53 protein-coding genes, 1 tRNA gene and 1 pseudogene (1 of these 55 cut by a window edge) are annotated in these 52,782 nt (G+C 69.9%); 17 read left to right on the plus strand and 38 right to left on the minus strand.

Going from position 1 to position 52,782, the window contains the following annotated elements:
* The 4 genes from BLR02_RS10665 to BLR02_RS10680 form a co-directional block, all read right to left on the minus strand.
* Positions 1–1,092, minus strand: the 5' portion of a protein-coding gene (locus BLR02_RS10665) for a phage terminase large subunit family protein (protein ID WP_342670574.1). 828 nt of this gene lie to the left of the window's left edge; only the first 1,092 of its 1,920 coding nucleotides appear in the window; its start codon is at positions 1,090–1,092; the stop codon falls past the left edge of the window.
* A gap of 4 nt (positions 1,093–1,096) precedes the next feature.
* A complete protein-coding gene (locus tag BLR02_RS10670; protein ID WP_090662982.1) occupies positions 1,097–1,612 on the minus strand; it encodes a MerR family transcriptional regulator in 516 nt (171 codons plus the stop codon).
* A gap of 90 nt (positions 1,613–1,702) precedes the next feature.
* Positions 1,703–2,515: a DUF3489 domain-containing protein gene (locus BLR02_RS10675; RefSeq protein ID WP_245704734.1), complete on the minus strand. Its 813-nt coding sequence runs from the start codon at positions 2,513–2,515 to the stop codon at positions 1,703–1,705.
* Positions 2,516–2,610: 95 nt separating this feature from the next.
* Entirely contained in the window at positions 2,611–2,847 is a 237-nt protein-coding gene (locus BLR02_RS10680; RefSeq protein ID WP_090662983.1) for a hypothetical protein, read from the minus strand.
* A gap of 192 nt (positions 2,848–3,039) precedes the next feature.
* Between BLR02_RS10680 and BLR02_RS10685 the strand changes: the two genes are divergently transcribed.
* Positions 3,040–3,402 (plus strand): thiol-disulfide oxidoreductase DCC family protein, encoded by a 363-nt coding sequence (locus tag BLR02_RS10685; RefSeq protein ID WP_090662986.1) that lies wholly within the window; start codon positions 3,040–3,042, stop codon positions 3,400–3,402.
* Positions 3,403–3,406: 4 nt separating this feature from the next.
* On the opposite strand, the gene BLR02_RS10690 is transcribed toward BLR02_RS10685, so the two are convergent.
* A complete protein-coding gene (locus BLR02_RS10690; RefSeq protein ID WP_090662988.1) occupies positions 3,407–4,651 on the minus strand; it encodes a site-specific DNA-methyltransferase in 1,245 nt (414 codons plus the stop codon).
* Complete coding sequence (locus BLR02_RS10695; RefSeq protein WP_090663255.1) at positions 4,641–6,107, minus strand: site-specific DNA-methyltransferase; 1,467 nt, start codon at positions 6,105–6,107, stop codon at positions 4,641–4,643. Before BLR02_RS10695 ends, BLR02_RS10690 begins: the two co-directional genes overlap by 11 nt.
* A gap of 425 nt (positions 6,108–6,532) precedes the next feature.
* On the opposite strand from BLR02_RS10695, the gene BLR02_RS10700 reads away from it, so the two are divergent.
* A complete protein-coding gene (locus BLR02_RS10700; protein WP_090662990.1) occupies positions 6,533–7,033 on the plus strand; it encodes a PDDEXK-like family protein in 501 nt (166 codons plus the stop codon).
* A 107-nt stretch (positions 7,034–7,140) separates the two neighbouring features.
* Here the strand turns inward: BLR02_RS10700 and BLR02_RS10705 are convergent, their stop codons facing one another.
* On the minus strand, positions 7,141–7,482 hold the full coding sequence (locus tag BLR02_RS10705; protein ID WP_143018092.1) for a hypothetical protein: 342 nt from the start codon (positions 7,480–7,482) through the stop codon (positions 7,141–7,143).
* A 76-nt stretch (positions 7,483–7,558) separates the two neighbouring features.
* Here BLR02_RS10705 and BLR02_RS28555 point away from each other — a divergent pair, with 76 nt between their 5' ends.
* Positions 7,559–7,771: a hypothetical protein gene (locus BLR02_RS28555; RefSeq protein ID WP_143018093.1), complete on the plus strand. Its 213-nt coding sequence runs from the start codon at positions 7,559–7,561 to the stop codon at positions 7,769–7,771.
* A gap of 12 nt (positions 7,772–7,783) precedes the next feature.
* Here the strand turns inward: BLR02_RS28555 and BLR02_RS10710 are convergent, their stop codons facing one another.
* The 15 genes from BLR02_RS10710 to BLR02_RS10775 form a co-directional block, all read right to left on the minus strand.
* Positions 7,784–8,332 (minus strand): hypothetical protein, encoded by a 549-nt coding sequence (locus BLR02_RS10710; RefSeq protein WP_090662995.1) that lies wholly within the window; start codon positions 8,330–8,332, stop codon positions 7,784–7,786.
* Complete coding sequence (locus BLR02_RS10715) at positions 8,322–8,552, minus strand: hypothetical protein (RefSeq protein WP_090662997.1); 231 nt, start codon at positions 8,550–8,552, stop codon at positions 8,322–8,324. Before BLR02_RS10715 ends, BLR02_RS10710 begins: the two co-directional genes overlap by 11 nt.
* 220 nt (positions 8,553–8,772) lie before the next feature.
* Positions 8,773–11,094, minus strand: a complete 2,322-nt coding sequence (locus BLR02_RS10720) for a bifunctional DNA primase/polymerase (protein WP_090662999.1) — start codon at positions 11,092–11,094, stop codon at positions 8,773–8,775.
* Positions 11,091–11,714, minus strand: a complete 624-nt coding sequence (locus BLR02_RS28560; RefSeq protein WP_143018094.1) for a hypothetical protein — start codon at positions 11,712–11,714, stop codon at positions 11,091–11,093. Before BLR02_RS28560 ends, BLR02_RS10720 begins: the two co-directional genes overlap by 4 nt.
* Positions 11,711–11,962 carry a DUF6511 domain-containing protein gene (locus tag BLR02_RS28565; RefSeq protein ID WP_176849498.1) on the minus strand — a complete coding sequence of 84 codons (252 nt, stop codon included), beginning with the start codon at positions 11,960–11,962 and terminating at the stop codon, positions 11,711–11,713. The genes BLR02_RS28560 and BLR02_RS28565 overlap by 4 nt, the downstream gene beginning before the upstream one ends.
* Positions 11,963–12,060: 98 nt before the next feature.
* Positions 12,061–13,644, minus strand: coding sequence for a DEAD/DEAH box helicase (locus BLR02_RS10735; RefSeq protein ID WP_090663005.1), 1,584 nt, complete (start codon positions 13,642–13,644; stop codon positions 12,061–12,063).
* A complete protein-coding gene (locus BLR02_RS10740; RefSeq protein ID WP_143018095.1) occupies positions 13,641–14,741 on the minus strand; it encodes a PD-(D/E)XK nuclease family protein in 1,101 nt (366 codons plus the stop codon). The genes BLR02_RS10735 and BLR02_RS10740 overlap by 4 nt, the downstream gene beginning before the upstream one ends.
* A 58-nt stretch (positions 14,742–14,799) precedes the next feature.
* Entirely contained in the window at positions 14,800–15,339 is a 540-nt protein-coding gene (locus BLR02_RS10745) for a DUF669 domain-containing protein (protein ID WP_090663007.1), read from the minus strand.
* Between the two features lie 3 nt (positions 15,340–15,342).
* A complete protein-coding gene (locus BLR02_RS10750) occupies positions 15,343–16,134 on the minus strand; it encodes an ATP-binding protein (RefSeq protein WP_090663009.1) in 792 nt (263 codons plus the stop codon).
* Positions 16,134–16,322, minus strand: coding sequence for a hypothetical protein (locus tag BLR02_RS10755; RefSeq protein WP_090663011.1), 189 nt, complete (start codon positions 16,320–16,322; stop codon positions 16,134–16,136). The genes BLR02_RS10750 and BLR02_RS10755 overlap by 1 nt, the downstream gene beginning before the upstream one ends.
* A complete protein-coding gene (locus BLR02_RS10760; protein ID WP_090663257.1) occupies positions 16,322–16,798 on the minus strand; it encodes a hypothetical protein in 477 nt (158 codons plus the stop codon). The genes BLR02_RS10755 and BLR02_RS10760 overlap by 1 nt, the downstream gene beginning before the upstream one ends.
* Positions 16,799–16,827: 29 nt before the next feature.
* A complete protein-coding gene (locus tag BLR02_RS30845; RefSeq protein WP_281201045.1) occupies positions 16,828–16,956 on the minus strand; it encodes a hypothetical protein in 129 nt (42 codons plus the stop codon).
* Entirely contained in the window at positions 16,953–17,315 is a 363-nt protein-coding gene (locus tag BLR02_RS10765; RefSeq protein WP_143018096.1) for a hypothetical protein, read from the minus strand. The genes BLR02_RS30845 and BLR02_RS10765 overlap by 4 nt, the downstream gene beginning before the upstream one ends.
* A gap of 8 nt (positions 17,316–17,323) precedes the next feature.
* Positions 17,324–17,698: a hypothetical protein gene (locus BLR02_RS10770; RefSeq protein WP_090663015.1), complete on the minus strand. Its 375-nt coding sequence runs from the start codon at positions 17,696–17,698 to the stop codon at positions 17,324–17,326.
* Between the two features lie 66 nt (positions 17,699–17,764).
* Positions 17,765–18,349 (minus strand): sigma factor, encoded by a 585-nt coding sequence (locus BLR02_RS10775; RefSeq protein ID WP_176849499.1) that lies wholly within the window; start codon positions 18,347–18,349, stop codon positions 17,765–17,767.
* 293 nt (positions 18,350–18,642) lie between these two features.
* Between BLR02_RS10775 and BLR02_RS10780 the strand changes: the two genes are divergently transcribed.
* From BLR02_RS10780 to BLR02_RS10810, 7 genes are all read left to right on the plus strand, one after another.
* Positions 18,643–19,374 (plus strand): hypothetical protein, encoded by a 732-nt coding sequence (locus tag BLR02_RS10780; protein ID WP_090663018.1) that lies wholly within the window; start codon positions 18,643–18,645, stop codon positions 19,372–19,374.
* Entirely contained in the window at positions 19,371–19,658 is a 288-nt protein-coding gene (locus BLR02_RS10785) for a helix-turn-helix domain-containing protein (protein WP_090663020.1), read from the plus strand. Before BLR02_RS10780 ends, BLR02_RS10785 begins: the two co-directional genes overlap by 4 nt.
* Positions 19,658–20,233 carry a hypothetical protein gene (locus BLR02_RS10790; protein WP_090663022.1) on the plus strand — a complete coding sequence of 192 codons (576 nt, stop codon included), beginning with the start codon at positions 19,658–19,660 and terminating at the stop codon, positions 20,231–20,233. Before BLR02_RS10785 ends, BLR02_RS10790 begins: the two co-directional genes overlap by 1 nt.
* A gap of 417 nt (positions 20,234–20,650) precedes the next feature.
* The gene (locus BLR02_RS10795) at positions 20,651–21,157 is read left to right on the plus strand and encodes a DUF2924 domain-containing protein (RefSeq protein ID WP_090663024.1); all 507 of its coding nucleotides are present in this window, start codon (positions 20,651–20,653) and stop codon (positions 21,155–21,157) included.
* The gene (locus BLR02_RS10800) at positions 21,154–22,506 is read left to right on the plus strand and encodes a recombinase family protein (RefSeq protein ID WP_090663027.1); all 1,353 of its coding nucleotides are present in this window, start codon (positions 21,154–21,156) and stop codon (positions 22,504–22,506) included. Before BLR02_RS10795 ends, BLR02_RS10800 begins: the two co-directional genes overlap by 4 nt.
* The gene (locus BLR02_RS10805; protein WP_218127913.1) at positions 22,503–22,904 is read left to right on the plus strand and encodes a hypothetical protein; all 402 of its coding nucleotides are present in this window, start codon (positions 22,503–22,505) and stop codon (positions 22,902–22,904) included. The genes BLR02_RS10800 and BLR02_RS10805 overlap by 4 nt, the downstream gene beginning before the upstream one ends.
* A 107-nt stretch (positions 22,905–23,011) precedes the next feature.
* Complete coding sequence (locus BLR02_RS10810) at positions 23,012–24,133, plus strand: type I restriction endonuclease (RefSeq protein WP_176849500.1); 1,122 nt, start codon at positions 23,012–23,014, stop codon at positions 24,131–24,133.
* Between the two features lie 303 nt (positions 24,134–24,436).
* On the opposite strand, the gene BLR02_RS10815 is transcribed toward BLR02_RS10810, so the two are convergent.
* The 8 genes from BLR02_RS10815 to BLR02_RS10850 form a co-directional block, all read right to left on the minus strand.
* Positions 24,437–27,091, minus strand: a complete 2,655-nt coding sequence (locus BLR02_RS10815; protein ID WP_090663031.1) for a phospholipase D-like domain-containing anti-phage protein — start codon at positions 27,089–27,091, stop codon at positions 24,437–24,439.
* 9 nt (positions 27,092–27,100) lie between these two features.
* Positions 27,101–30,487, minus strand: coding sequence for a DUF1156 domain-containing protein (locus BLR02_RS10820; RefSeq protein ID WP_090663033.1), 3,387 nt, complete (start codon positions 30,485–30,487; stop codon positions 27,101–27,103).
* A gap of 5 nt (positions 30,488–30,492) precedes the next feature.
* Positions 30,493–31,158: a DUF3780 domain-containing protein gene (locus BLR02_RS10825; RefSeq protein WP_090663035.1), complete on the minus strand. Its 666-nt coding sequence runs from the start codon at positions 31,156–31,158 to the stop codon at positions 30,493–30,495.
* Positions 31,155–34,334, minus strand: a complete 3,180-nt coding sequence (locus BLR02_RS10830) for a DUF499 domain-containing protein (protein WP_090663037.1) — start codon at positions 34,332–34,334, stop codon at positions 31,155–31,157. The genes BLR02_RS10825 and BLR02_RS10830 overlap by 4 nt, the downstream gene beginning before the upstream one ends.
* 653 nt (positions 34,335–34,987) lie before the next feature.
* Positions 34,988–35,078: transfer RNA gene (locus tag BLR02_RS10835), tRNA-Ser, on the minus strand.
* A gap of 45 nt (positions 35,079–35,123) precedes the next feature.
* Positions 35,124–36,467: a ribosome biogenesis GTPase Der gene (gene der / locus BLR02_RS10840; RefSeq protein WP_176849501.1), complete on the minus strand. Its 1,344-nt coding sequence runs from the start codon at positions 36,465–36,467 to the stop codon at positions 35,124–35,126.
* Between the two features lie 46 nt (positions 36,468–36,513).
* A complete protein-coding gene (locus tag BLR02_RS10845; RefSeq protein WP_090570372.1) occupies positions 36,514–37,863 on the minus strand; it encodes an outer membrane protein assembly factor BamB family protein in 1,350 nt (449 codons plus the stop codon).
* Positions 37,863–38,507 carry a tetratricopeptide repeat protein gene (locus BLR02_RS10850; protein WP_090570375.1) on the minus strand — a complete coding sequence of 215 codons (645 nt, stop codon included), beginning with the start codon at positions 38,505–38,507 and terminating at the stop codon, positions 37,863–37,865. The genes BLR02_RS10845 and BLR02_RS10850 overlap by 1 nt, the downstream gene beginning before the upstream one ends.
* A gap of 110 nt (positions 38,508–38,617) precedes the next feature.
* On the opposite strand from BLR02_RS10850, the gene BLR02_RS10855 reads away from it, so the two are divergent.
* Together BLR02_RS10855 and BLR02_RS10860 are read left to right on the plus strand one after the other, a co-directional pair.
* Positions 38,618–38,971, plus strand: coding sequence for a hypothetical protein (locus BLR02_RS10855; protein WP_090570380.1), 354 nt, complete (start codon positions 38,618–38,620; stop codon positions 38,969–38,971).
* A gap of 33 nt (positions 38,972–39,004) precedes the next feature.
* On the plus strand, positions 39,005–39,703 hold the full coding sequence (locus BLR02_RS10860; protein WP_090663040.1) for a hypothetical protein: 699 nt from the start codon (positions 39,005–39,007) through the stop codon (positions 39,701–39,703).
* 3 nt (positions 39,704–39,706) lie between these two features.
* Here BLR02_RS10860 and BLR02_RS10865 read toward each other — a convergent pair whose 3' ends face one another.
* The 3 genes from BLR02_RS10865 to BLR02_RS10875 form a co-directional block, all read right to left on the minus strand.
* Positions 39,707–41,035 carry a dihydroorotase gene (locus tag BLR02_RS10865; protein ID WP_090663042.1) on the minus strand — a complete coding sequence of 443 codons (1,329 nt, stop codon included), beginning with the start codon at positions 41,033–41,035 and terminating at the stop codon, positions 39,707–39,709.
* A gap of 299 nt (positions 41,036–41,334) precedes the next feature.
* The gene (gene yghU, locus BLR02_RS10870; RefSeq protein WP_090663044.1) at positions 41,335–42,207 is read right to left on the minus strand and encodes a glutathione-dependent disulfide-bond oxidoreductase; all 873 of its coding nucleotides are present in this window, start codon (positions 42,205–42,207) and stop codon (positions 41,335–41,337) included.
* 22 nt (positions 42,208–42,229) lie between these two features.
* The gene (locus tag BLR02_RS10875; RefSeq protein ID WP_090570392.1) at positions 42,230–42,637 is read right to left on the minus strand and encodes a winged helix-turn-helix transcriptional regulator; all 408 of its coding nucleotides are present in this window, start codon (positions 42,635–42,637) and stop codon (positions 42,230–42,232) included.
* Between the two features lie 81 nt (positions 42,638–42,718).
* Between BLR02_RS10875 and BLR02_RS10880 the strand changes: the two genes are divergently transcribed.
* Both BLR02_RS10880 and BLR02_RS10885 read left to right on the plus strand, forming a co-directional pair.
* Positions 42,719–43,333, plus strand: a complete 615-nt coding sequence (locus tag BLR02_RS10880) for an FMN-dependent NADH-azoreductase (protein ID WP_090570424.1) — start codon at positions 42,719–42,721, stop codon at positions 43,331–43,333.
* Positions 43,334–43,347: 14 nt separating this feature from the next.
* Positions 43,348–44,187: a pirin family protein gene (locus BLR02_RS10885; RefSeq protein ID WP_090570395.1), complete on the plus strand. Its 840-nt coding sequence runs from the start codon at positions 43,348–43,350 to the stop codon at positions 44,185–44,187.
* Positions 44,188–44,292: 105 nt separating this feature from the next.
* On the opposite strand, the gene asnB is transcribed toward BLR02_RS10885, so the two are convergent.
* The 5 genes from asnB to BLR02_RS10910 are packed head-to-tail and all read right to left on the minus strand — an operon-like array spanning position 44,293 to position 49,790.
* Positions 44,293–46,053: an asparagine synthase (glutamine-hydrolyzing) gene (gene asnB / locus BLR02_RS10890; protein WP_090570398.1), complete on the minus strand. Its 1,761-nt coding sequence runs from the start codon at positions 46,051–46,053 to the stop codon at positions 44,293–44,295.
* Complete coding sequence (locus BLR02_RS10895) at positions 46,053–47,096, minus strand: glycosyltransferase (protein ID WP_090663046.1); 1,044 nt, start codon at positions 47,094–47,096, stop codon at positions 46,053–46,055. Before BLR02_RS10895 ends, asnB begins: the two co-directional genes overlap by 1 nt.
* On the minus strand, positions 47,093–48,112 hold the full coding sequence (locus BLR02_RS10900) for a glycosyltransferase (protein WP_090663048.1): 1,020 nt from the start codon (positions 48,110–48,112) through the stop codon (positions 47,093–47,095). The genes BLR02_RS10895 and BLR02_RS10900 overlap by 4 nt, the downstream gene beginning before the upstream one ends.
* Positions 48,109–48,873, minus strand: coding sequence for a glycosyltransferase family 2 protein (locus BLR02_RS10905; protein ID WP_090663050.1), 765 nt, complete (start codon positions 48,871–48,873; stop codon positions 48,109–48,111). Before BLR02_RS10905 ends, BLR02_RS10900 begins: the two co-directional genes overlap by 4 nt.
* Complete coding sequence (locus tag BLR02_RS10910; RefSeq protein ID WP_090663052.1) at positions 48,870–49,790, minus strand: glycosyltransferase family 9 protein; 921 nt, start codon at positions 49,788–49,790, stop codon at positions 48,870–48,872. Before BLR02_RS10910 ends, BLR02_RS10905 begins: the two co-directional genes overlap by 4 nt.
* Positions 49,791–49,850: 60 nt before the next feature.
* Between BLR02_RS10910 and ygfZ the strand changes: the two genes are divergently transcribed.
* The 3 genes and pseudogenes from ygfZ to BLR02_RS29430 form a co-directional block, all read left to right on the plus strand.
* Positions 49,851–50,678, plus strand: coding sequence for a CAF17-like 4Fe-4S cluster assembly/insertion protein YgfZ (gene ygfZ, locus BLR02_RS10915; RefSeq protein ID WP_090663054.1), 828 nt, complete (start codon positions 49,851–49,853; stop codon positions 50,676–50,678).
* Entirely contained in the window at positions 50,675–51,187 is a 513-nt protein-coding gene (locus BLR02_RS10920; protein ID WP_090570413.1) for a M23 family metallopeptidase, read from the plus strand. The genes ygfZ and BLR02_RS10920 overlap by 4 nt, the downstream gene beginning before the upstream one ends.
* 93 nt (positions 51,188–51,280) lie before the next feature.
* Positions 51,281–52,782: pseudogene (locus BLR02_RS29430) on the plus strand (hypothetical protein); the annotation flags it as partial.

The raw sequence follows: 52,782 nt of genomic DNA on the forward strand, positions 1-52,782 counted from the left end.
CAGCGCGCCGGGCGGGACGACGCCCATCCGGAAATCCTCACGGCGCTCGACCAGGCGCTCCCAATCCGGCGCCTCGCCTTGCTCCTGCCAGGTCTCGCCGAGCACGGTGTTCTTGAAAGTCTTGATGTCCTCGGGCTTGCCCTGGGCGGCCTCCCAATCCCGGGCGATCTGCGCCCAGGACAGCCAGCCCACCGGCGAGTAGAGCGCCGAGATGTGAAAGCCGATGGTGTGCGGATCCTGGCCCTCGGCCATCGCGCGCCACTCCCCGCCGCCGAGCATCGCGGTCTTGTCGTGCTCCTGCATCGGGTGGTCGCAGGCCGCGCAGTGATACCGCGCCGTCTCCGGCGCACCCTTCTCCCAGAGCAGCCGCTCAAAGCGCAGCCACTGCATCTCCCCGCATTCCGTGCACGGCACGAAGAACCGGCGCTGGTCGCTGGCCAGATACTCCCGCTCGATCCGGCTGCGGCCAGAGATGGTCGGCGTGCTGACCAGGAAGGCCTTGCGCCGCCAGCCGAAGGTGCGGGCGCGCGCCTCGGCGAGCGCGATGGGATCACCCTCGCCGGCGACGTCGCCGGGATAGGCATCCACCTCGTCGAGAAACAGGAACCGCGCGGTCATCGAGCGCAGCCCGACCGCGCTGTTCGCGCCGGTCAGCACGAGGATGCCGCCGGGGAATTCCTTCGACAGCATCGTGTTGCCGCTGTCGCGGGCACGAGCCGGGGCGACGCGCTCCCGCAGCGCCGGCGTTTCCTCCAGCAGCGGGTCGATGCGCTGGCGCGAGAAGCGCTTGGCCAGTTCCACGGTCGGCTGCACCGCCAGGGCGGGTGCCGGCACGTGGTGCATGATGTAGCCGAGCCAGTTGTTGCCGCTCTCGGTGGCGCCGACCTGAGCGCCCTTCATGAAGACGACGCGCCGGGCGGGGTGCACCGCCGACAGCGCGTCCATCACGTCCTTGAGGTAGGGCGTGCGGCTGGTCCGCCAGGGGCCCGGTTCGGCCGAGGCGCGGCTGCCCAGCATGCGGTGGCGCTCGGCCCATTCCGAGACGGTGAGCTGCGGCGGTGGACGCAGCATGGCGCCGACGCGGCGGCGCACATGCTCACGGCTGCGGAGACCGGTCCCCTCCGAGGCCTGCTGGATCGAAGCGATCGGCCGCCTCCGTCAGCAGGTCGTTGATGTGGCTCTGCAGGATGGTCTGCAGCAAATGTGGGTCGACGCTGATCTCGGCGGCGATCAGGCCGGCGACGCGGGCCGGCCAGTTCAGCAGCGCGTCGCGCATGGTGCTGCCGATCTCGTCGAGTGCGGCATTCGCCTCGGTGACATCAACCAGGCGGCGCTTGGTCTCGTCCAGCGAGAGGCGCTGCGCCTCCACCTTCAGTGCGAGCTGCGCGACCTTCAGCCGGGCGAACGGCGTGCCATCCGCGCCGGCGCTACTGGCCAGGGGCGAGCGGGCGGGATCGGCGGTCTCAGTCAGGCGGCGGCGGGTCTTGTCGATGTCCCACTGGCCGTCCGGCTCGCGGGCGATGCGGCCAGCCCGTTCGGCCTTGTGGATGGCGGTGTCGCTGACGCCGAGGCGACGGGCGGCCTCGCGCGTGGAGGCGGTGAGTTCCGGCATGGCGGCGACCTCCCGCCGCACGTGATGGTCATCACGAGCAAGGGCCCGCTACCGTCCGGCGGCGGGCCCTCGACGTGTCCGGCTCCGTGGTCAGGCCGGCAGGTGGTAGACTGTGTAGGAGCCGCGGGCGCCTTCCTTGTTCGGGCCGACCTGGCGGACGCGCTCCAGCACCTGCACCTCGATCCCCTGGCGCTTCTTCAGGCCCGCGAAGAAGCCGCGGACCGTGTGACCCTGCCAGCCTGTGGCCTCGCAGATCTGCGCGATGGTGGCGCCCTCCTCGCGGCGGAGCAGGGCGAGGACCTGCTCCTGCTTCGTGCCTTCGCGCGGCTTCCGCGGGGCGCCGGGCTCGCGCGCGACGCGGGCGGGCTTGCCGGCGAGGGCGGCGCGGAGGACTTCGATGGCGCGGCTGATCGGGTTGTCGGTCGCGTCCTGCGCCGGGCTGGCGTCCCAGGCGGCCAGAACCGCCGCAGCGGCGTCGCGCAGGCTGGCGCGCGGGGCAGGTGTGGGCGAGCCCTGGGCGTGTTCGGTTTCCTCCGCGGGGGCATCCCCCTCGGCGGCGTCGTCCGCGCCCGTGCGCGCCGTGTCGGGCACGCTGCCCTCAATGCCGGAGCAGTCGGGCTCGCCGGCCGCCGCGTCGCCTTCATTCGGGTCGATGCCGATGGCGCGCAGTCCCTCGTCGGTGATGCGCGCCACGATCCAGGTTCCGTCGTCATCCTGGCGCCAGCCGAGCCCGACATGCTCCCGCGGGGCGTTGATCTCGGTGAGCAGGTTGTTCTTGATCAGGCTGCGAAGCACCGCGTTGCGGGCGGCGGCCGGCAGGGTCTTCGGCGCGCGCGCGAGGCCCATCTCGTGCTGCGCGGCGGCGCTCAGAATCACGCGCTGGCTATCGGAAAGCTTGGTCATCGTGGTGGTCTCCGGTTCCGGGTGCCTGTCATCGGCCCCTACTGCCGGAAGCCCCGCCGGCGCTGCCGGTCGGGGCGGTGCGGGAGTGGCCTGCTTCAGCAGGCGTATTCGCCGCGGCGGAAATGCTGATCCGCGATGTCCTTCAGCTTCGCGGTGGCATCCGAAAGCCAGGCCGCTTCGCCCCAGAGCACCGTCTCCGGATCAGCGCCGAAATGGTCCGCGCTGGCCTGCGTGAGTTCGGCGAGGAGGGCGTCGAACTCGGCCTTCTTCGCGAGGAAGGCGGCCAGGCTGCGTTCCTGGTTGCGGGTGGCGCGGGCTTCGCGGTCGGTCATGGTCGTCTCCGTCGTGGTGCAGGGCGGGGTGCTCTGCGTGTGACGGACCATTCGCGCTGTGGCGCACACGAGCCAAGCAAGATGCAGCGTTATCTTATTGCTTTGATTTAACTTTTCGGATCGACAGATGATCCCCGCCGCTCCCAAGATTGGCGCCCTGGCGCAGAGCAACCGAGGGGCCATGTCTGCGGCATGAACACGTCCAGCACCGCACCCACCACGACCGTCTACTACGATGGCGCGTGCCCCATCTGCTCACGCGAGATCGGTCAGTACCGCAAGGTCCAAGGCGCGGAACGGCTCGACTTCATCGACGTCACCGCCTGCGATGCGAACGGGCTCGGTCCTGGCCTGTCGCGTGATGCGGCGCTGGCGCGCATGCATGTACGGCGCGCGGACGGCAGCCTGGCGTCCGGTGCCGCCGCCTTCGCCGAAATCTGGCAGCAGCTCCCGAAGCTCGCATGGGCCGGGCGGCTCGCAGCATCGCCGATCGTGCTTCCCGTCCTGGAGATCGGATACCGCGTCTTCCTGCGCGTCCGGCGACTCTGGCGGTGACACGCTACGACGCGGCGGCGGCCCGGCACGACGCGATGTCCGCAAAGATCCGCTCGTCACCCTCCAGCACGGCGGCTTCGCCCGTCGCCTCCTGCCAGCGCCGCACGATGACGTCGGCATAGGCGGGGTCGATCTCCAGCAGCACGGCGCGCCGCCCGGTGCGCTTGGCTGCGATCATGGTGGTGCCGGAGCCACCGAAGCAGTCCAGCACCGTGTCGCGCGGCTTGCTGCTGTTGCGGATGGCGCGCTCGACCAGCGCCACGGGCTTCATCGTCGGATGCAGGTCGTTGCGGGCCGGCTTGTCGAAGTGCCAGACATTCCCCTGGTCGCGCGCGCCGCACCAGTAGTGCTGCGCGCCGGCCTTCCAGCCGTAGAGCATGGCCTCGAATTGCTGGTGGTAGTCGGCGCGGCCAAGCGCGAAGGTGTTCTTCGCCCAGATGATGGTGCTGGACCATTTGCCACCCACCTCCTGCCAGACGCGATGCAGGGTCGGCCACTCGGACGAGGACATGCAGACGTAGCAGGCGCCCTTCGTGACCGAGAGCAGATTGGCCAGCGCGGGACGTAGGAACTCCGGAAAGCTGCCGCCGAGCGCGTCATTCGCAATGGTCATCTTGGCGGCGGTGCCGCCCTCGTAGGCAACGTTGTAGGGCGGATCGACGAAGCCCATGTCCGCCAAATGGCCGGCACCGAGCGCGCGCTGCACGTCGGCCAGTTGTGTCGCGTCGCCGCAGAGCAGGCGGTGCTCGCCACAGCGCCAGAGGTCGCCGGCCCGGGTGACCGGCACCACGGGCGGCGGTGGCGCGTCGTCGGCATCATCGCCGACGCCGGCATCGGCCGCGGCCAGCAACCGGTCGAGCTCCATGCCGGAGAAGCCCAGCACGTCGAGGTCGACGACCGCCTCATCGCGGATGCGCGCAATCTCGGCGGCGAGCAGCGCCTCGTCCCAGCCCGAGTTCAACGCGATCTGGTTGTCGGCCAGGCGCAGCGCACGCGCCTGCGCGGGGGAGAGATGGCCAAGCCGCAGCACCGGCACGGAGATGAGGCCCAGCTGCTTCGCGGCCATGACGCGTCCGTGGCCGGCGATCAGCACGCTCTCGGCGTCCACCAGCACCGGATTCACGAAGCCGAATTCGGCGATGGAGGCTGCGATCTGCGCCACCTGAGAGGGCGAATGCGTGCGGGCATTCTCGGCATAGGGCACGAGGGATGCGACCGGCGCGCTGCTCACCATGAGATCAAGCTGCATCGGCCGTGACCTCCTGCCGCGCCGCGGCGACGGCGTCATAGTCGCGGTCATCGTCCGCCAGGATGACAGGCGCATCGGGATGCAACATCCGCCAGCGCGCAATCGCCAGGTCGACATAGGCCGGGGCGAGCTCGATCGCGCGCACGCGGCGGCCGGTGCGCCGGCCGGCCAGGATCGTTGTGCCGGAGCCGCCAAAGGGCTCGAACACTACGTCGCTCTCGTCGGTGTACGCCCGCATCAGGAACTCGGGCAGCACCACCGGGAACACCGCGGGGTGCTCGGTCTCGATACCGCGCCCCTTGTGGCGGGTCAGGCGGAGCACGTTGTCGGGAATCCGGAAGTCCTGCACCGGCAGGCCGGCATGCTGGTATTCCGAGATGGTGCCGTCGGCGGCGCGCAGCCCGCTACCCTTGTTCGGCGTGCCAGCCCATTTGCAGGGGACGATCTTGTTTGCCTGGCGGGACTGGCGATTGAAGTGGAAGACGAACTCGAAGGCCGGCGCAAGGCGCCCATTCCAGTCGCCGGGCAGGCCGGGCCCCTGGTCCCAGGTGTAGAGCCCGAACCGGCGCCAACCACGGGCGCGCATCCAGTCCAGCCAGCCGGACCAGTAGGGGATCCATTCATTGTCGCGATGGATCAGCCCGAGGTTCACCAGGACCTGGCCGTCAGGCCGCATGGACGCGTCGAGATGCTGGAACACGCCCTGCATCAGGGCGTCCCAATCTGTGCCGCCGCCGGTGGTGTAGTCGCGCTGGTTCCCATAGGGCGGGCTGGTGAACAGCAGCGCGGCGCGGTCCTGGCCCATGACGCGCGCCACGCTGGCGGCGTCGGTGCTGTCGCCGCAGAGCAGGCGATGGTCGCCCAGCAGCCAGAGATCGCCGGGACGGGTGACGGCCTGGCGCGGCGGCTCCGGATCGGCGTCGGCGGGATCGTCCGCCGGCGCATCCTCGGCGCCTGCCGTGCCCGCTGCACCGCCCCCCTCGGCGGGATCCGCAGACAGAGCCTCGGGCGCGTCGCCGTCGGATACAGCATCTCCAGCCGCCGCGAGGATGTCTGCGAGCTCATCCGCCGAGAAGCCGAGTGCGGCGAGATCAATCTCGGCCGCCTGGACGCTGGACAGCGCGTCACGCAGCAGCGCCTGGTCCCAGGTCGCGTTCTCGGCAATGCGGTTGTCGGCGAGCCGCAGCGCCTCCTTCTGCGCCGCGGAGAGGTGCCGCAGCACGATCACCGGCACCTTGGCCATGCCGAGCGCGGACGCCGCCTCGAGGCGACCATGGCCGGCGATCAGTACGCCGTCCTCGTCCACCAGCAGCGGGTTGGTGAAGCCGAAGGCCATCACGCTGGCCTTGATCTGCTCCAGCTGCTCAGGGCTGTGGACGCGGGCGTTGCCGGCATGCGGGCGAAGCTCCGCCACCGGACGCAGCAGGATCTTCGCCGCCATCCAGGGGAGCGTCATGATGCCATCCGGTTTGCAGGTGGTTTGCAGGGCCGCGGCGCGGCGTCGGTTTGCAGCTATCGATTTGAAGCCGCGGGCGAAGGCTGCAAACCGCAACCCATATTTTCCGCCTGGCGCTAGCGATGTTGCGCGCTTCCGCCCCCCGCATACAGCTGGGCCAGGAAGGACCCTGCGGCTCGAGAGCCACTGTCTCGATGGAGCGACGCTGTGGCTGGTGAGCCGCGGCGGCGTCGAGCTACACGATCTCGACGTTCCTGAGACCTACCACCAACGATTCACGTGCCGCCACGGGGTGAATTGTAACAGGGCCGCCCGGCTGATATGGCGTTGGTGGCTCGGCCGATTGGCCGGCCCAGTGGTCAGCGGGTTGACCCTGCGCATTGGCTGACGCGCGACCGTCCGAGCAGGTTCTCTGGAGCCTAGACATGGAGCAGAAAGCGCCCACCGCGGCGGCCCCCAAGAAGCCGCGCGCGAGCGGCACGAACACACACATCGCGGGCGAAATGTTCGTCGCGGCCGAACTTGCGAAACGTGGCTACTCGGTCTCCCTGACCATGGGCAACGCGAAGGCCGTCGACCTTTTCGCCGAGAAGGACGGCCGGGCGATCTGCATCCAGGTGAAGGCCATCGCCCACAAGAGGAACGTCGGATGGCCGCTCAATCCTGATCTCTCGCGAATTCTGGACGGTGTGATCTACGTCTGCGTGATTCTCAACGGCCTCGACGAGCCGCCGACCTACTACGTCCTTCCGCCCGCAGAGGTGAGGAAGCGTGGGAAGCGCTACAACACGAGGGCCATCCTCGACATCGGGAAGGTGCGCGGCACCGAGTTCCTCGGCGCGTGGCACCTCATCGACGCGGCGCTCACGAAGCCCGAGGACGCGATCGGCAAGCCGCTCAGGAAGCGGCCGGTGACCATCAAGTAACGCCCCTTCCTTGGCACCTGCTGGGGCAACAAGCGGTCTGCTCAGCGTCAGCTCATCAGCCGAGACGAAGGGGCGTGTCAGGGCCCGCGAGAGTGCAGCCCGGCCGCTCAGCTACGGACAGCAGCACGCGCACGTTCCGCGGCGTCCCGCGTGGCGACCAGCGCAGCCAATGTGGCCTGTGCCTGCTTCACCGCGGCTGGCTCGCTGCTGTCGATGTCGGAAACCTGCTCCTCGGCATCGCCTACGCCGATGGCGATCTGCTCGCGCAGTTCGTCGAGCCAGCCCTTCGCTTCGGACGGGTCGGCCTCCGGCGCGCGCAGCCATTCGGCGACGATCACCTCGACCTCGCGCGCCATGCGGGGCGGCTGCACGCCCTTCGCCGCGAGCGCCATTAGGCGGGCGATGGCCGCATCAACGGCACGCACCCGTGCAGGCCTGCGAGCGGCCATGGCGTCAGCTCCTTTTGGTTCCCGCGCCTGGTAGCGTGTTCTTTTCTTGTTCTCCAAGGGGGAGCTATCGTCGGCCATGTCCGACGGCGCCCCGCCATGTCCCCAGCCGCCATGGCTGAGCGATGCCGCGCTGACTGCTGTACGGGCCGCCCGATGTCGGCCAGGGGCCTTCCCCCGGCCGGGCGACGCCGGCGGCCGGGCGGTGCGCGAAGCTGTCCTGGCGCACCACCCTGCGCTGCCGTTCACCCTGATCGCCGAGGCCGTGGCGTACATCCTCGGCTCCGAGTGACGCCGCCACGCGTCACGCCGCCCGCTGCCGGGGCACGAGCCCGAAGTGCATGGCCAGCGTGCCCAGGGCGCCGACGAGGATGCCCTGTGCCACCGGACCATGCACCGTGCGACCAGCCCAGCCCTGCCGCATGGCCCATTCGCGCACCGAGAACTCGAGCCCCACGACGAACCAGGCGCAGGAGCCCGCCGGGCTCTCATGCCCGCCCAATGCGTCGATGGCATTGGCAACGCGCCGCCGGGCCTCGAGCTGGCGGTTCGAGATGCCGTCCGCCGTGGCACCAGGCAGTCGGATCAGCTGTGAGGTGGACATGCTGTCGATTGCGGCGCTGCGGAACAGCGTCCTGAAGATGCATCCCGCCTCATGCATCTGCGGCGTCACGGTGCCGTTGGCGAGCATCAGCCCGAGCGTGTCCACGGCGCGGCGATGCTGGACCGGGCTGCCGGTCTCGGGGTCGGCGTCCCGGATCGGCTCCGAGAAGCCGCCGTGCTGCAGCCGCCACTTCGACGGGCCGAGCGCCTCGTCCCGCTTCGGGGTCTTCGCCTTCCGCTTACCGGCCATGGGGGTTCTCCTGCCGCCGCGGGCCCCAGCGCCGCACGGCCTCGTTCTGGACCGCCTGGCGCAGCCAGGGGTCGGTGATGTCCTCGAGGTGCAGCGAGACGACGCCCTGCTGCTGCCAGACGCGGCGGCGCAGCATCTCCATCTCGGGCGTGGTGGTCGGGCTGCGGGTGCCGCGGTCGAGCGAGGACCTCGGCGAGCGTGGTGCGCCGGGCAGCGTCATGCGCGGGCCGTTGCCTGGCGCGCGAGCGCGCGGGCGTCCCCTGGGGAGGGGAGAAAATTCAATAATAATGATAATTCAATGGGTCTCTCTCCGAGCCCGAGGGCGCGCGCGGGTGTCCAGTCGCGTGTGCGCGGGAAAAATTGAATTATTGAAGATCCGCCGCGAGCCGGCCTCCCGCCTGGGGTTTCGGCCAGGAGATTGTTCATGCCGACGAGATTCTTCATCGCGGGATCTCCGTGAAGAGCGGCGGTCGGCTCGGCGCGACCGCGGTGTAGAAGGTGCTCGGCTTCGTCGCGCCGGACTCCTGCTCGGCGACGACCAGTCCCGCCTCGACGAGCGAGGCGAGGATCTCCTCCCGCTCGCGGCGCGACAGGAATTGCGAGCGCCGCGTGACGTCGCTGCGCGACTGGCGCCCGCCCTCGCGGATGATCTCCAGCAGCCGCTTGTGCTTGGCCTCCGTGTCGTTGTCGGAGACCCGGCGCTCGGCCTCGCGGAGCATCGTGGCGACGCAGTGCTCGACCAGGCGGGACGCCCAGGCGACGTCTCCCGCCTCCGTCACCGGCCGCGTCGGCTCGCGACTGACGGCGGCGATCATGGCCAGCTTCGCGGTGTTTTCGGCATAGCGGCCGAACAGGGCGGTCGCGTAGGTCCCGCGGTGCGAGCGCAGCAGGTCGGTAGCTTCTCGCCGGACGACCGCCATGGCCGCCTGGGCGTCCGCGCTGAGCGGCACGGTGTAGGCGTGGATGGGCGCTGATGCCTCCATCGCGTCGGCGATATTGCCGCCGTGGCTGTGCCCGGGCACGCCGCGGGCGATCGCCTTGATGGCGGTGACGAGATCGGCCGGCGGGTCCATCGACGCCGGCGTTTCATTGCGCTCCGGGTAGTCCTCGTCGGTCAGGAAGACCAGGAAGCGGGCGATAGAGCCGTCTGCTAGCGCGCCCCCCTCCAGCGCCGACCAGAATGGCCCCGGGACGGTGACGCCCCAGATGCAGGCGCAGGGCTGCTCGATGGTGACGCGCGGCCGCGCCTTCTGGTCGGCGTACTCGGCGCCGATGTAGGGCTCGGCTGCCGAGGTATAGAGCTTCGTCAGTTCGGACCAGATCGCCGCCTTATGCGCCGGCGCGCGCTGGTTCAGGACCAGCTTCAGGAACTGGCCGAATTCGTCCACCTGGAACAGGCGGGCGGGATGCCGCTGCAGCGACGTGAGCAGCCCCGCCGACGAGGCGAGATCCTCGCCGCCAAGGTATCGGTCCAGGCCCGCGGCGTAGATCGCGCGCTTCGCGCATCGCCGGGCGTGGTCCTTCCCGCCACCGCTGTCGGCGATCCCGATGGCGTAGACGTTGCTCCGCAGGTCGGTCGGCGTGCGATACCGGCGGCCGGCGATCGCGCCCACCAGGCAAATGGCGGCACCGAGGGATAGGAACGGCTGCGGGCTCACCGCGCTGGCGGTGGCGTAGTCCACGAACATGCGCAGCGCGCCATCCACCTGCAGCAGCTCGGGCGGGACGCGATAGGGCTTCGGTGGCGGCGCGATCGGCAGCGGAGCGACCGCGACCTTCGCCAGGAGGCCCGCCGCGGGATGCGGCTGTGCCGCCTGCTCGGCTGCCGTGCCGTTCAGCGTCAGCGCCGGATCCGGCACCCAGCCGCGCTGCTCGGCCAGCCAGTAGATCTTCCCCGCGCCGACGCTGTGCGGCCGCAGCGAGGCCCAGCGCCGCTCGGGGGTGTCCGATCGGCCTGACTGGCCCGACTTCCCGGACCGCCGCGACCAGTCGAGCCAGAGGTCGCGCCCCTCCTCGCCGATCGCGGCCTTGATGGCGGCGCCGACGGTGATCCATTCGTTGCCCGGCAGGTCCTCATTCGGCAGCCAAGCCAGCGCCGCGGCGATGGCGTCCCGCGTGCCCTTCGGGTCGCTGGGACCGCGCCAGGTACTGGTCGGTACGTCCGCCAGGATCGAGTTGACCCGGACCTCGTCCGGCACGAGCGCCCAGGCAGCGTCCAGGAAAGCTGCGCAACTGGCCTCATCCACCACCGGCAGCCGGGACAGCGGCAGCTCCACCAGGCTGTCCTCCGGCCATTCATAGGGGCGACCGGTGTCCGGGTGCACGGCGTAGGCGACGAATTGCTGGCCGTGGGCCAGCAGCTCGAGGGGATGGCGCTTCCGGCCTGCGAAGGGGGTGGCGGCGCGATAGACCAGCAGCCGCTTGGGGGCACGGCCGATGCGCAGGCAGAGGGTGTCGCCCAGCATGGAGGTGGCGAGCTCGGCGATCTGGATGGCCAACGCGCCGTCCAGGATGTCGATGTCGATGCCCACCACGGCGCCGGTGGCGATGCCTACGCCGCAGCCTGGCCAGCGGCGCCAGATGTCCACCTCGAAGGGCTTCGTCGGCCGGTCGCAATGCCGGGTCCAGTCGGGATAGGGCGACCATTCCCCCCCGGTGAACCGCCCCGGCACCTTCGTGCCCGGCATGATGGGGATGACCGAATAGCCGTTGTCGACCAGGCGCTCACCGTAGTCGGCCATGAAGGAGGGAGCGTCTGTCATTCGCTGCCACGCTCCTGCGCGGCAATGGCCGCGTCGCAGGCGCGCTCCAGACGAAGAATTTCGGGATAGAGGGCGGCAATCTGCTCGGCAGCGCGCTGGAGCGCGCGACGTGCAGATTCAAGCTCCGTATGGATGTTGCGGACCGGGCCGATGATGTCCGTGTCGAGCTTGGCGAAGTACTGCGCAGGCTTGGCCCACGGCCCCCGCGAGCCGTGTGGCGCACGCTGCGTGGGGGCGGCCCGCGTTTTGAGGCCCGCGCGCACCTTCTCCACATCCCAGCGGCCATTCGGTTCCCGCGCGATGCGGCCGGATCGCTCTGCCTTCTGCAGGGAGGTGTGGGAGCAGCCAAGGCGGCGGGCAAGCTCGCGGGTCGAGGCGATACCGCTTACACCGACTGGGCGGGGAGCATCATCTGCGGCGCCGTCCTGATCTGGCGCTACATCAGCTTTGGCGTGACGCTTGCGAGGTGACTTTCCCGATAGACCTCGCTGGACGCTCTCCACGTCCCAGCTTCCGTCCTCTTCCCGCGCGATGCGTCCAGCACGTTCGGCGTTCTGAATGGCGGTGTGCGAGAGGCCGAGCCGGCGCGCGACCTCGCGGGCAGAGGTGACGCCGCTCACGGCCGGCCACCAGCAGCGAGCGGTGGCGCCGGGTGCCGTCCCTGATCCAGCAAGCGAGCGAGTTCATCCTGGTAGGCGGTGATGATCACCTCCAGCAGTGTCAGCCATTCGGCCTCGGTCAGCACCGCGAGATCGGTCTTGCCGATGCTTTCCAGGTATTCGCCCGCCATGGGGCTGGCAGCCGCTATGGCGGCGATCTCGTGCTCGTCGGGATCAACCACGCCCCACCTCCGGCAGAGCGCGCTCATGCAGCGCATGGAACAGGCTGGCAGTGGCAGGCTGGTCCGCACGCGCGGATCGAACCAGCCGAAGCCGCGGGCGGTGCGGAGGCGGCAGGCGGCGCATCTCACACGAACCTCGCGGCGGTGATCTCGGTGTACTGGCTCGCCGGCCGCACCTGGATCGCGATGGGACGACGCAGCTGGTCCAGCTGTTCGAGCGCGGCATCCACTGTCGCGGGTGGCGGCAGATTGCCGGCACGCCGCCGCCACCAACCCACGGCCTTGTCCCGCGGGAAGCCGGTATGCTCGAAGCAGACCCATTCGCTGTGGCGCGCGAGGCCACATTCGTATGTCACCCGCAGCGAAGCGGGCTTCCCAGGCTTGTCGTGGCGCGCATAGGTGATGCCGGTCACGTCGCACCAGACCGGCTGGATCTGCGTCGACAGCAGTGCGTTCGACGCCGCCTGCGGCGCCACCTTCACGACCGGCGGTGGGAACTCATGGTCGCAATCGATGCAGTGCCGCGCGCTGGCGTGGTTGATGGTCTGGCATTCCGGGCAGACCTTGATCGGTGCCTCGCCATCGCCGGCTGGTTCCTTCTTTCGGCCGTCCACGGTGTCGATCGGGCCGTGCCGCGCCGTGTTGCCGGCGAAGTCCAGCACCAGGCAGTCATCCTTGCCCTCGGCGAGGCGCGTGCCGCGGCCGACCATCTGGACGTAAAGGCCGACGCTCTTCGTGGGGCGCAGCAGCGCGATGAGGTCGGTGCCAGGCGCGTCGAAGCCGGTGGTCAGCACATTGGCGTTGGTGACGCAGCGCAGCCGCCCCGCCTTGAAGGCGGCCAGGATGCCGTCCCGCTCGGGCCCGGGCGTGTCACCGGTGACGGTCTCGGCCGAGATGCCGTGCTCGCGGATGGCGTCGCGCACGTGGCGGGCATGGGCCACGCCGGAGCAGAAGACCAGCCAGGAGCCGCGGCCTTCGCCGTGCTGGACGATCTCGGCCACCGCGGCGCGCGTGACCTCGTCGCGGTCGACCGCCGCCTCGAGGTCCTTGGGGATGAACTCCCCGCCGCGGGTGCCGACGCCGCCCACATCCAGCTGGGTCTCGGTCTGCTTCGGGACGACGGGGCAGAGATAGCCCTGCTGGATCATCTCCAGCACCGGCACCTGGAAGGCGATGTCAGTGAAGAGCCGGTCCTTGCCCTCGTGCAGCATGCCGCTGTCGAGCCGGTAGGGGGTGGCCGTGAAGCCGACGACCTTCAGCAGGCCGGCGTTGATCTCGTTCAGCTGCGCCAGGAAGGAGCGGTACATGCCGCTGTCGCCGCGGCCGAGCAGGTGCGCCTCGTCGATCAGCACCAGGTCGCAGCGCTGCACCTGCCGCGCGTGGCGGTGGATGGACTGGATGCCGGCGAACAGGATCTGCGCGTGGATGTCGCGGCGCGACAGCCCGGCCGAGTAGATGCCAGCCGGCGCCTCAGGCCAGGCGCGGAGCAGCGCCATGAAGTTCTGCTGGATGAGCTCCTTCACGTGGGTGAGGATCAGGACGCGGGTGTCGCCGAAGGCGGCGATCGCCTCGCGCGTGAAGCCTGCGATGCAGAGGCTCTTGCCCGTGCCGGTCGGCATCACGACCAGCGGGTTGCCGCTGCTGGCCGAGAAGTAGTCGTAGAGTGCCTCGATGGCGGCGCGCTGATAGGGGCGAAGCGACAGGGTCATGCCGCGATCCCCATGCCCGCGGCGTCCGCTTTGCTCAGCCAGCGCCGGCTGCCACCGCAGTCGGCGCAGATCAGCTCGGCGATATGCGGCCCCTTCCCAGGCCCGACACGATAGGTCGTGCTGCCGCAGACCCTGCACGGCTGAGGGAACACCACACTTGCCAGGGGCGCAGCCGGCACCCCGTCTCGCCACACGGTGCCGTCCGGCAGTCGGTAGCTGACCCAGTCCTCGCCGGCATCGATCTGCTCGGCCGCTACGAAATCCGGCAGGAAGAGATGGGCCGCGCAGCCGGCCTCCTGGGCGCGGCGGTCGAGCGGCGCGGCGTGCCGGGCGCAGTGCCAGTCGCCGCCCTCCACCGGTGAGGCGTGCAGGCAGGACCGGCAGTGCCGCTCCGGCGCCGCACCGGCATGGCAGACGGCGTGGTGGTCGCAGAACCGGCACTGCCACCAGGCCGGGTCCTGGCTGATGCGGGCCGGCGGCCGGGCTGCGCCGATGATGCGCTCCGCCTTGGCCAGGATGCGCAGTCCTGCCTCGGCATCGTGGCGGATGCGCTCCTGGTAGAGCTCGTCCGTGTCCTTGCAGACCGCCAGGTAGAGGGCCCGCTCGAGGCCGGCGAGCTGCATATACGCTTGCATCTGCGCCCAGTGCAGGGGCTTGGAGGCGGCGACGCCCTCGACCTTGAGCTTGGCGAAGGACTTCGCGCTGTGCGTCTTGAACTCGCACACGTGCCAGGTGGCCGGCGCCTCGGGCAGCCCAATCGCCACCGCGTCCATGCTGCCGCCGAAGTGGCCGGAGGCGTCACGCAGGTTCCACTGGCGTCCCGACGCGGGATCCACGTCGAGGACCGTCACGCCGATCCGGCGCAGGTCGGCCACGAAGCGCGCCTCGGCCAGATTGCCGGTCTCGAACAGCCGCAGCAGCCGGCCGGTGTGCCGGGCCCGCGTTGCCCAGCGGAAGGAGTACCAGATCGCCCGCTCGCACTCGGCGCCGATCAGCGATGCGCCGAGATGCGCGCGGTACCCGCTGTCGGCCGCGGACTCGTAGGCGGCGTAGATGGCGGTGACAGTGGGACATGCGGGCGGAGGAAGGACAGCCATGACCTCATCCTGGATGGAGGAAGGCAAGCCGGCAGGCGGGAGGCCTGCCGGCGGGTGATCAGGCATTGCGGCGCCAGGGCGGGGTCGCCGCGGCGCCGGTGCGCGCAGCGGGTGGGGGTGCCGCGGCTGCCGGACGGGGCCCCGGGGTGACCGGGCGCGAGGCGGTGGCGGTGGCCGCACCGGCGTTGGCGGCCGAGTAGCCGGCAACCTTGTTCCGCGCCTCGCGGTAGACGCCGTACTTGTCGTTGCCGGCCGGCTCGACCTTCAGCGTCACGATCAGCGGCTTGAAGTGCAGCTGCTCGCTGTCGCTGACATGCACCTGGCCCACCGCGTGGCAGATGGCCGACAGCGTGCGCTGCGCGATCTCGACCGTCTGCTCGTTGCGGTTCACCAGGTTCAGCTGGTCGAAGATCTTCCGGCGGGCGGCCGGCCCCTCCAGCACCTCGAAGACCAGCTTCAGGAGCTGCCCGTCGCCGGCCTTGGTCGGCAGCATCTCGCTCTCGATCAGATGCGCGAGGTACTTGCCGGGCGGCAGCACCTCGAGCGGGACGGCGGGGGCGACTTCGGTCGCGTCGAAGGTTCCGTTCAGGGAGGCCATGGGTCAGCTCCGGGCTTCGGTGGTGGAGGCGGGGGCGGCGCCCGGCGGCGCCGCGTAAAAGGGGATGCCGGCGGCGAGCTCGGGCCAGGACAGCGGCAGCGTCTCGGTCAGGCCGAAGCGGTTTTTCGCGAGGAAAGCCGGCCGCTCGGCGGTGTGCAGCAGGCGGTCGCCGCCGCTGACGCCGCGGACCACCTTCTTGTTGAAGCCGACATCCGACTTCAGCGTGCTGACGCGGTAGTTCGCGAAGAGCACGGCATCGACATGCTCCTGCACCAGCGCGGAGGCGCTGCGGTGCAGCTTCGGCTGGTAGCGGTCGTAGGGCTCGGTCTCGGGGCTGTCGAAGCGCCGGATCTCGGCATGGGCGATCAGGATCACGCCCATGCCACGCTCGTCGCGCAGCGCGTTCACGCCGTCGAGGAAGCCCCGCCAGGTGTCGAGCGCGGCGAGGTAGCCCTTGACGTAGCCGAAGGACTCGATGTCCGGCTGGTTGTGGGTCTGCGCCGTGTGCTGCCAGACCAGCGGCTCCAGCCAGTCGAGGCTGTCGAGCACCACGGTCTGGTGGTCGTGCTCCTCGGTGTAGAGGCTGCCGAGCGCCTCCATCACTGCGTCGAAGCTGCGCAGCAGCCCGAAGGTCGCGGCGTCAATCCGGCCGAGGCCGTCCTCGGTCTGCAGGAAGACCGGGTTCGGCGCGTCGGCGGCGAGCTGGGTCTTGCCGACGCCGGCCACGCCGTAGACGAGGATCCGCGGCGGGCGCGTCTCACCGCCGCGCCGCAGCGATCGGAGGGAGATCGCCATCAGTGCGCCTCCCCCTTCGAAGCGCGCGGCTTGGCCTTCACAACGTCGACCGTGATGTCGCCACCGGCGCGCGCGACCGCCTCAGCAAAGGCGTCGAGCGTCGGCTCGAAGGCGGCGACGTCCTTGGCGCGCGCCATGGCGTCGCCGTCGAGCGGGATGGCGACCTGGATGCGGAGCTCGTGCGCCATCAGGCAGCGTCCTTCGGTTCGAGGGTGTAGGAGGGGCGGCCGGTGGCGACGGTGCGCGCCGGCTCGAACACGGCCCGGATGCGCGGCGGCCAGGCCGTGAAGCGGCTCTCCGGCACGCGGATCTCGGTGGTGACGTAGTCGGCGGGGTCCTCGCCCCAGCCGCGGATCGTGGCCACCGCCACGGCCAGCTTCGGCTGGTCCCAGGCCGCCTTCTTCGGCAGGTCGGCGACGACCTCGAAGCCCTCGTCGGCGATGCGGGCACGGCCGGTGTCCTTGCCCTCGGCGCGACGCACCGCAGCGGCGAGGGCGCCGTAGCGGGTGTGCAACGCGTCGTGCAGCAGGTCGGCGAGGTGCTTGGCGTCGGCCTTCAGCGCCGCGACCTCGTCGAGCAGCAACGCCAGACGATCGACGGGCAGGCTTGCGGCCTGCCCGGCGTCCATCTCGCGCAGCTGCGCCAGCGTGGTTCGGTTGGTCATGCTCGTCCCCTCGGTTGCAGCGGTGGTGTTCATGGGACTGTCGCCAGATCGGCGAGCCGGCAGAGCGCGACGAAGCCGCCGGCCAGCAGCGCGGCGCCGGCCAGGCAGCGGAGGGCGTCGCGGACGGTCCGCAGGCGCGCGACGGTGCTCGGGGTCACGGCGTCTGCCCGCCGACTGCGCCGGGCTCGGCGCACCGCACGCTGCGACCGGCGATCTCGAGCCAGACATGCAGCGGCAGCACGACGAAGGGGGCCGCGCGGTCGCGCCAGAGGAAGAGCGCGTCGTTGCCGCCGAGCCAGCGCTCCAGCGTCTTGAAGCCGTCGCCCTCGCCGCGCGCCTTGACCTCGGCCTTCACCGGCGCGGCGCCGCGGACGTAGAGGTCGACATCGGCGCCGTTGCCGCGGTACCGGACCGCGCCGGACAGCGGCACGCGCTCGGCGCGGAGCCCGCACTTCACGTGGATGTCGACGATGGCCCGCTCGCGGCGCAGACCCTTGTCGCGGGAAGACTTGCCCACGGCCAACCTCACGCCGCCTGCCGGAGAGCGACGGCGGCGGGCAGTGCCGTGCCGCGACGCGGACGAGGCCGCACGATCAGCAGGTAGGCGAAGCACTCCTCGCCAATCCGGCGCTGCACGAGATGCGCCCAGCCGCTCTCTGCCAGTCGGAGGGCCCGGTCCGCGACGGCGCCCAGCTCGCGGCAACGCTCGATGCTGAGCATCTGCGACTGCGGCGCCCGGTCCCGCGCCAGGAGGCCGATGTGGTAGGTGATGACGTCGCCGGGCAGCGCATCGGCGAGACGATCGCAGAGATTGTGCTCGCTCATCACGGCGGCTGGCGTCGCCCGGGCATGGGATGCAGCGGTAGGCGGCCGCACGGTGGTGGTGTGCACGAGGTGCATCGGTCGACTCTCCCTGGAGCGCATGGTCCGGCTCTTGTTCTCTACGGACCGGGGCGCGCGATTTTCTCAGCGGGTGCCGACGGAGCCGGCGCGAGCCAGGGCGCGCTGCGGGCGCAGGCCCGAGGCGTGCAGCCAGCAGCGGAGATCGGCGACGGAGCGGTAGAAGGTGGGGCGGGACTGCGGGCTGGCGAGCTGCGCGCTCGGCACGTCGCCCTCCGCACCGAGCAGGCGGAGCAGCGATTGCGCGGCGGCTGGCAGGTCCTCCGCCACGCGCTGCAAGTCGAGCATGACGGCCGGGTCGATGTGATCCTGCTGCGTCGCCGAGCAGCCGCTGGGGAACCCGTCCAGATCGAGCGACAGGAAGACCGGCTGAGGTCGCTCCCGCTGGAGTCGCGCGCGGTCCGCGACGACGTGGCGGGCGACCAGCCCCACGAAGGTTGACCAGGCACCGCGGGCCGGATCGAAGTGCCGGCTGCGCTGAAGCAGGGCCACCAGGATGTCCTGGCAGAGGTCCTCCCGATCAGCTGCCGCGAGCCCCAGCCGGCGGCCGCCCCGGGAGGCGCGGTACCGGGCGGTGGAGAGGGCCTGTTGCAGCCGGGGGCGATCCCAGGCGGGGCTGTCTGCGGCGTTCGAGGGGCGTTGTGTATCCATGTCCGGCTCCGGCATCGCGCTGGCTGCGTCGATGACTGGACCGGACCACGGCGTGCCGCGGCCGATTGACCAACAAAGGCGATAAATGCCGGCCAACGCCACGGCGCCGCATTCTTGTCCGGCAGGAAAACCAGGGACTTCCGGGGCTTGGGCTGTCGCGTGCGCCCCGCAAATGGGTTGGTTCGAAGATTTAATGGCCGGCCAGTGTCGGCTTTGCTGGACTCAAGCCGGAACGGGAACATACAACGAACACGCGCCTTAACCCGTCACGTCATCAACCGAGGCTTACTGCGATGCCGGTGTCCCTGACCTATGCCCATCACCCGCGCACCGGCGTCCCCGATCGGCTGACGGCCGAGGCCATCTGGGCCGTCGCCGCGCAACTGCGCCGGGCCGTGGCGAGGCAGGACAGCGCCTGGGCGCTGCAGGCCGGCGCCTTGGCCGCGGCCGCGACCGTGCTGGAGGTGAACCGCCGCCGCATCACCGCGGCATGGGACTTCGCCCACGCGGTGCACGACGAGGACGGCCGGGCTGTGCTCGGCATCTGCGAGACCGACCCGGCCGCACCCGGCCTGGCGCTCGTGTCGGTTAACGCCGGGATGGTGACCAACCGGCCCGAGCTGGCCCTCAGCACGGCGGCGCACGAGATCGGCCACATCGTGTTCGACGTGCCGGCCGCGGTGGACGGGCCCGCGCGGCGCTACCGGTCGGTGACGGTCGATCCCGGCTGCCTGGACCGGGCCACGCTGCTGTCCGAGCGGCGCGCCAACGAGTTCATGGGGGCGCTGCTGGCGCCGGCGGCGCCCCTGCACCTGCGCCTGGTCGCGCATGCCCGGGCGGAAGGGCTGCGCATGGTGCACGCGCCACATCGCGGACGCCCCGGATCCAGGGTCCTCGCCCGCGAAACCCCACCGGACGCACTGGCCGGGATCGTGGCCGCGCTGGCCGGCGACTTCGGCGTCTCGGACAGGTTCATCGCCGTGCGAATCCGACGCTACGGCCTGATTGAAGGAGCAGCGCTGTGAGCTTCGGCAGGGTCATCAGGGAGCGCCGGACGGCGCTTGGAATCGGCATGACGGACATGGCCGACCGCCTCGGCATCTCGGCGGCCTACTGGTCGCGGATCGAGCGTGACATGGAGAGCCCACCCCGAGACCAGCTGATCGAGCGCGCCGCCGCCATTCTGGGCCTGTGCCTGGACGACGTGTTCGTCGAAGCGCAGCGCCTCCCGCCCGACATGCGCACCGACATGGCGAAGGTCGTGCGCGCCTACCGCCGGCTGCGGGCGATTGATCGGACGGAGAGGTGATGGCGAGGCTTCTCCCCCGCAAGCCGTTCTACGGCCTGGCCGAGCTCTGCGACCGCTGGTCCCTCTCGGACGCCGACATCGCCGCCTACGTCCTGGAAGGCGAGCTGACGTTGTCGGTCGCCGTCGGCGGGGTGCGGGTCGAGACCAGCGAGCTCGAGGAGGATGCCGACGGCCAGCCGTTCAGCATCCCGACCGGAACGCGCTGGATCGTCGGCACGATGGACCTCGGCCGCGTCGACGGGTGGACCGTCTTGCGGAACGGCTCGCACGCCGTCGGGCGCTTCCTGGGCCTGCAGGGCGAGGTGCTCGACCTCCCCGACCAGGACGGCGAGCGTGCCACCATGCTCGTCGAGCGCCAGGCGCTGGTGGTGCGTCGCGCCGAGATGGAGCGCTTCCAGGAGGCTCAGGGGTTCGGCTCTGGCGGGCCGGAGGTGGAGTTCTCGACCGCATCGCCGCGCCGAGAGAAGTCACGCGGAGCGCCGCCCAAGTACGACTGGAGGGGTGCTGGTGCGAGATCGCGAAGACGATCTACGACCCAGGGCCGCCGGCGACGCAGGCGGAATGGCTGCGGCTGATCCAGGATTGGTTCGCCGCGCAATTGGGGCCCGACAACGTGCCTTGCGACAGTTCGATCAAGCTGCGGCTCAGCCGGATTTGGCCGACAGTGAAGCCGGATGTCGGGCGCCCCTCGGCACTCACTGCCGTGAATGGCGCGGCGACGCAGCGGCCGACTGAGAAGGGGCGCGCGGCAGGGCGGTAGAGGATAGGCAGGACAATGCGTGCTGGATCCCGATGCCCTCGCCGACCCCTGCCAACCTCCACCTGCCGCCCCACCTCCGCGAGGTCTGCGCCATACTGGCCGCCGGCCTGGTGCGGCTGCGCAGCCGCGCTGCCGAGGAAGCGGCACGTGAGGCGGTGGACAGGGGAGAGCAGCGCCTACACTTGCCGGCACCTCAGCGCCTGCATGCGAACCGGACCAACCGGAGACCCGCATGACACGCGCCAGCAAACCGAAAGCCGGCACCAAGCCGGTGCCGACCATCCCCGCCATTCCGCCGGCCGACGTGCTGGGCCGCCTGGCGGCCCTGAAGACCGCCGCCACTGCTGACCTGAAACAGCAGTGGCGGGAGCTCTTCGCCGTGGAGCCGCCGCCCTACAACCGACGCTTCCTGGAAAGCCGCCTAGCGTATCGGATCCAGGAACTGGCCTATGGCGGCCTGAAGCCCGAGACGATCCAGCGCCTCGAGGCCCTGGGCGAGCAGCTGGACGGCGGCAACCCCGTCCTCCGGCGCATCCGCGGCGACGACAAGCCGATCACCGGCACGCGGCTGATCCGCGAGTACCAGGGCGTCGAGCACAGCGTCACCGTGCTACACGACGGCTACGAGTATCGGGGCCGCCCCTACCAGTCGCTGTCGTCGATCGCGCGCGCCATCACTGGCACCCGATGGAATGGCTGGCTGTTCTTCGGCCTGAAGAACCGGAGGGGCACCGCATGAAGCGCAAGCCAGCCGCCGACGCCGCCATGCCGGCCACAGTCAGGAAGGTCCGTGCCGCGGTGTACACGCGCAAGTCGAGCGAGGAAGGGCTCGACATGGAGTTCAACTCACTCGATGCGCAGCGCGAGGCCTGCGAAGCCTACATCACTAGCCAGCGGTCGGAGGGCTGGGTGCTGGTCCGCGACCGCTACGACGACGGCGGCGTGTCAGGCGGCACGCTGGAACGGCCGGCGCTGCGGCGACTCCTGGCCGACATTGAGCGCGGGCTGATTGACGTGGTGGTCGTCTACAAGATCGATCGCCTGTCGCGTGCGCTGATGGACTTCGCCAAGCTGGTCGAGGTGTTCGACGCGAACAGCGTGACCTTCGTTTCCGTCACCCAGTCGTTCAACACGACGACGAGCATGGGGCGGCTCACGCTGAACATCTTGCTCAGCTTCGCGCAGTTCGAGCGAGAGGTCATTGGCGAGCGCATCCGTGACAAGGTAGCGGCGTCGCGGGCGCGCGGCATCTGGATGGGCGGCTTCGTGCCGCTCGGCTACGACGCGCGCGATCGCAAGCTGCTGGTGAACGACGCCGAGGCGGCGCTGGTGCGCCGCATCTTCGAGGGCTTCGTCGAGACGGAATCCGGCACGAAGCTGGTCACCATGCTCCGGGCGGAGGGCGCCACCACGAAGCGCGGCCGCGTCTTTACCAAGAGCGACGTGTATCGGGTGCTGAGCAACCGGACCTATCTCGGCGAGGCGATGCACAAGGGGAAGTCGCATCCCGGCGAGCATTTCGCCATCGTGCCCCAGCCGATGTGGGACGCGGCGCATGCCCTGCTGGCGATCAGCCCGAAGACACGCGCCAACCGCACCCGCTGCCAGACGCCTTCGCTGCTGCGCGGGCTGATCTTCGGCAGCGACGGGCGTGCCATGTCGCCCACCCACGCGCGGGGGCGCCGCGGGCAGCAGTACCGCTACTATGTCAGCCAGTCGGTGCTGAAGGGCAGCGCCGCGGATGGGCCGGCCATCGCGCGCATTTCCGCCGCGGAGATCGAGGGGGCGGTCATCGGGCAGGTTCGGGGGCTGCTGCGCCAGCCGGAGGTGGTGTTGGGCGCCTGGCGCGCGGCACGGGTCTCGGCGTCGGATATGACCGAGGACGAGGCGCGGCTGGCGCTGGAGCGGCTGGACCCGCTTTGGGAGGAGCTCTTCCCTGCCGAACAGGCGCGGATCATCCGCCTCCTGGTCGACCGGGTGGACATCGGGCCCGGCGGTGCTGACGTGCGGCTGAAGCTGGAGGGGCTGGCCAGCCTGGCGCGGGACTTGGCCAGGCCACCGGCCGAGTCAACGAGGGCGGCAGCGTGACCGGCGCGGCGCAGATGCTGACCATCCGCGTGCCCCTGGCGGTCCGGAAGCCGCGGGGTGGTCGGAAGCTGATGATCGCGCCGAGCAGCACCGAAAGCAGGCGCTCCTCTGCCGCGGACACGACGCTGGTGAAGGCACTGGCCCGGGCATTCCGGTGGCGACGGATGATGGAGACGGGCCGCTACGCCACGATCAATGAGCTGGCAGCAGCCGAGAAGATCAACTCGTCCTATGTCTCGCGTGTGATGCGCCTTACGCTCCTGGCGCCGGGCATCGTGGAGGCCATCCTGGACGGGCGGCAGCCGGATGGGATGACGCTGCCGGTGCTGATGGAGCCATTTCCGGTGGAGTGGGAGGGGCAGCCGCCGGCCATCCCGTTCTCGACGCAGAGGCCCTAAGCTAACAGCCCCGCTGCCGGAGATGATAGGGGCGGATGACAAGCGGGTCACACCCCGGCACACTGATCAATACTTGGGCGTCGGCCCATGCCACGACGCCCCCGGAGTTGATCGGTTTCATGTCGAGTGCTTCGCCCTATTCAAGCTCCGCAGGCGCTGGCCTCGCGGTTTCTGCACTGCGGCAGATCGCTGACCGCATCCCCGGCCTGCGCCAACAGGGCGCGCGCATCTCCGAGCAGGACACGAAGCGCGTCCTAATCACCCCTGCGGTCCAGGCCCTGGGGTGGGATATTCTCGACATTGAGGAGGTCCGAAACGAGTACCGGCACAATGCCGGCCACAACCCGGTCGACTACGCACTATTCCTCAATCGCTCTCCGGTGCTTTTCGTGGAGGCGAAGCCGTTGGCCCAGAGCCTCGACGATACACGCTGGATGCTTCAGACGCTGAGCTATGCACATGGCGCCGGGGTAGACTGGTGCGCGCTTACTAACGGGGTGGAGTGGCGCATTTACAAAGTTCTCGCCCAGGGCGAAGCCGACCGAAAGCTGTTCGCTACCGTGACGATCGATGGGCCGGAGGGTTTGGACGAAGCAGCCCGTGTCCTCGGCCTGCTGAGCCGCGACAACATGCGCTCTCGCGCCATCGATGATCTTTGGCAGGCGTGGCACGTAGATCGCCAAGTGAAAGAGGTTCTCGAACAGGTCCTGGAGGATGAGGCTTTTGCTGGCCTCATTCGGAAGCGGGCTGTAAACCTCAGCCTTGCTGAGATTCGTAAATCGCTTCGCCGCGCCAAGATCGCTGTCAGCTATCCAAATATCTTTGCCGGCATTGTTCCTCGGCCGCAGGTCTCAGCCCAAGCCCCGGAAAAGGTGCCGCAGACTGAACGGCGCGCACCCGAGCACGTCGAGGGCGTCGCAACAGGGCTTGCCAATGGCGCGGCGTCCGCTGCACCCCGTCGCCGCCTGCAGTCTACTGATGATCTCGTCGCGCTTGGGCGGCTACCTGTTGGTACCACACTGATAATCCGAGGCCGCGAAGGCTCCGCGGCGAAGGTTCTCGACGGGCGAACAGTCGAATTCAAAGGACAGCGGCTCTCTTTCAACGAGTGGGGACAACGTATAACCGGCTGGCCTTCGATCCGCATCTACACCATGGCCTGCCTGCCGGATGGCCGCACCCTCGACCAGCTCCGTGACCAGTCGGAACCTAACAGCCAGACGAGTTGAACTGCGCTGCCTTCTTGGTGCGGCTGTGTTCCAAGAAGGGGACCATGATTGCTGCGGGGCTGATCTTCTGCAGCGTAGGCGGAAGAATGTCGCGCAACCGCGTGCAGCGGGCCGCGATCAGCCGTGTCTCGCCCACATGTGCCAGTCGGTGATTGCGGGCGGCGCGTGGCAAAGCGCCATCGCGCGCATTCCCGACATGGGGATCGAGCTCCCGGTCATTACGTAGGTCGGGGCCCGCTGCGCCTCCCGGCAGTGGCTCTCGAGGCTTGGCGACCGGCACTGGCGCCCGCGTTAGACGCGGGGTCACCAAGGTTGCCTTAGAACCGCCGCGACGTCTGCACGATCGAGGACGCGGCTCGATCGGGCCCAGTCCTCAGCTACAGCAGGCGACGCATAGCGCAACTCGAACGGGTGCGTGCGTGGTACCTCGTCGATGCGGCGCTTGGCATCTTCCAATTGGCCCTGCGCGGCTTTGACCCAGACATCTTCGAGCGTGTCCGGGATTGTACCAAAGACATCGCGGATCTGACGCAGCCTATCCGACAGCGCCGCGTGGACATCATCCTCGACCGATCCCCGGTAGCGCAGGTTGAGAATGTCGATCACCGGCGCTTCTTGGCCGATGCGCTCGATACGGCCCTTGCGCTGCTCCAAACGGGCAGGGTTCCAAGGCAAGTCGATGTTGATCAAGGTTTGAAGCCGCTGAAGGTTGAGCCCCTCCGACGCGGCATCCGTTGCCGTGAGGATGCGAAGCGATCGATCGCGGACCTTCAACTGGATCTCTTGCCTGGTTGCAGGGTGCCGGACGCCATTCAGCATCACCATGGTATCCCCAGCACCGGCATAAAGTCCGATAGGCTCGAGAGGAAAGGCTGCAGATAGCTGGCGCGCGGTCCAGAGCGCAGTGTCCTTGTACTGGCTGAACAGAATGCAGCCGCGGTCTCGCCAGCCGTCCCGACGCAGGCGGTGCAGAATTTGAACCAGCTTCGGATCGTCGTTTCCGGCGTCACGGAGCCGCTGCGCTGCCCGACGCAGAACGGCGGCCTCTTCGGGGCCAAAGGTTAGCCCGCGCTCATCGCGAGTGAGGTCCTCTTCTTCTTCCGCAACTGCCTCATCCCGCCGCTCGCGCTCAAGCAGCTTCTCAGCAGTCCGAAGACCTGCGTGGAGGCTACTGCCAATTCGGCGAAGCAAGAGCGTCTTCAGAAGTCCCGCTGACGGGTGTATCCGGCCGACCAGTGTGCAAAATTCTCGTGCATCCTCGTAGGCTCCCTCCATGTTGGGCGGCATGGCCAGCGCGTCGTCAGGCCTCTCCCCATGAAGCCTGATACCAATTTCTGGGAAGTACGGGCTGCCATCCGGATGCCGAAGATCCCGTCGCCGCCGCTTGATGACGTGACGAACGAAAGGGTTGTGTTCGCGGAGAGCCTGAGTGCCTTCGAACTCAATCGCCGTCTGCACGCTCGCCGATAGCTGACGATCCGCATCGAACGGCGCGCTCCAGACTCGGGCTGGCATACCGAGCTCATCGCGGATTCGGTCTGTGAGTTGATCTTCCCCCCGTGGTGGCAAAGGGCTTCGAAGCCAGGACCAGATGATAGCTGGATCGGTGGGCACTTCATGGCCAGACACCAGGTCCATCGCCATGCCTGGCCCATGCCAGGGAGAGAAGGCTCCCCCCAAGACCCGTTCACATCCAGTGGCCAGCAGGCGCAGGAGATCGAATAGCTCCTCGCGATGGGTCTGGATTGGCGTGGCGGTGCCAAGCAAGAGCGTCTCGGTCCTGGACGCGAGGCGCAGCATGAAATCGAGAAGGATGTTTGGCGCCGGATCGCTGCCGAGTGCTCGGCTTTGGCGGGCGCGGTGAGCCTCGTCCAACACGATGCAGGCGAAGCGCATATCAAGCAGCGGCTGAGCGGCCTCCGAGCCGGCTGTGATCAAGCTTGTAGGGAAAAGCCCTATTCTTCGCGGACACTTTCCCACTGGTCCCGGCCAGACTGCGCCATCCTCGGTCACCCAATTGCCAGCTTCCCACCTTGCGCTGGGAGCCGCGAGCATGTCACGAAGTTCGCCTTGCCACTGGATCAACAGGTTCTTCGGAGCGAGCACGAGCACCGGCTTTTGCGCCGCGAGAGCAATGAGCTCCGCCGCCATACCGAGCTGAACGGTCTTCCCAAGCCCCACATCGTCGGCCAGGAGAAAGCGCGCGGTTCCGAAGGTTTCGATCTCCTTCATCACTGCGGAGACGAATGCCTTCTGGTGCGGCGCCAGGCCCACCGCCCGACGTTCGACGGGAGCCTCGACGAAGGGGGCCTGCGGTTCCTGAAGGCTGCGCGACTTCCAGTCGGCGACAGGCACGACGACGCGCGCAAGGATGCGCTCAACGTCCGCGACGATGGCTTCGGAAAGATCCCGTGCATCGCGGTGCTCCCAGAGAGCGTCGAACTCCTCTTGGACCCATCGCACCGCATCTGGGGTGTCGTCCTCCCACAGCAGCTCATAGTGCTGTGTCCATCCCTCACGCGTCTCGTTCATCGACCCGATGAACGACGTTGCGCGTGAGGCGGGATATCGGATGACCCCAGCCTTGCCGTGAATCAGGCCAAAGCTCGCGTCGGGAAGGACGCGTACCTTGACGCGCCCACTGCGCAGTATCTGCGCCAGCCGCTGATACCTGGGGCGCTGCGCTTCCGTCATATGCTCGGGGTCACCCTCGCACCATTCCGCGCGCTGCGCCTGTGCGGTCGCACGGGCCGTCGTCACATCTGCGGCGTCCAGGCCGGAGTTGCAGACTATGCGGATCGGCCCCTGCACCGCCTCGAAGGCTTCTCCTGCCACCTCGAAGACTGAAGAGCGGAAGTACCCGGCAATGCGGTCATATCCGATCGCACCTTGGAGGCGCTGGTCCAGGAAGCTGCCCGTGAGCGGTGCACGGCGACTGCTATGGCGTGAGACTGGCATCGACTTCGATCAGGGACGATGATTGCGGACTGCGCCCGCGAGACGCGCCGCCCATTCTGCCTCTCGCGCTCGCGCGGTTGTCGTGATGCTGGCGATGAAGTCTATGACGGCGACGAGCGACGCCTGGCGTTGCCAATATTCGCCCAGGTTCTGCACGAACCAAGGGAGTGGCGCCCGCACATCGTCCTGCTGCATGGTGAGGTGGATGCCATACAGGGCATGGCGCACAATGCCGCCGGCAAAGTCATCCAGACCTTGGTCTTCTGCTCGGTCCGCAGCGCCCACGCGCTTGAGGTTACGAGCAAGGAACTCTGCAGCTGTCTTCAGGCGCGCAGCGTTCGCATCAGCGCTGGCCAACAGATCGCGGAAAGCGTGAACGCCAAACCCACGTGCCATTTCCTGAAATGCGGCGTATCGGACCTCGCCGCCTCGCTCCAACTCCAGCCCCTTCACATAGAAGCGTTCTGCTGGATTCAGCTCCGTCCAAACCGTGCGAGGGAGACCGTCTGGGATCAGAAAATCACTGGCGATGCTGCGCGCACGATCCAGCAGCGCGGTGACACGGGCCTGCGTACCAGCCTGCTCAGCAGGATTGAGCACTTCTTCCGCAACAGGCTTGCCGTCGATTTTGGAGAAGGCCGTCAGCTCCTTCAGCGCGGCCGCATAGGCGCCGAGCTGAAAATCTGTATCGCCAAAATCGGGCTCATCATCCGGGTTGAGATCTCGCATCTCAGCGAGTTGCCGCTCAACGGCCAGCTCAATGGGACGCTGAAGGCGAGACAAAAACGCGCTTGTATCGCCGAAGCGCTTCCGCAAAACGAGCAGGACTGTCCCCTGCACAAAGTTTCCAGCCTGTACCTTGGTGTCCGTCTCTGTGACGATGCACCAACCAGCAGTGACCTGGAGGCCAGCGGCCCAGAGGATCGCGGCGAGGTCAGCCCAAACGGCGGTATCTTGATGGGTGAACATCACAATCTGCGCGCCGTTGGCGGGCATGTGACGGGCCATTGCCCCATACGCTTCGACCATGGCCCGACGAAAGCCCTGGCCGGAGCCTTGGATGGCGAGCGCGCGCTTGCTCGCCCAACTGAAACCATTCAGCGGCGAAGGTGCCTTCTTCCGCAGCCAGCCGATAAAGAACTCAGTGATTTCGTGATAAACGACGGCATCCGCGTAAGGAGGATCACTGATCCAAAGGTCGCAATCTCTTGAAACGTCGCGCGCATCCAAGGACAGCACTTCGCGATCATCCTGTGGAAAGGGAGACCCGGGCAAATCGTAATTTTGGAAGAGCGAGTAAATACCAGCCATCGCTCGGACTGGATAATTGTAGAACGTGTTCAAGGCCTGATTAACGAATACGTGCTTGGGCCCGCCGCCACCACCGCCCTGAGACGGGAGCCAGGCGCAGAGCTTCGAGTTATTATCCGCCAATCGTCCTACATCGAGCGCCAACTGGGCGGCCAGCCGATGGTCGCGAGAGAACTGTTGCCATAGAGCGATTTGATGGAGTTGGCGCGGGGCAAAGAGGTGATGCCAATGCGTCCAGCCGCGCGTTCGAATTGGCTCATCGGTCTTCAAGCCGGTCTCAATCGGCATATCAGGCACAAGGCCCTCACGCTGCCAGCCCGAGAGATGCTCCTCGACAATGGCAGTTGTCGCGCGTTCGCGCGCCGCATCCTCGGCCGTCACCTCTGCAAAGAAGATGGTTCCGTCCGGCCGGAGCCATTGGATGCAGTACAGTCTCTCCTGCCAGATATCGTCTGGTCGAGGCACCACGTCGGCCACTTCCCAGAGGCGAAGCCGATTGGCGGAGTCTTCCTTGTGTTTGTTCGGCGCTGCCGCATACCGTGCCCGGTCGGCAGCCTCCTCGTCGGAATCTCGGTACCGAGAACGCACTGAAACGTCCCCTCGGAGCGTTCCGATGGGCGTTACGTGCCGTTGTCCATCGAGGACGTAGTCCAGCGCGCCTTCCTTGACGGTCCCATCCTTCTTTGCGGTGGCGACATCGGCATCAGGCACATGGGTATCTACCCGGATCCAAAAGCGTCTGCGTTCGTGATCGGCCTCGAGGCGGACGATTACTCCCGATTTGGGCGCGATCTCCCGGCTCGGCAGCATGGGCACCATCCATCCCGTCCGAGGACAGCGCGTTTCCAGGCAGTACAGATAAGCCTTCGCGCGATTCGCAATCCGGACCTGGACTTGGCTATCGCGGGGCGTGTGACGGAGGAAGAAGCTGTCTTGATTCCACACCACGGTTCCAGCGGCCGCGGCCTTCCATGCGGCGTCGCTCGCTACGCTCTCGGGGTGAAGGCGATATGTCTTTCGGACTGGATCAGGAACGAGCCGAAGCACGGTCCGTGTCTGTGCGTGAACCTGGAAAGTTGAGACCATCGGCACGCGCCAACCCGTTTCAGGGCAGGTCACGGTGTAGGCCGGATCCTCTGGTGGCACGACCTCCCCACGTCGGTTTACGGCCCATCCATGAGGCCACTTCGTTGGTGCATCCGCCGGAAGCCGGATGTCTTGGTCATCGCCGTCATGTTCGATCCCGAGCGCTCGAATCTCGGCGTCCATGGCGGCAGCCACTTCCCGCTGCGCCTCTGCAATTTGGTCCCGAGTTTCCTGCGGCGCGCCCAGGATGTTCAGCGCGCCCCAAGTCAGCATGCAGGCAATCGGATTCAGGTCGCTGGCGTGGACGTCACAGCCAATCCTCGCCGCCTCGAAAGGGATTGAGCCGCCGCCGCAGAATGCGTCTCCCACGCGTGGACGATGTCCGAAGCGCGCCCGGCCCAGCCCTGCAACCAACGTCGGGAGGTCGTGGGCCTCAATACCGAAGCGCGCGAGGTGATCATTCACTTCCGGCCAGACTTCGTCCCACGTCGATGCGGGCATTTCCTCGGCGCGGCTGCAGTGATCGAGCTTCTCGTCGGTGCCCATGCCATCAAAGGCCTGGAGTTCCAATTCGTCTCGTCGCACGCGAGGCAGGCTGCGACACCAGCGCAGCCTTCCTTGGTAGTCCTCGAACGCCTCAGCGTGGAGGTTAAGCGGCAGGAGCTCTTGCGCTCGCTCCGCCTTGATGGAAACGGTCTTGCGACGACGCAGGCCCGCCGCGTCCATCAGCATTAGCTTCAAGAAGATATCGCGGTCACGAACCGGATCTTCGGTAGCGGGGAGCAACAGGCCGAGCACCACGGCACGCACCAGGACCAGCGGCTTCCTTCCCTTCCAATAGCTTCCAAGCGCCGTCAGGGTTTGGCCGTGGACCGCCATGCGCTCGCGGTAGCTTTCCTTCGAAAGAAGGCTGACCGGTAGCTGACGCTCGATGAAGGAAGGCACGTCGCCCAGGACGGGGCGGGCACCCTCAGCAAGTTGCGGCAATGGGTGATCCATTCAGCTCAGCTTTGTTCGTCGTCAGAGGAAGGCGGGTCGAGCAGGCTCGCTTGCTCGGGCGAGGGGCGCGCACGCGCAAGAAGTCGGGCCTCACGGCGGCGCTCGGCACTAGTGGGTGCGGCGGGGCCTCCATGAACCGGATTCTCGGTGAGCGCAGCACGCACCGCCTTGCGCCAGCCACGGTTCTTTTGCGCGTGGTGGCCAGTCTGTGCAGCGGTCATCGTGTAGAGCCACCAGCGCTCTTCCGGTGCCAAACCGCGCCAGTTCTGAATCGCGGTGTAGGCGAGCGTTGGCTCAGCATCCTCGATGGCCCAAGCGAGCAGAACGAGTTCCTTACCAAACAGCCGCGCCACCGGGATGTGCCCCGGCTTCCATTTCCCTGGACGCAGACCGGCGCCACGGAGCCTGGTATTGAATTCATCCTCGAGGGCGTCCGCGACCTTGAGCCAGCGATTTGTGTCCAGCGTGACCCGCAGGTTGCGGCTATCGAGCGCTGGTCCGGCCATGTCGGCTTCGAAGACTTCGTAGACCTGCACAATCCCCCCCTGGCTCCGTGGCAGGGAGACAAGGAAGTGGTGCAGTTCCTTTTCGGGCTGGTGCCCAAAACCCTCGGAGGCAGCGCGTGTCTGCCGGCCGGGGGTTTCGGACTGCCATCCGCTTGCTGCGTTCATTGGGTTATCTCACCAGTATCCAAGGCGATACCGAGTTCCTTCGCGGCCTCAGTCAAGGCTCGTCCGGTGGGGAAGGAAAGGCGCGCAGCGAACAGCTGGAGGTTCGGTTGCTCCGGTGCGCCGAGCTTCGTCTCGAGATCGGTCGCCAGCGCCTCAATCTCGTCAGGCTTCCGAAATACGGCGGGGCCGTGCGTGAGCTCCATGAAGCGAGTTGAGTCGCCTTGCACCTGCACATTCAGGCGCGCGCCCCCAAGCTGGCCGCCGAGCCGCTTTAGGCATTCCAGAGCGGTGAAGGCTTTCCGTCGCTCGCTGAACATGAAGCGCGACGACCACTGGGCGGGACGGGCCGGGTCGACCGCAGGGCCATCGTCACCTCCTGGCTCAGGCGCGTCAGGCAGGTCGATACGCTCGACGCGGGAGTAGATGCCGGAATTCTCCGCAACGGCGAGGATGACTCGCGTCCCCTCCGGCACGGGTGTCTCCCCGTCATACGCGCCGCCGCCGAGCTTCGGATCGGAACCGTCGAAAGTGTATCGGAGCTTTGAGCCGCGCTCAGGTACCGCCTTGAGGCGCAGGCGGAAGGTGCCGTCGCGGTAGGGCGTCTCCGACTTCACTCGCAGGCGGTTCTCCCAGGTGAAGTGGTTGCCGGTGGGCACCTGCCCGGTGCTGTCGACAGCAATGAACGTCACCCGCATCTCATCGGTGGCGAGCTCTCCATTCTCCACCTTTGCCGACGCGGCCGTCGGCGGCGTAGAGCCTACCTCCCAATGCACACTGTCCCCGCGCTTCGCAGTGACGGAGAGAACGACGCGGCCACGGTCGTCCTGCGGTGCCCGCTCGGTCACCAAGACCTCAGTGGGCTCTGGCGGGAAGGGACCACGGCGCACATAGCCGCCGCCTTCCTCGCGCCAGAGATCCTTGCGGTTGGCCGCCGTCTTCAGCGTGCGAAGACCACCAGGCGGATGGAAATACCAGTCGGCACGGCGTGCACATTCCCGCTCAAGGTCTTCCCATTTGGCGGGGTTCTGGACGAACACCATCTGCACGAACTCCTCACGAAGGGAGTCGCTTTCCAGATCGTCTCGGAACTTCTGCTCGTCCTTGAGGGTATCGAGGATTGCCGTCTCACCGACGAAGCGGTTCTCCGAGAATTCAAGGCGTAGGGGCTTCGCGCGAAGATCGCTCGAGGTCAGGTCGGGGAAGTGCAGCAGGGTGAACGTTTCGCGAAGCGCGGAGAGAAATGCGGTCCCAGCGCGCGTGACAATGTCCTTAGCCTGGACCATTTCCGGCGCGCCGTCGGGCACCTTCTGCGCTGCGAACTCCGCAAGCTGGTCATCCGCGGCCTTCTTGAACGCGGCCGTTTGCAGGACGTTGGTGAATTGCGCGGTACCGCAGAGGAACATAAGGCGGTTGCGCCAAGTCTGATTCTCCCAGACTTTCTTCAGCGCCGGGTTTAGCCCTGTTGGGTCAGGCTCAGTAATGGCGAGCAGCACTTTGTCCGCGTCAACGGCGTTCTGGATATCCTCGACGGTGGGGAAGACCAGAAGCTCCTGGTAGGCGAGGCGGCCGTCCCCCTGACCGCGGTCATGCGCAGCTCCAGGCTTGAAGATGTCCCGCAGACGCGCCTGCGCTTCCTTCTTTGGACCATCGCCCGCCATGGCAATCTGGGCGCGGTCGCGGATTGCCGACGTGACGTTCTTCACGTCGCGGTAGACCCACCGGCCGTCTGTGCGGCGGTGAAGGTACCAACTGTCGTCCTCGATAGCCGTCAGCAGCCCGGCACCGTAGCGCGAAACGTCTCGCCCTGGTGCGCAGAGGTAGGCGGACACTTCCTCGGCGATGAGGCCGACGATGGCATTGGGGGCAATCGCAAGTGAGGAGAGGAAAACAGCCTTGGCGGCATCTGCCGCCGCCTCCATGCCCGGCTGCTTAGACAGAGCCTCAGCGGTCGCGCCGCCTCCGCGGGCTACATCCCTGGAACGGGCGTTGAGAAGGGAAGCATTGATTCGATCAAGGACGTTCTGCGTTTCGGTATCATTGAGATCAAGGTGATGCGGATGGATCAACAGAGGCGTTTGCACCTCGGGCTTCCACAGGCCGTCGACCACCCGGCGCGACAGGCGGAGCATCTCTCGCGTTTGCTGAAATCCCGGGTTTTCCCTGAAGCGGGCGAAGAGGTCCTGCATACCGGGATGGAATGGGTAGGTTGTCGGGATCTCGGCAGCCCAACGCTCCAGGGCGGAGGGCATGGCACCTTGTTGAATCGCCGTGCGGTAGGCGCCCGCATAGGCTTGCGACACCTCGGCAATGCGCTCCTTCCCCGGTACTGACTTGAAGAGCCGGGTACGGAGGATCGCGTAGAGTTCGGTCCCATCCATGCGGACTGGGGTGATGTCCATCGCACCGCGATTGACCTCGTTCATCGTGTTGTTGATGGCACGCTGGATTTGCGCGGTGCCACCAGCCCATGAGCCGGCCAGGTCGCTGATGACCAGACAGCAGTTCGGAAGGCGGTCGCTCAGGATTGCGCTCATCAGGTTGCCAAGCGCGATGGCGAGACGGTCAGCTTCCGTCTGGTCCAGCCCCACTCGCTTTCCGGAGAGCAATTCGAAGTAGGGCGGCAGTTCATCCAGCAGGATAAGGGTGGGCTTGTCCCCGATGATCCCGGTCCAGGCAGTCTGGCCGGGCACCTCGGCCTCCGCACCTCTCAGGCGATCGGTGCGATGCAGCTGCCTTGCGATCTCCAACCAAAGGAAGTCCTGGACACTTCCCTCGCGCCCGGTGAACGCAGCGACGGCGATATCCCTTCCATCCGCGGTGATGCCGAGCTTGCTCAGGACAGCGCGCCGGAGATGGGGGTGCTTTGCCAGCAGGCCAGCCGCCACCATGTTATGCGTCTTGCCGCCGCCCATGGCCTGCTTCAGGCGGAAGACGCCCTGAGGGCTACTGCCGCAGAGGCGCTCAAAGACCTGACGAAGAAGCGTCTGCATCCCTTGGGTGGGATGGTTTTCGTCAAAGAAACGGTCTGCATCGAATCGGACGTCGGTCAGGTCCCCGATGTCGACGACTGTGTCGATTTGTGCGCGATCGAACACGGATGCACGCGGGTCACAAAGAGACCGCAGCGAAAGAGCGCTCGATGCATCCTGATTTATGGTGGTCGTCGTGTCAGACATGCGGGCCCCCGGGTATTCTATGATAATTGTCGGGCCGCGGGGTCTCTGTCGAGAAGCGCTTACCCAATAAAGCCGAGTGTGAGCATCTCCGTTCGGGTCGCTGGACCGGGAAACCAAGCGATCGCCGCTATTGCCATCGGTCGCACCTCGTTCCCAGCCACAATGTGCCACAGGCCGGGCGCGACGGCGCTGATTCTCTGCACCGGACGTGCGCTCCTTGCAGGGGGGGCCTTCACGGGGCTCTGGTGTTTGCTAGCGCCGCTCGACTGGCCTGATCGGCCCACATGCGCGTCGTGGCACGAGCCAGATGCACCGTTCTATTCAGGGGTATTGACCATGGAATCGGAATTGCCGGGAATGTGCCGAAGTTCCGCGGAAGCGTACCTCTGGTTCGCTCTCGAAGTACGGATTGCGGGCGAGTGGGGTTCGAACCAGAGCAAGTGCCGACCGGGCGGAAACCGGCCTTTTACCTAGGCTCTTCAGTTCCGTACTGAGACGCCCAAGTCAGGAGGTCCGGAGAGAATTGGCCTCCGGAGAGCGATTTCCGGCCGTCTCCGCGCCGGGTCAGTCAACAGGTCTGCCCCGAAAACCCCAGGAAACCTGCCACTCAGCGTGGCGGTTGGTCTGGCGGAGAGTACGGCTCGTATAGGAACTGGCGGACAGGGTGGGATTCGAACCCACGATACGCTTTTGACGTATACGCACTTTCCAGGCGCGCGCCTTCGACCGCTCGGCCACCTGTCCTCAGGGCGCGGGACCATAATCAAGCGGCCCGCCCTGGGCAACCCGCTATGTATCGCTTTCCGCATATGGGTTGGTTGTGCCGCGCAACTGCAGGCGGATGGGCACGCCGGGCATGGCGAAGGCCTCGCGGAAGCCGTTTACCAGATAGCGTCTGTAGTCCTCCGGCAGCTGCTCGGCGCGGGTGCCGAAGACCACCACGGTGGGCGGCCGGGCCTTCGGCATGGTGGCGTAGCGCAGCTTGATCCGGCGGCCCTCGGAGAGCGGCGGCGGGTGGCGCGTCAGCATCGCCTCGAACCAGCGGTTCAGCTCGCCGGTCGGGATGCGGCGGTTCCAGTGCCCATAGGCCTCGCGCACCGCCGGCATCAGCTTCTCGACGCCGCGCCCGGTCTGGGCCGAGAGGGGAACGACGGGAATCCCGCGAAGCTGGGCGAGGCTCGCTGTCAGCACGTCGTCCAGGCGCCGCCGGGTGCCCGGGCGGTCCTCCACCGCATCCCACTTGTTCAGCGCGATCACCACGGCACGCCCCTCGCGCTCGGCGAGGCGGGCGAGGCGGAGCTCCTGCTCCTCCATCCCGAGCAGGGCATCGAGGACAAGGATCGCCACCTCACATTCCTTCAGCGCGGCGATGGAGGCGGCGGCCGACATCTTCTCCAGCGCCTGCTCGATGCGGGCCTTCTTGCGCAGGCCGGCCGTATCGACGAGGCGAACCAGCGCACCGGTCTCGTCGCGCCACTCGACGGCGACCGAATCCCGCGTCAGCCCCGGCTCCGGCCCCGTGATCATCCGCTCCTGGCCGAGCAGGGCGTTCAACAGGGTGGACTTGCCGGCATTCGGGCGGCCGATGATGGCGAGCCGCAGCGGGCGGTCCGGATCCTCCTTGTCGTCCTCATCCTCGGCGGGGAGGTGCTCGCGGATGGCGTCGTGCAGCTCGCCCATGCCGTCGCCATGCTCGGCCGAGACCGCCACCGGGTCGCCGAGGCCGAGCTCATAGGCCTCGAAGGCCGCCTGGCCGCCGAAGCGCCCCTCGGTCTTGTTCGCCACCAGGATGACCGGCACCGACTGGCGGCGGAGCCAGGTAGCGAAGGCGCGATCGGCCGGCGTCAGGCCGCTGCGGGCATCGACCACGAACAGGGCCAGGTCCGCCTCGCGCAGCGCCGCCTCGGAGCTGGCCCGCATGCGGCCCTGGATGGTCTCCGGCGCCGCCTCCTCGAGGCCTGCGGTGTCGAGCAGCCGCACGTCGCGGCCGGCGACACGCCCCTCCGCCTCCTTGCGGTCGCGGGTGACGCCGGGGGTGTTGTCGACGATGGCGATCTTCCGGCCGACCAGCCGGTTGAAGAGGCTCGACTTGCCGACATTAGGCCGGCCGAGGATGACGATGGTGGGGAGCATGGCGCTCCCTACCGCATCTAGGCCGTGATGTCCCGTCCCACAGGCCTCAGCCGGCGCCCTGGATGGCGGCGAGCCTGGCATCCTCGGTCAGCACGTACATGACGCCGCCGGCGATGGCGGGCGGCAGCAGCACCCCGTCCGGCAGGCGGACGCGGCCGGCGATGTCGCCATTGGCCGGGTCGATCTCGACCAGCTGTGCATTGCTGCCGGCCACCAGGATGCGCCCACCAGCCAGGACCGGCGCGGCCCATTGGATTGGGCCGCGCCGCCGCTTCTCGTCCTTGTAGCGGTCGAGGGCGGCCATCCAGCGAACCCGCCCGTCATCCCGGCCGAGGCAGGCGAGCTCGGCATTGGTGGTCAGCAGGAAGCACCAGTCGCCGGCCACCCAGGGTGTCTCGGCCGCGGCCACGTCCCGTTCCCAGAGGCGGCGGCCGGAGCGGAGATCGAGGGCGATGGTGATGCCGCCGAGGCTGCTGGCGAAGACCCGGCCCCGGTCGATCACCGGCAGGGCGGTGATGGCGGCGATATCGGCGATGCCGCCGCCATTGGCCGAGGTCAGCGTCTCGCTCCAGAGCGCGCGGCCGTCGCTGGCGCGGATTGCCGCCAGCTCGCCGGAGCCGAAGCCGGCGACGACCACGTCACCCTCAACCGCCGGGGCGGGCAGGCCGAGCGCCATGGTGACGGTCGCCTGGCCGCGATAGGTCCAGAGGGTGCGGCCATCCTCGACCGAGAGCGCCAGCAGGTGGTTCTCGGTGGTCGAGACATAGACCCGGCCATCGGCCACGGTCAGCGCGCCGCGGGCCGGCGCGGGCAGCTCCACCCGCCAGCGCGGCTTGCCGTCAGCCGGGTCGAGCGCCATCGCCTCGGCAAGGCCGGTGGCGAGGTAGAGGCTGCCGCCGGCGAAGGCGAGGCCGGCCCCGAGCGCACCGTCCCGGTCCTTCTCGGGCCGGGAGTCGAAGGACCAGCGGCGCCGTCCGTCGAGCGCCGTCACCGCGGTGACGGTGCCGATCGCATCCGCCGCATAGACCACGCCATCGGCGACGATCGGCGGGGCGAGGAGGCGGCGGCGATAGGCGGCGCCGGTGCCGATATCCACGCGCCAGGCCTCGCCGAGCCGGAGGCCGAGGGCCGGATGGCCCGGCGCATGGCCAATGGTGCCGCCGGCCTGTGGCCAGTCGGCATTCAGCACCGGCGGCGGCAGGGTGACGGGGCTCTGGTTGCCCTCCTCCACGCCGAGCGGCCGCTCCACGGTCAGCACCGGGCGGCGCTCGCCCCGCAGCGGCACTTTCCGCTCGCCGAAGAGGCTGTCGAAGGTATCGCCGATGGACTCGCAGCCCGCCAGCAGGCCGACCCCGCCCAGCAGGGTCAGGCGCCGGGTAGCACCGTGTTTCCGCATCAGCCGCCGAGCCCCGCCAGCAATTTCCCTGCCCGGTCGCGCACGCCCTGGGGTGTCGCCGGGTTCGTCGTCAGCTCTGTCAGCAACTGCCTTGCCTCCTCCGTCGCGCCACGCCCGAGGGCGGCGAGCGCCCGGATCTCCTGCACCGAGGCGCGCCAGGGCCCCTCGGCCAGCGGGGCGAGGCGGCTTTCGATGGCGGCCTGGTCGCCCTCGCCGAGCGAATGCAGGCCCCACATCACCGTGCCGAGGTCCCGGTAGAGCGGGTCCACAGAGCCGTCGCGGGCGATCTCGTCCCAGAGGGCGAGGGCGCCGGCGCGGTCGCCGGCCTCCGCCTTCAGGGCGGCGGCGCGCAGCCGGGCGAGGCTGCGGTAGCCGGGCGGGGCCTCGGCGGCGAGGGCGGCGAAGCGGTCGGCCGAGGCCCCCGCATCGGCGCCCGGCTCGGCCGCGGCCTTGTTCACGGCGAGATAGGTCCCGGCCACCTGGGCGGCCTGGCGGGATTGCCACCAGCGCCAGCCCTGCATCCCGGCGACGCCGGCGACCACGAGCAGCATCAGCCCGGCCAGCAGCCCGCCATAGCGGGCGAGCAGCCGCTTCATGCGCTCGGCGCGGAGGTCTTCCTCCACCTCGTCGAAGATGTCGGCCACGCGGTCCTTCCTTGAGCCCAAGCCCCTGAGCGCGAGCCACTGGGCGAAGCGGGGGTCCATAGCAGCCCGTTAGCGGGGCGTTAAGCCCGGGCGGCCCATCCTGCCCGGCGATGCAACGGATCCTTCCCCTCCTGCTGCTGCTTTTGCCGGGCTGCGAGCCGCTGGCCGTGGGGGCGGCGGTGACCGCCGGCTCGGTCGCCGTCATCGGGCGGACGCCGATGGATGCGGTGGTCTCGGCCGCAACGGGGCGGGACTGCTCCGTGGTGCGGCTGGACCGGGGGCAGGACTATTGCAGGGCGGAGGAGGCGCCGCCCGCGCCGCCGCCCTTCTGCACCCGCAGCCTCGGCCGGGTCGATTGCTGGACGGCGCCGCTGCCCGGCCGGCGCGGCGTCGCCGACGGGCCGACGGTGCTGACCGAGGCGCAGGAGGCGAACCGCACGCGCCGCTGGCCAGGTCTGTGGTAGGCAACCGGCCGCGCCGGCAGGGGTTGCTCCGTCATGAACGACGCCACGACGCCGGAGCGGTCCGGTTTCAGCCTCGATCGGCTGAGCACGCTGGTACAGACCCTGGCGATCCTGGGTGCCGGGGCCTGGGGCGTCTATACCTTCATCTACGAGGCGCGGATCAAGCCGGGCCTCGCGCCGCCGAGCGTCTCCGTCACCACGACGCTCGAGAAGGCGGGGGAGCGGGATGGGCGGCTGGCCATACGCTCCACCGTCACGCGCACCAATGTGGGCGAGACGGGGGTGCGCATCCTCGGCCTCACCTACAACGTCATAGGCACCGGCATGCGCTTCGCGGGGCCCGATGCGGAGCCGGGGCCGGAGAGCCTGGCAGGCACCAGCCAGGTCACCGCCGCGCGCTACGGGCGGCCGGAGCGGCAGGAGATGGTGCTGCGCCAGGGCATCCTCTTCGAGGGGGCGACAGCCTTGCCGGCCGAGCCCTCCGCCCTGCAGCCCGGGGAGTCGGTCTCGCGCGACCTGATCTTCTATGTCGAGCGCGACCGCTACGACTCGCTGCGGTTCCAGGTGGACCTGGCCTATGCGAAGCTCTCCGAGCCGCCGGTGCCGCTCATCCTCTCCCTCGGGCCGGAGGGGCGGATCGAGGCGGTGCCGGGGCCCGGCTGCGCGGAGGCAGCGGAGCGCTGCAAGGCGCTCACCACCACCGATTTCGGCACCGAATTCTCGCTCTGGTAGCGCTCAGCCCCGCGCCTCGGCGAAGCGGACGCCGGTGCCGCGCGGGCTGCCGATCACCTCGTCCTCACGCATCGCCACGGCGCCGCGGAGGATGGCCATCACCGGCCAGCCGGTGCAGCGATGGCCGGCGAAGGGTGTCCAGCCGCAGGGGGAGACGATCCAGCCCTCCTCGATGGTGCGCTCGCGCTTCATGTCGACCAGGGTGAAGTCGGCGTCGTATCCGGCGGCGAGGCGCCCCTTGCCGGTCGCGCCGTAGACGCGCGCGGGGCCGGCGCACATCAGGTCGACCAGGCGCGACAGGCTGAGGCGGCCGGCGCTGACGTGGTCGAGCATCAGCGGCACGATGGTCTGCACGCCGGTGAGCCCCGCGGCGCCGTCGGGCCAGGGGCGTTCCTTGGCGGCGCGGCTGTGCGGAGCGTGGTCGGAGCCGACGACATCGATCGTGCCATCGGCGATGGCGGCCCAGGCGGCGCGCAGGTGGCGCTCGTCGCGGATGGGCGGGTTCATCACCGCATAGCCGCCGAGGCGGTCATAGGCCTCGTCGGTTTGCGTCAGGTGGTTCAGCAGCACCTCGACGGTCGAGACGTCGCGGTAGTCCCGCAGCAGCTCCAGCTCCTCGGCGGTGGAGACATGGAGGATATGGGCGGGGCGGCCGGTCCTGCGGGCCAGCGTCATCAGCCGCTGCGTGCCGATCAGGGCGCAGTCCACGTCGCGCCAGACCATGTGGTTGCGGTGCGGCATGCCGCTGTGGAACAGGGGCTTCCGCTCCTGCAGGCGGTACTCGTCCTCCGAGTGGTAGCAGATCCGGCGGCGGCCGCTGCGCATGACCGCCTCCAGCGAGGCATCGTCCTCGACCAGCAGGTCGCCGGTGCTGCTGCCGGCGAAGACCTTCACGGCGCAGACATTGGGCTGCAATTCGAGCGCGGCGAGTTCCGGGATGTTCTTCTTCGACGCGCCGACATAGAGGCCGACATCGACCCAGGCGCGGCCATCCAGGTAGCCGCGCTTCCAGTCCAGCCGCTCGCGGTCCGTGATGGAGGGGGCGGTGTTCGGCATGTCGAAGACGGCGGTGAGGCCGCCGAGGAGGGCGGCGCGGGTGCCGGTCTCGAGCGTCTCGACCGCCGGGTCGCCCGGGTCCCGCAGATGGACGTGGGCGTCGATCAGGCCGGGGAGGATGTGGAGGCCGGTGCAGTCGATGGACTCGGCGGCGTCCGCGGTGCGGAGGTCGCCGATGGCGGCGATGCGGCCGGCGCGGACCCCGACATCGGTGGCCTCCTCGCCCCAGGGCAGCACGCAGGTGCCGCCGCGCAGCACCAGATCGAATGCGGGCATCGGCTTCTTCCCTCTCCTCGTCGGTGGGGGTGTATCCCGCGCCGCAGCCGGGGTGGAAGCCCTGCCCGGCGGGGCGGGAGGCGGTGCGGGACTTCAAACCGCTTCAAGCCGGCGGCGGGTGGCAAGTGCCAAGCTGCTGATATTGTTGGCGGCAGGCCGTGGAATTTGAAGAATTTAGGGTTTGAGGCGGGTACCGCCGCGCTGCCAGGAGGTGGCGGTTATAGGGTGATATTCCTAGATCGAATCGAGCGCCGGGGCAAGCCCGAAGGGGCGGGCCATGGCCCGCCCCCAAGCCACCCTCAGCCGGCCGCGACCTTGTCCTGCGTCTTGGTCTCGAAGTCGCCCGCCTCGTGCCGCTCGTGGAGCTGGCTCGAGGGCTCGCCCTGGACGCGGTTGACCATGCGGCCGCGCCGGACGGCGGGGCGCTCCAGCAACGCGTCGGCCCAGCGGTTGACGTGCCTGTAGGACTGCACGTCGAGGAACTCCGCCGCGCCGTAGAGCCAGCCCTTCGCCAGCCCGCCATACCAGGGGAAGACCGCGATATCGGCGATGGTGTAGTCCGCGCCGCCCAGATACTCGCTCTCGGCCAGGCGCCGGTCGAGCACGTCGAGCTGGCGCTTGGTCTCCATGGCGAAGCGGTCGATCGGGTATTCCATCTTGGTCGGGGCATAGGCGTAGAAATGGCCGAAGCCGCCGCCGAGATAGGGCGCCGAGCCCATCTGCCAGAACAGCCAGGAGAGGCATTCCGCGCGCTTCGCCGGATCGGTCGGCAGGAAGGCGCCGAATTTCTCGGCCAGATAGGTGAGGATGGCGCCGGATTCGAAGACGCGGATCGGCTCCGGCCCGCTGCGGTCGAGCAGGGCCGGGATCTTGGAATTCGGGTTGATGGCGACGAAGCCGCTGCCGAACTGGTCGCCCTCGCCGATCTTGATGAGCCAGGCATCGTATTCGGCGCCCGCATGGCCGAGGGCCAGCAGCTCCTCCAGCATGATGGTTACCTTCACGCCGTTCGGCGTGCCGAGCGAGTAGAGCTGGAGGGGGTGGCGGCCGACCGGCAGCTCCTTCTCATGGGTCGGGCCGGCGATGGGGCGGTTGATGTTGGCGAAGCGGCCGCCGCTGGCCTTGTTCCAGGACCAGACCTTGGGCGGGGTGTATTCGGGGGCGTCGGTCATCGCTGTCGCTCCTTGCGGATTGTTAGCCTGGTTGGCGATCCTCCTCCGCCCTGGTGTCGAAGGCGGTGCGGGCGCGGTGGATCTCCGGCAGGTGCTCGAAGACCCAGTCGCCGAGCGCCTCGACGGGGCGGCGGAGGGATTGGCCGAGCTCGGTGAGCTCGTAATCCACCCGGGGTGGGATGGTGGGGGTGATCGTGCGCGTCACCAGCCCGTCGCGCTCCAGACCACGCAGGGTGAGGGTCAGCATGCGCTGGGAGACGCCGCCGATGGCGCGTTTCAGCTCGCTGAAGCGGCGGGGACCGTCGGCCAGCATCATCACGACAAGGACCGTCCACTTGTCGCCGATGCGGGCGAGGACGGAGCTGACCGCCTGGCAATCGCCGGGCAGGTGCCGCGTCCGGGCGGTTCCCTCGCTGTGGCCGGGTTCCAAAATTGTGCCTCCTTGGCGGGGTTTGGACGGTCACGCATATAGCCCTGGTCACAAATGAATACCACCAGGGGCAGCAAGACCATGACCATCCTGAAGATCGATTCCAGCATCCTTGGCGACCATTCGGTGAGCCGCAAGCTCTCGGCGGGCATCGTCGCGCGGCTGCTGGCGGCACGGCCGGGCGAGCGCGTGGTCCATCGGGACCTCGGCGCGGCGCCGGTGCCGCATCTCTCCGGCGCGACGCTGGCGGCGGCGCAGAGCCCGGCGGCAGAGCATGCGCCCGAGGTGGCGGCGGACCTGGCGCTGGGTGGTGCGGTGCTGCGGGAGTTCCTGGAGGCGGACACCGTGGTGATCGGCGTCGCCTTCTACAATTTCTCGGTTTCCAGCCAGCTGAAGGCCTGGATCGACCGGATCCTCGTCGCCGGGCAGACCTTCCGCTACGGGGCGGATGGGCGGCCGGAAGGGCTCGCGGGCGGCAAGCGGGTGATCCTCGCGGTGGCGCGGGGCGGGTTCTACGGGGCGGGGGCGCCGGCGGCGGCCTTCGAGCATGGCGAGAGCTACCTGCGGGCGGCGCTCGGCTTCATCGGCATCACCGAGCCGGAGGTCGTCCTGGCCGAGGGGCTCGCCGTGGGGGCGGAGCAGCGGATGGCGGCGATGGCGGCGGCGGAGCAGCGCATCGCGGCGCTGGCGGCCTGAGGGGAGGGACGGGCATGAGCGCAGACACCATGACGGCGCGGGCGGTGACCCACCGCACGCGTGGCAGGCGGCACGGGCCGATCACCCGGCTGATGAGCCCGGGCGATCTCGGCCAGGTGCTGAAGCCCTTCGTCTTTCTCGACCTCTTCGCTGTGGAGAGCCATGGCGGGCCGGGTTTCCCGCCGCATCCGCATTCGGGGATCGCCACGGTGACGACCTTCCTCGAGGGCCGGATGACCTATGCGGACAGCACCGGCGCGGCGGGGACGCTCGCCGGCGGGGCGGTGGAGTGGATGCGCGCCGGGCGCGGCGTCTGGCATACCGGCGGGCCGGTGCCGGGCACGGGGCCGGCGCGGGGCTTCCAGCTCTGGCTCGCATTGCCGCCGGAGCAGGAGCTGGCGGAGCCGGAGAGCCTCTACCTGCCGGCGGAGCAGGTCGCGGCGGCGGGGCCGGCGCGGGTCATCCTCGGCGCGCATGAGGGGGTGGGGAGCAAGGTCCCGGCCGGGATGCCGGTCACCCTGCTGCATGTCCGGCTGCGGGACGGGGAACGGTGGCGCTTCACGCCGGCGGCGGGGCAGTCGCTTGCCTGGCTGGCGCTGGCGGCCGGGCGGCTGCGCGTGGCCGGGCAGGAGCTGGAGCGGGAGCTGGCGGTCTTCGCGCCGGGCGAGGGCGCCATCGAGGTCGAGGCCGACGGGGCGGCGGAGTTCCTGCTCGGGGCCGGGGCGCCGAATCCCTGGCCCCTGGTGACCGGCTACTACTCCGTCCATACCGATGCGTCGGCGCTCGAACAGGGCGAGCGGCGGATCGCCGAGCTGGAGCAGGCGCCGGAGGTGGCGGCGCTGCGGGCGGCCTGATCGGCCGCTCCACGGCGTTGCGGGCGAAGCCGGCGAGCGTCCCCTCCGTGGCGCGCTGCGCCTCGGGCAGGGCCACGGAGCGGGCCGGGCGCGTTTGGTGGGCGGCTACCGCTCGCCCAGGACCTCGAACACATCGCCCCGGACCGGCCGCCGCTCGACATGGCGGCGGTGCCAGAGGGCGTAGAAGAGCAGGTGCCAGGCGGCGAAGCCGCGGTGCTTCTCGCCTCCGGCATGGCGGAACAGGGCGGCGACGCGGTCCGGCCGGGCGATCTCGGCGACGCCCGGCTGGGCGGCGACGAGGGGGCCGAGACGGTCGCCGACGCCCTCGATCCAGGCGCCGATCGGGACGGTGAAGCCCTGCTTCGGCTTGAAGGGCTCGGCCGCCGGGAAGTGGCGGGCGAGCCATTGCCGCAGCAGCCACTTGCCGCTGCCGCGCTGGACCTTCAGCGCATCCGGCAGGCGGAAGGCGCTGGCGGCGACGCCCGGATCGAGCAGCGGGGTGCGGCCCTCGACGCCATGGGCCATCAGGCAGCGGTCGAGCTTGATGAGCAGGTCGTTCGGCAGCCAGTCGGCCACGTCCAGCGCCTGGGCGGCCTGGAGGCGGGTGCGGCCGGGGCTGGCGGCGGCGGCCTCGGCGGCGCCGGTGCCGTCGCGCCAGCCGGTCGGCGCCTCGCGCAGCACGTCGATGCGGTCGAAGCTGCCGCGGGAGCGCGGGGCCTTGCCGCCGAGCCACCAGGGCCGCATGGCGGCGCGGTAGCGGCCATAGCCGCCGAAGATCTCGTCGCCGCCCTCGCCCGAGAGCACCACCTTCACCTCCTGCCGGGCGCGGCGGGCGAGGAACCAGGTGGGGATGATGGCGTAGTCGGCCGCCGGGTCGTCCATGGCGCCGACGATCTCGGGCAGGTGGCGCCAGACCTCGGCCTCGGTGACCGGGACGGTGACGTGGCGGGCGCCGGCCGCGGCGGCGAGATGCGCGGCGGCGGCGCGTTCGTCGGCCGCGCCGGGGACGTCGAAGCCGGCGGTGAAGGCCAGCACCGGCTTCTCGTTCAGCCGGGCCATGAGGGCGAGCACGGCGCTGCTGTCGATGCCGCCGGAGAGGAACATGCCATAGGGCACGTCGCTGCGCTGGTGCAGCCGCACGCTGTCCTCGAGCGCGGCATCGAGGCGGGCGAGCGCCGCCTCGGCCGAGATCTCCTCCGGCCCGCCCTCGGGCAGGGAGGCGCGGCGGTGGCGTTCGGTGATGGCGCCATCGGCGATCACCACCGTCTCGCCGGGGAGGATGCGGCGGATGCCCTCGAAGATGGTCTCGGCGCCGGTGGTGAACTGGATCTGCAGCAGCTCGGCCCGCGCCTCGGGGCGGATGCGCGGCTCGACCAGCCCGGCGGCGATCAGCGCCTGCGGCTCGGAGGCGAAGGCGAGGCCGCCCGCGACCTCGGCCAGGTAGAGCGGCTTGATGCCGAAGGGGTCGCGCGAGAGGACGAGCTGCTTCGTCCCGCGGTCATGCAGGGCGATGGCGTACATGCCCCGCAGGCTGTCGGCGAAGCCGATGCCGTCGCGGCGGAACAGGTGCAGCGGCGGCTCGCAATCGCTGCCCGTCGAGCAGTGCAGCTGGTTGTGCTCGCGCAGCTCCCTGTAGTTGTACACCTCGCCATTGGCGACGAGGGCGGCGGCACCGGCGAAGAGCGGCTGGTCCCCGGTGACGAGGTCGATGATCGAGAGCCGGGTATGGGCGAGCGCGACATTGCCCGAGACGTGATGGCCGTGGCCGTCCGGCCCGCGATGGGCCAGCGCCCGGGTCAGCGCGTCGAGGGTGGCGCCGGAGGGGGTTCGCCCCAGGCGCAGGGCGAGGCCGGCGAGGCCGCACATCAGGCCATCTCCTGCGGGACGAGGGTGGACAGGAATTCGCGCCAGCGGGCGAGGACCGGCGCCTCGGCATGGTGCGCCGCGTATTCGGCATGGCCGGCGGCGGCGAGGGCGGCGGCGCGGCCGGGATCCTCGAGCAGGCTGCGGATGGCGGCCGCCAGCGCCGCCGGGTCCTCCTTCGGGACGAGGAGGCCGGTTTCGCCGGGGCGGATGAGCATGGCCGGCCCCTCGGCCGCGGCGGCGACGAGGGGGCGGGCGGCGGACCAGGCCTCCAGCACGACATTGCCCAGCGGCTCATGCCGGGAGGGGCAGACGAAGACCTCGGCGGCGGCGAGCAGCGGCCCGACATCCTGCCGCCAGCCGAGGAAGGCGAGGCGCGGGCCGAGGCCGAGCTCGCGGGCCAGGGCCTCGAGGGCGGGGCGTTCGGGTCCCTCGCCGGCGAGGGACAGATGCGCCTCCGGCAGCAGGGCGAGGGCGCGGAGCAGGATGTCGAAGCCCTTGTTCGGATGCAGCCGGCCGAGTGCCAGCAGCCGCCGCGCGCCGGGCGGGGCGGGCAGGGCGGCGGGCATGGCGCCCGAGAGATCGGCGGCGAAATTCGGCACGGTATGGGCGTGGGTGGCGGGCCAGCCCTGGGCGATGCACCAGTCGCGGATATCCGCCGTGTTGCCGACCAGCGCGTCGCAGCCGCGATAGTATTTGAGGTCGTAGTAGCCGCCCAGGCGGCCGACGAGCGGCCAGGGCGCCCCGCCCCGCCGCAGGCGCCCGGCGAAGCGGCTGGCGCGGTTGGCCCAGGAGACCACCACCTGCGGCTGGAAGGCCACGAGCGCCGCGCGCAGCGCCGGCCCGGTGCGGAAGTCGAAGGGGCCGCCGAAGGGGAGCTGCACCGGGGCGAGGCCGCCCTCCACCAGCCGCGCGGCACGGCCCGGATCGGTGCGGATCACGGCGAGGATCGCCTCGCCGGCATGGAATTGGGCGAGGGCCAGGCGCTCGAAGAAGGCCTCGGCGCCGCCCATGGGCGCGCCGGCGATGACATGCGCGATCCTCATGGCGCCAGCGCCTCGAAGCGCGCGGCGATGTCGGGCCAGCCGGGGCCGGGGCCGCGGGCGAGGGCGCCGGTGTGGAGCGCCGTCCAGCTCGTGTCGTCGGACAGCAGGCGGATGGCGCCGCTGGCGAAGGCGGCCTCGTCCCTGGCGACGAGGCCGGTGACGCCATGCGCCACGCGTTCGGCGACGGCGCCGAGGGGCGTCACCACGGCGGGGAGGCCGATGGCCTGGGCCTCGGCCAGGGCGAGGCAGAAGGTCTCGCCGGGATCGCCGCGATAGAGCATCACCCGGGCCTCGCCGAGGCGCGCCGCGAGGGCCGGGCGGGGCAGCGGCGCGCAGAGGCGGACGCCTGCCCCGGCGAGGGCGGCGGCGCGGGCGAGCACCGGGGCGGCGCGGGCTGCGAGACGGGCATCGCCGCCATAGGTGGCAGCGCCGCCATAGAGGTGCAACTCCGCCCGTGGCACTGCGGGGCGGATGCGGGCGGTCCAGAGGTCGAGCAGCCAGTCGAGGCCGCGCAGCGGGTTGGAGGTGAAGACGGCGACCGGCGGCGGCGGCGGGCGCGGTGCGGCGCCGGCGGTGAAGGGCGGGGCGAGGGCGAGGGGGATCTCGACCGGGCGGAAGGGCAGCAGGCGCGGCAGGCTGGCGCTGTGGGCGGGGCCGAGGGTGACGAGGCGCGGCCGGGCAGCGAGCAGCGGCAGCAGGTGCCGGGGCTTCCGCAGGTAGCCGCCGGGATTGTGCAGCCACAGCACCCGGCGGCCGCGCGGCAGGGCGCGGAACAGCCGGGGCAGGCGGTTGGCGATGACCAGGTCGGCCGGGGGGCCGCCGGGGGCGAGGGGCGACCAGGGCAGGCCGTCGCGCTCCTCCCCTGGCTCGGTGCCGGCGCGGAGCTCGATCTGGTGGCCGCGGGCATGGAAGGCGGCGGCGAGCAGGGCGAAGGCGGTCTCGACGCCGCCGAGCGGGCGGGCGGCCAGGGCGGCGGGGCCGAGGCGCGGGCCCTCGGTCGCCAGCACGATCCTCATCCGCGATGCCGCTCCGGTTCCAGCCGGGCCTTGAGATGGGCGAGCAGGGGGAAGAGGCCGGCGCAGAGGGCAATCAGCAGGCCCCAGCCGCCCTCCCGGTAGCCCCGCCGCGCGACGTAGCATTTGAGGATGCGGGAGAGGCAGCGGCGGATGTTGTCGGGCAGCGAGCCGATGTCGCCGGCCGCCAGCAGGTCCGCCGCCTTGGCCGAGGAGTAGCGGTCGAGGCGGCGGAGCATGTCGGAGATGTCGCGGTCCACCTCGTGGCGGATGCCGGCCTCGGTGATCCGCTCGCCCTCGGTTCCCGTCCAGTCGAGGCCGGGATGGACCCGCTGGGCGCGCCAGTGCTTGGCGCCGCGGCGGAAGAGGATGGGCTTCAGCGTGGTGCCGAAGCTGCCGCCCCAGCCATGGAGGATCAGCCGTTCACCGACATAGTTGTCGATCCGCAGGCGGTGGAAGCCGTGCGGGGAGGTGGCGGCCACGCGGCGGATGGCGGCCCAGAGCTCGGGCGGGACGCGCTCATCGGCATCGACCTCGAGGATCCAGTCGCCGGTGCAGGCGGCGATGCCGGCGTTGCGGCGCTCGCCCTCCAGCGCCCATCCGCCCTCCAGCAGGCGGGCGCCATGGGAGCGGGCGATGGCGGCGCTCTCATCCGTGCTGCGGTCCAGCACCACCACCAGCTCATCGGCCGGGGCGAGGCTGGCGAGGCAGGCGGGCAGGCGTGCCGCCTCGTTGCGGGCGACGACGAGGGCGGAGAGCCTCATGCGGGCAGCGGCTCGGCCAGCAGCCCGCGGGCGGCGGCGAGGGCCTGGTCGAGGGTGAGGCCGGTCATGCTGTCGAGGGCGGGGCTGCCCGGAGCGATGGCCGTCGCGGTGCGGCGGCCGGACGGGGCGTATTCCTGCACGCGGGAGGGGCCGAACAGGCCGAGGGTCGGCGTGCCCGTGGCGGCCGAGAGATGCATCAGCCCGCTGTCGTTGCCGACGAAGAGGGCCGAGCGGGCGAGGACGGCCGCCGCCTCGGGCAGCGAGATGCGGCCGACGAGATCGACCGCGCGGTCGCCGAGCGCGGCCAGCACCGGGGCGGCCATGGCGGCCTCCTGCGGGCCGGGGCCGCCGAGGATGGCGGCGCGGGCGCCCGCCAGCGGCTCGCCGGGGGCGGTCAGCGCCCTGAACAGCGCGACGAAGCGCTCGGCGGGCCAGACCTTGCGGTCCCAGTTCGCGGTGGGGCCGAGGGCGATCCAGGGTCCGTCGCCCGGCAGCAGGACGGCGGCGCGGGCGCGGTCGGCGGCATTGAACCAGGCGACGGGCAGCGGCGGCGGGTCGAGCCCCATCAGCGCGCCGAGGTGAATGATACGGGGGCCGGGCTGGCGGCCGCCGCGCATGACGAAGCGGCGCCTGGCCCGGAGGAGGAAGGCGAAGGCGGAGCCGCGGAGGTCCACCACCAAGTCCCAGCGCTGGGTGCCGACCTCGCGCCAGAGCTCCAGCCAGTGCAGGCGGAGGCGGCGCTTGGCGAGCACGATGGTCCAGGCACGGCCCGGCATGCGGGCAAAGACGCCCTCGGCGGCCGGGCCGCAGGCGACGACGAACCGCGCCTGGGGGTACTGGCGGATGAGATGGTCCAGCAGGCCGGTGGAGAGCACGGCGTCGCCGATCCGGGTCGCGGTGATGAAGAGGATGCGCACCAGGGGGCCTTACCACGCCCCGGCCTTGTCGCGGAGGGGCGGGGGGGCCAACTCCGTTGCATGCCGATCGCAATCCTGCCCGAGAGGGGCGTGCTGGAAGTCGCGGGGGAGGACCGGGTGGCCTTCCTCCAGGGCCTGGTCTCCAACGATGTGGCGGCCGCCGTGCCGGGGCGGGCGGTCTTCGCCGCGCTGCTGACGCCGCAGGGCAAGTGGCTGGCGGATTTCATCATGATCGCCGAGGGCGAGAGGCTGCTGCTCGATTGCGAGCGGGCGCAGGCGGCGATGCTGGCGCAGCGGCTGGGGCGGTTCCGGCTGCGGTCCAGGGTCGCGCTGCGCGACCTGTCGGCGGAGATGACGGTCGCGGCCGGCTGGGGCGGGGCGCCGATGCCAGCGGGGGCGGTGCCCGATCCCAGGCTGGCGGAGGCCGGGTGGCGGCTGGTCTCGGCCGCGCCGCCAGAGGCGGATGCCACGGCCGAGGACTGGGATGCGCACCGGCTCTCGCTCGGCCTGCCGGATGGCAGCCGGGACCTGGTCGGCGAGCAGAGCCTGCTGCTGGAGGCGGGCTTCGACGAGCTGGCCGGCGTCTCCTGGACCAAGGGCTGCTACATGGGCCAGGAGCTGACGGCGCGGACCAAGTATCGCGGCCTGCTGAAGCGCCGGCTGGTGCCCGTCGCCGTCGAGGGGCCGCTGCCCGCGCCGGGGACGCCGGTGCTGGCCGGGGGCGCCGAGGTCGGCGAGATGCGCTCCGGCCGTGGGGCGCTCGGCATCGCGCAGCTGCGGCTGGAGGCGCTGGACGGGCGGGCGCTGCGCTGCGGCGAGGCGGTGCTCACCCCGCGCCTGCCCGGCTGGATGCGGCTGCCGGCCGAGGCCGCGCCGGCGCGCGGGTGAGGCCTGCCCTGGTCGCGGCGCTCGCCCTGCTGCCCCTGCGGGCGGCGGCGGAGCTGCCGGCCCTGATGCTGCCGGTGGAGCCGGCCTGCATCTCCTCGCCCTTCGGAGCGCGGGAGGGGGCGGGGCCACGGGCCTCGCGCCAGCATGGCGGGGTCGACCTGCCGGCTCCGGCCGGGGCCTGGGTGCGCGCGGCGGCGGCGGGGCAGGTGGTGGCGATCCGGCGGCGGGGCGCGGCGGGGCTCGAGATCGATCTCCGTCATCCGGGCGGCTGGGTGACGCGCTATGCGCATCTCGGTGCCGTGGTGCCGGCGCTCGCCACCGGCAAGCGGGTGGTGGCGCAGGGGGAGCGGCTCGGCCGGGTCGGGCGCAGCGGCATCACCTATGGCACGCACCTGCATTTTGAGTTGCTGGCGGAGGGGGTGCGGCAGGATCCGGCGCCGCATCTGCCGGTCGGAGCCTGCGTGGCGCGACAGGCCCATTCCAGGGGCGGGATGGTCGCCGGGGAGTGATGCGGCAAGTGACAATCGGGCGAAGCCTCAGCCCTCCAGATCGTATACGAATCTCCTTGACTCGCGCGTGGCGCGCAACAAGGGACTGTACGGATGGGCATCGACCAATGGCAGCGCGCCAGCATCTGGAGGCGGGGTGCTGCCCGGGCCGATGCGTCCTTCCTCGAGCCCGGTGAGGCCAGCCGGCCGAGCCGCCCGCCGCCCCCGCCACTCAGCAAATCCGAATTGGAGGAGAGCGCCGCCCGCTGGGCCAAGGCCCGGCTGAAGGAGCGCGTGCGCGGGCCGGTGACCCTGAGCGAGGCGACCGCGCTCGGCCTGAGTGCCGCGGCGCTGACGGCGCTGCTCGATCATCTGGGGCCACGTGGAACGGTGCCGGCAGAGCAGGACCTGGCCGGGTTGCCGCCTGACCCCGGCCATGGCCTTGATCCCGATGCGCCGATGGCGGCGCCGGTACCGGGGCTCGGGCCGCTATCCGCCCCTCCCGGGGGGGGCGATGCACCGGTGCCGAGTGGCGGATCGGCGGCGACCGGGCGCCGGAGCGCGGCCACGGGGCCGACCATCCTCCCATCAGGCATCGCGCGTGGCTCGGGCGAGGCGGAGGGGCCGCTGCCCGGACGCGAGGCCGGCTTCACCCTGGCGGCGACGCGGCTGCTCGATGGCGCGCCGCTCGGCAAGGCGGCCCTGCTGGCCGAGGCCGCCTTCGGCCTCAACCTGGCACAGGCGGCCGGGCCGCAAGTGATCGGCGGGGCGGAGGCTGCGGCGCTGGCGGTGGCGCGGGGCATGGCCGATTCGGGTGCGGTGAAGGCGAAGGCGGCCGAGGTGCCGGTGCCTCCGGCGAAGGCCTTCGCGCTGGCGGCCGAGGCTCCGCAGGTCGAGGCGGTGCGTCCTGCCGGACCGGCGGAGGCGGCCTCCACCGCCTCGGCCGTGGCCGCGCCACGCTTCGCCGAGGCGCCGATGATGCCCGCGGCGCAGATGGCGCCGGTCTTCACCGCGGCCCCGGTGCGGGCTGATGCGGCGATGCCTGGGCCGGTGGCGGATGGGCTGGCCGGAGGCGTCAAGCCGGTCGAGGCGAAGGCCCCTGCGACCGCCTGGTCCAAGCCGATGCCGGTGGCCGAGACCAGGCCGGCCGAGGCCAAACCTGCCAGTCCCCCATTGGACACGGCGGCGGATCATGGCGCCAGGCCCGGCCTCGGCGGCCATGCGTCGGATCGCGGCCTGGTGGTGCACGACAAGGCGGCCCCGCTGGTGACGGAGACCTTGCCCGGCCATGAGCCTAGCCATGCGTCCGGCGGCGGCCTGCCCGATCCGGTGGTGGTCGGGGGTGGCCATGTGGTCGTCGGCGGCCTCGCCGGCGTGCCGGTTCTCGTCCCGGGTATGACGGTGGGGCATGGCCAGGCGACGGTCGGCGGCGCAGGGCTCGAAGGCGTTGTCGCTGTGCCGGCGCCGGGTCCGACGACGGGTGCGGAGGACCATGCCGCTGCGGGTGGGGCGGGCGGTGACGGGGTGGCGCCGGTCGACGCGCCTGTGCTGGTCGATGTCGTCGATGTGCTGACGCCTGGGCCAGCCAAGGGTCCGGAGGATCACGCTGCTTCGGG

The organism is Belnapia rosea, assembly GCF_900101615.1.
Taxonomy (GTDB): domain Bacteria; phylum Pseudomonadota; class Alphaproteobacteria; order Acetobacterales; family Acetobacteraceae; genus Belnapia; species Belnapia rosea.

Excerpts from the sequence above, each read along its gene's own strand:
- BLR02_RS28555 (WP_143018093.1), top strand. The coding sequence starts at position 7,559 with ATGTCCGACGGCGCCCCGCCATGTCCCCAGCCGCCATGGCTGAGCGAT.
- BLR02_RS10745 (WP_090663007.1), bottom strand. The coding sequence starts at position 15,339 with ATGGCCTCCCTGAACGGAACCTTCGACGCGACCGAAGTCGCCCCCGCC.
- BLR02_RS10900 (WP_090663048.1), bottom strand. The coding sequence starts at position 48,112 with ATGAGGATCGTGCTGGCGACCGAGGGCCCGCGCCTCGGCCCCGCCGCC.
- BLR02_RS10865 (WP_090663042.1), bottom strand. The coding sequence starts at position 41,035 with ATGCCCGCATTCGATCTGGTGCTGCGCGGCGGCACCTGCGTGCTGCCC.
- BLR02_RS10770 (WP_090663015.1), bottom strand. The coding sequence starts at position 17,698 with ATGCACCTCGTGCACACCACCACCGTGCGGCCGCCTACCGCTGCATCC.
- asnB (WP_090570398.1), bottom strand. The coding sequence starts at position 46,053 with ATGTGCGGCCTCGCCGGCCTCGCCCTGCGCCTGGGGCGAACCCCCTCC.
- BLR02_RS10695 (WP_090663255.1), bottom strand. The coding sequence starts at position 6,107 with ATGACGCTCCCCTGGATGGCGGCGAAGATCCTGCTGCGTCCGGTGGCG.
- BLR02_RS10780 (WP_090663018.1), top strand. The coding sequence starts at position 18,643 with ATGCCGGTGTCCCTGACCTATGCCCATCACCCGCGCACCGGCGTCCCC.
- BLR02_RS10760 (WP_090663257.1), bottom strand. The coding sequence starts at position 16,798 with ATGACCAACCGAACCACGCTGGCGCAGCTGCGCGAGATGGACGCCGGG.
- BLR02_RS10775 (WP_176849499.1), bottom strand. The coding sequence starts at position 18,349 with ATGGATACACAACGCCCCTCGAACGCCGCAGACAGCCCCGCCTGGGAT.
- ygfZ (WP_090663054.1), top strand. The coding sequence starts at position 49,851 with ATGCCGATCGCAATCCTGCCCGAGAGGGGCGTGCTGGAAGTCGCGGGG.
- BLR02_RS10885 (WP_090570395.1), top strand. The coding sequence starts at position 43,348 with ATGAGCGCAGACACCATGACGGCGCGGGCGGTGACCCACCGCACGCGT.
- BLR02_RS10795 (WP_090663024.1), top strand. The coding sequence starts at position 20,651 with ATGACACGCGCCAGCAAACCGAAAGCCGGCACCAAGCCGGTGCCGACC.
- yghU (WP_090663044.1), bottom strand. The coding sequence starts at position 42,207 with ATGACCGACGCCCCCGAATACACCCCGCCCAAGGTCTGGTCCTGGAAC.
- BLR02_RS10680 (WP_090662983.1), bottom strand. The coding sequence starts at position 2,847 with ATGACCGACCGCGAAGCCCGCGCCACCCGCAACCAGGAACGCAGCCTG.
- BLR02_RS10895 (WP_090663046.1), bottom strand. The coding sequence starts at position 47,096 with ATGAGGATCGCGCATGTCATCGCCGGCGCGCCCATGGGCGGCGCCGAG.
- BLR02_RS10790 (WP_090663022.1), top strand. The coding sequence starts at position 19,658 with ATGGCGAGGCTTCTCCCCCGCAAGCCGTTCTACGGCCTGGCCGAGCTC.
- BLR02_RS10735 (WP_090663005.1), bottom strand. The coding sequence starts at position 13,644 with ATGACCCTGTCGCTTCGCCCCTATCAGCGCGCCGCCATCGAGGCACTC.
- der (WP_176849501.1), bottom strand. The coding sequence starts at position 36,467 with ATGCTCCCCACCATCGTCATCCTCGGCCGGCCTAATGTCGGCAAGTCG.
- BLR02_RS10880 (WP_090570424.1), top strand. The coding sequence starts at position 42,719 with ATGACCATCCTGAAGATCGATTCCAGCATCCTTGGCGACCATTCGGTG.
- BLR02_RS10855 (WP_090570380.1), top strand. The coding sequence starts at position 38,618 with ATGCAACGGATCCTTCCCCTCCTGCTGCTGCTTTTGCCGGGCTGCGAG.
- BLR02_RS10815 (WP_090663031.1), bottom strand. The coding sequence starts at position 27,091 with ATGCCAGTCTCACGCCATAGCAGTCGCCGTGCACCGCTCACGGGCAGC.
- BLR02_RS10905 (WP_090663050.1), bottom strand. The coding sequence starts at position 48,873 with ATGAGGCTCTCCGCCCTCGTCGTCGCCCGCAACGAGGCGGCACGCCTG.
- BLR02_RS10830 (WP_090663037.1), bottom strand. The coding sequence starts at position 34,334 with ATGTCTGACACGACGACCACCATAAATCAGGATGCATCGAGCGCTCTT.
- BLR02_RS10710 (WP_090662995.1), bottom strand. The coding sequence starts at position 8,332 with ATGGCCGGTAAGCGGAAGGCGAAGACCCCGAAGCGGGACGAGGCGCTC.
- BLR02_RS10860 (WP_090663040.1), top strand. The coding sequence starts at position 39,005 with ATGAACGACGCCACGACGCCGGAGCGGTCCGGTTTCAGCCTCGATCGG.
- BLR02_RS10800 (WP_090663027.1), top strand. The coding sequence starts at position 21,154 with ATGAAGCGCAAGCCAGCCGCCGACGCCGCCATGCCGGCCACAGTCAGG.
- BLR02_RS10825 (WP_090663035.1), bottom strand. The coding sequence starts at position 31,158 with ATGAACGCAGCAAGCGGATGGCAGTCCGAAACCCCCGGCCGGCAGACA.
- BLR02_RS28565 (WP_176849498.1), bottom strand. The coding sequence starts at position 11,962 with ATGAGCGCGCTCTGCCGGAGGTGGGGCGTGGTTGATCCCGACGAGCAC.
- BLR02_RS10750 (WP_090663009.1), bottom strand. The coding sequence starts at position 16,134 with ATGGCGATCTCCCTCCGATCGCTGCGGCGCGGCGGTGAGACGCGCCCG.
- BLR02_RS10675 (WP_245704734.1), bottom strand. The coding sequence starts at position 2,515 with ATGACCAAGCTTTCCGATAGCCAGCGCGTGATTCTGAGCGCCGCCGCG.
- BLR02_RS10845 (WP_090570372.1), bottom strand. The coding sequence starts at position 37,863 with ATGCGGAAACACGGTGCTACCCGGCGCCTGACCCTGCTGGGCGGGGTC.
- BLR02_RS10690 (WP_090662988.1), bottom strand. The coding sequence starts at position 4,651 with ATGCAGCTTGATCTCATGGTGAGCAGCGCGCCGGTCGCATCCCTCGTG.
- BLR02_RS10705 (WP_143018092.1), bottom strand. The coding sequence starts at position 7,482 with ATGGCCGCTCGCAGGCCTGCACGGGTGCGTGCCGTTGATGCGGCCATC.
- BLR02_RS10700 (WP_090662990.1), top strand. The coding sequence starts at position 6,533 with ATGGAGCAGAAAGCGCCCACCGCGGCGGCCCCCAAGAAGCCGCGCGCG.
- BLR02_RS10820 (WP_090663033.1), bottom strand. The coding sequence starts at position 30,487 with ATGGATCACCCATTGCCGCAACTTGCTGAGGGTGCCCGCCCCGTCCTG.
- BLR02_RS10685 (WP_090662986.1), top strand. The coding sequence starts at position 3,040 with ATGAACACGTCCAGCACCGCACCCACCACGACCGTCTACTACGATGGC.
- BLR02_RS10670 (WP_090662982.1), bottom strand. The coding sequence starts at position 1,612 with ATGCCGGAACTCACCGCCTCCACGCGCGAGGCCGCCCGTCGCCTCGGC.
- BLR02_RS10755 (WP_090663011.1), bottom strand. The coding sequence starts at position 16,322 with ATGGCGCACGAGCTCCGCATCCAGGTCGCCATCCCGCTCGACGGCGAC.
- BLR02_RS10720 (WP_090662999.1), bottom strand. The coding sequence starts at position 11,094 with ATGACAGACGCTCCCTCCTTCATGGCCGACTACGGTGAGCGCCTGGTC.
- BLR02_RS10740 (WP_143018095.1), bottom strand. The coding sequence starts at position 14,741 with ATGGCTGTCCTTCCTCCGCCCGCATGTCCCACTGTCACCGCCATCTAC.
- BLR02_RS10715 (WP_090662997.1), bottom strand. The coding sequence starts at position 8,552 with ATGACGCTGCCCGGCGCACCACGCTCGCCGAGGTCCTCGCTCGACCGC.